Origin of the sequence: Serratia sp. NPDC087055 (assembly GCF_044900985.1) — a bacterium.
In the GTDB taxonomy this organism is placed as follows: Bacteria; Pseudomonadota; Gammaproteobacteria; order Enterobacterales; family Enterobacteriaceae; genus Serratia.
In genome coordinates, this window is the sequence record NZ_JBJDOG010000007.1 from 1 (window position 1) to 57671 (window position 57671).

Genomic DNA, 57671 nt, shown 5'->3' on the forward strand with positions numbered 1-57671 from the left:
ATATCGTCTTGTGGAGTGCCCACACAGATTGTCTGATAAATTGTTAAAGAGCAGTGAGTTAGCCGCCGTAGCTTGCTATCTCGAGGTGGCGTATAATACGCTTTCCTCTTTCAGAGTCAACCCCTAAATTTCAGGATTTTTTCTCTTCGAACCCCGGAGACTCTGTGAAGTTGTTCACATGTTCCGTGTCGATGGAGGCGCATTATAGGGAGCCGGCTCAGAATGACAAGGATTAATATTCACTTTTTATCTGACCGCTCACTATTCATGCATAACGTCTACTAAACCCGCTTTTTAATGGCTTCCGGCAGGTCTGCCAGGCTGTTTAACACCCAATCTGCCAGTTTCTCGCCTTCTTCAGTGACTGGCTTGCCGGTACGCACCAGTACTTTTGTGCCAACACCCGCCGCCATTGCCGCCTGCATATCTTCCAGTTTGTCGCCAACCATATAAGAAGCAGCCATATCAATGTTCAATTCCTGCTGCGCCTGCAACAACATGCCAGGTTGAGGCTTGCGGCAATCGCACACTTGGCGGAACTCTTCTATTACTGCTTCTGGATGATGTGGACAGAAATAGATGCCATCCAGATCAACATCACGATCGGCTAACGACCAGTCCATCCATTCAGTCAGGTACATAAACTGGTCTTCGCTGAACTTACCGCGTGCGATGCCAGACTGGTTAGTCACCAATACCAAAGCAAAGCCCATCTTTTTAAGTTCGCGACAGGCGTCAATCACGCCATCAATAAAGTGGAAATTATCGATTTCATGGACGTAGCCATGGTCGACATTAATCGTGCCATCACGATCGAGGAAAATTGCTGGAACGCTTTGTGTCACCGGTTTGCTCCTGAGGGCCTGAAAACGTGCACAGTATCGCATGTTTTACCCAATGCTGAGAACGGAAGAGAACAGCGTTGATCGTTGACTTAGACGTCTAGACGCCTTAACATCTGAGTCATACCTTGGTCCACGCCAAGGTTTACTTTTATCTAGCCACGGGCAACCACGCTAAAATAAGAAGAATATGATTAAACTTTCTAACATCACCAAAGTGTTCCAGCAGGGTTCGCGCACGATTAACGCGCTCTCTGACGTGACTCTTCACGTCCCTGCCGGGCAAATTTATGGCGTTATCGGTGCATCAGGCGCCGGTAAAAGTACCTTGATCCGCTGCGCCAATATGCTTGAGCGCCCAACCTCGGGCCAGGTGCTGGTCGACGGACAGGATCTGACGTCGCTGTCTGAAAGCGAACTGACGCGCGCACGCCGTCAGATTGGCATGATTTTCCAACACTTTAACCTGCTGTCTTCCCGTACCGTGTTCGGCAACGTTGCTTTGCCGCTCGAGCTGGATAACACCCCGCGCGCTGAAATCAAAAAACGCGTGACCGAACTGTTGGAACTGGTCGGTTTGTCAGATAAGCATGATGCCTATCCGGCTAACCTGTCAGGCGGCCAGAAGCAACGCGTGGCAATTGCCCGTGCATTGGCAAGCCAACCTAAAGTTCTGTTGTGTGATGAAGCCACCAGCGCCCTGGACCCGGCCACCACACGTTCAATTCTGGAACTGTTGAAAGACATTAACCGTCGTCTTGGTCTGACTATTTTGCTGATCACCCATGAAATGGACGTGGTAAAACGCATCTGTGATCAGGTTGCGGTTATCAGCCAGGGCCAACTCATTGAAAAAGACAGTGTCAGCGAAGTGTTCTCGCACCCGAAAACCCCGCTGGCCCAGCAGTTCATTCAATCCACGCTGCACCTGGATATCCCGGATGACTATGCCAAGCGCCTGGCGCCTGAACGCAGTGGTGGCCGTCAGCCACTATTACGTCTGGAATTCACCGGCCAGTCAGTTGATGCGCCGCTGCTGTCAGAAGCTGCCCGCCGTTTCAACGTGAATAACAACATCATCAGTGCGCAGATGGACTATGCCGGTGGCGTCAAATTTGGCGTGATGCTCGCTGAGCTCCACGGCAGTGATGAAGACGCATTGGCAACGATTAAGTTCCTGCAGGAAAATCAGGTAAAAGTAGAGGTTCTGGGTTATGTCTGAGGCAATGATGTGGTTAATGGCTCGTGGCGTGTGGGAAACCGTCATGATGACCTTTGTCTCCGGCTTTTTCGGTTTCGTACTCGGCCTGCCGGTTGGCGTGCTGCTGTATGTGACTCGTCCGGGGCAAATCGCCGCCAACAATACGCTATATAGAACACTGTCTGGGTTAGTGAACGTTTTCCGTTCCATCCCCTTCATTATTCTGTTGGTGTGGATGATTCCATTTACTCGTTTGATCGTCGGTACGTCGATTGGCCTGCAAGCGGCCATCGTGCCACTGACCGTAGGCGCTGCCCCCTTTATTGCCCGTATGGTAGAGAACGCGCTGTTGGAAATCCCCTCTGGCTTGGTGGAAGCGGCCCGTGCGATGGGCGCAACCCCGATGCAAATCATTAAAAAGGTGTTGTTGCCAGAAGCCCTGCCGGGTTTGGTTAACGCCGCCACCATTACCTTGATCACTCTGGTGGGTTATTCCGCCATGGGCGGCGCTGTTGGCGCAGGTGGGCTGGGGCAGATTGGTTATCAGTACGGTTATATCGGTTATAACGCCACAGTAATGAATACCGTATTAGTATTACTGGTGGTGCTGGTTTATCTGATTCAGTTCTTCGGTGACCGGATCGTCAAGGCCGTCACCCATAAGTAGTTTTTACAGCAACTGCGCTGATATCTACCCGATAGATTTCAGAACCTGGCCAGGCGGCAAGTAAGCGAGTCCCCATGAACAGTAATTGGGGTGAGCGTACACAGCCAACAACGCTGGGCTTTGAAAGATAAAGGGTAAAGCGTATTTCAAATGCGAGTCTAATGAGGAAGGGATATGTCGTTAAAATTTAAATCCATCGCAGCAATCGGCGCACTGATCGGTAGTCTGGCTCTGGTAGGCTGTGGTCAAGAAGAAAAAGATCCGAACCATATTAAAGTCGGCGTCATTGTCGGTGCTGAACAGCAGGTCGCCGAAATCGCGCAAAAAGTGGCGAAAGAGAAATACGGTCTGGACGTCGAGCTGGTAACGTTCAATGACTACGTGCTGCCAAACGAAGCGCTGAGCAAAGGTGACATCGATCTGAACGCCTTCCAGCACAAACCTTATCTGGACCAGCAAATCAAGGATCGCGGCTACAAACTGGTCGCAGTCGGCAATACCTTCGTTTATCCGATTGCCGGTTACTCCAAGAAAATCAAATCTCTGGACGAACTGAAAGACGGTTCTCAGGTTGCCTTGCCTAATGACCCAACGAACCTGGGCCGTTCCCTGCTGCTGCTGCAGAAGGTTAACCTGATCAAACTGAAAGACGGTGTTGGCCTGCTGCCGACCGTGCTGGACGTAACTGAGAACCCGAAAAACCTGAAGCTGGTCGAGCTGGAAGCACCACAGTTGCCACGTTCACTCGATGATCAGCAAATCGCACTGGCGGTAATCAATACCACTTACGCCAGCCAGATTGGCCTGACCCCAGCGAAAGACGGCCTGTTCGTTGAAGGCAAAGACTCGCCGTATGTGAACCTGCTGGTTGCCCGCGAAGATAACAAAGACGCGGAAAACGTGAAGAAATTCGTTCAGGCTTACCAATCTGACGAAGTGAACGAAGCGGCCAACAAGATCTTTAACGGTGGTGCAGTTAAAGGTTGGTAATTATTCATTACCGATTTTATTCCTATAATTGCAAGACGGGCTTCGGCCCGTCTGACACTGTTAATCAAATCCTTTGCGACTGATGCAGTCATTTAGTACTAATAAAAACAAAGGATTATATTTTCTACATTACCCCAAACATCCGAAAACCACGTTTTTCGGGTGTTTGTCAGAAATCTAGACGGGCTCCGGCCCGTCTTGTTATTTCCACGATAGATTGCTTCAATAGCGCCACTTCTATATTCCATCAAGGCAGAGGAATCTCAATGCGTGCTTTACCTCTCTGTTTGTTAGCGCTTGCGCTAGCAGGGTGTTCGTCGCAGCGTTTCGCGCCCCCCTCAACAAACAGCACCAGCAAACCGGTAGCAACAACGCCAACGAAAACGACCTCGGCGGCACGTCCCGCGCCGGTTAAACTGTATAAAAGTGCAGAAGAGTTAGTCGGTAAGCCATTCCGCGATCTGGGTGAAGTTTCCGGCGAGTCTTGCCAAACGACGGTGCAGGATTCTCCACCTAATCTGGCGACAGCCCGTAAACGCATGCAAATCCGCGCTTCTTATATGAAAGCAAATGCCGTGCTATTGCACGACTGCCAAATTGTCAGTGGCGTTGCCGGCTGTTACCAACAGGCCATTTGCCAAGGCTCAGCGCTTAACGTTTCGTCCAAATGACCGAGTTTGTTTTCAATCAGATCGGAACCATCCGTTCACCGTATAAAGAAAAATTCGCCGTACCCCGTCAGCCGGGGTTGGTGGAAGATGGTGGCGGTGAGTTAGTGCTGCTGCCGCCCTATAATCAGGCGGAAGCAGTACGCGGTCTCAGTGAGTTCAGCCATCTTTGGGTGATGTTTATTTTCCATCAAACCATGGAAGGCGGCTGGCGGCCAACCGTCCGCCCACCCCGCCTCGGCGGCAATGCCCGGATGGGAGTATTCGCGACCCGTTCGACTTTCCGTCCGAACCCGCTCGGTATGTCGCTGATTGAATTAAAAAATGTGCGCACTCAGGGCAGCGACGTCGTGCTTGAATTGGGCAGCCTCGATCTGGTTGATGGTACGCCAGTGGTGGATATCAAACCCTACCTGCCCTTTGCCGAAAGCCAGCCACAGGCGCGTGCCGGATTTGCTCAGTCAGCGCCAGCCGGTGATATGCCCGTGTTTTTTGCCCCTGAAGCGGAACAGCAGCTACAGCAACATCAAACACGCTACCCGCAGTTACGGCGCTTTATCACTCAGGTTCTGGCTCAAGATCCACGTCCAGCCTACCGTAAGGGGCAAGAAGTGGAACGGGATTACGCGGTCTGGTTACTGGATTTCAACGTACGCTGGCGGGTCGTGGATCAACAAACCGAGGTGCTGTCTCTCGACCTGCGTTAAAAATCCATCGTCTCTCTTTTGACAACCCGCTTGCACTGGTAAACTAAACCACTTTTGGCCGCCACTGTGGCTACCCAATGCAATTTGCAGTTCTAACGGAACCAAAACACCATGCGTACTAGCCAATATCTGCTCTCCACCCTGAAGGAGACACCTGCCGATGCCGAAGTGATCAGCCACCAGCTGATGCTGCGCGCCGGGATGATTCGCAAACTGGCCTCGGGTCTTTATACCTGGTTGCCAACCGGTCTGCGCGTTCTGAAAAAGGTTGAAAACATCGTTCGCGAAGAAATGAACAATGCTAACGCGATCGAAGTATGTATGCCGGTGGTACAGCCTGCCGACTTGTGGCAGGAAAGTGGCCGTTGGGAACAGTACGGTCCTGAACTGTTGCGTTTTGTCGATCGCGGCGAGCGCCCGTTCGTACTGGGTCCAACGCACGAAGAAGTGATCACCGACCTGATCCGTAACGAGATCAGCTCTTACAAACAGCTGCCGCTGAACTTCTTCCAGATTCAGACCAAGTTCCGTGATGAAGTGCGCCCACGTTTTGGTGTGATGCGCTCTCGCGAATTCCTGATGAAGGACGCGTATTCGTTCCACACCACGCAGGAATCGCTGCAAGCGACCTACGATGCGATGTACGAAGCCTACAGCAAAATCTTCAGCCGCATGGGCCTGGACTTCCGTCCGGTACATGCCGATACCGGTTCTATTGGCGGTAGCGCATCACACGAGTTCCAGGTGCTGGCTGACAGCGGTGAAGACGATATCGTGTTTTCCACCGGGTCCGACTTTGCCGCCAACATTGAACTGGCCGAAGCCGTTGCCCCTGCGGAGCCGCGTGCTGCTGCCAGTGAAGAACTGCGCATTGTGGATACGCCAAACGCCAAAACTATTGCCGAGCTGGTAGAGCAATTCAATTTGCCGGTTGAGAAAACCGTCAAAACGCTGCTGGTGCGTGCTAAAGAAGAAAGCGGCCACAAGTTGGTTGCCCTGCTGGTTCGCGGCGATCATGAACTGAACGAAATTAAAGCCGAAAAACTGCCGCAGGTTGCTGCTCCGTTGGTCTTCGCCACCGAAGAAGAAATCCGCGCCATCATCGGCGCTGGCCCTGGTTCTCTTGGCCCAGTTAATCTGCAGGTTCCTGTCGTGGCCGATCGCAGCGTAGCGGCAATGAGTGATTTTGGTGCCGGTGCCAACATCGACGGTAAGCACTACTTCGGTATCAACTGGGAGCGCGATCTGCCGCTGCCGCAGGTTGCCGATATCCGTAACGTTGTGGAAGGCGATGCCAGCCCGGACGGTAAAGGTACGCTGTTGATCAAACGCGGTATCGAAGTGGGCCATATCTTCCAGCTCGGTACCAAATACTCTGAAGCGATGAAAGCCACGGTTCAGGGTGAAGACGGTCGTAACCAAGTGCTGACCATGGGTTGTTACGGCATCGGGGTGACCCGTGTTGTGGCTGCGGCTATCGAGCAAAACCATGACGAACGCGGCATCATCTGGCCAGATGCTATCGCTCCATTCCAGGTGGCGATTCTGCCAATGAACATGCACAAATCTTTCCGCGTGCAAGCGCTGGCGGAAGATCTGTACAACACCCTGCGTTCACACGGCATCGACGTGATCCTTGATGACCGTAAAGAGCGTCCAGGCGTGATGTTTGCTGATATGGAACTGATTGGCGTACCGCACTCTATTGTTATCGGCGATCGTAACCTCGACACCGAAGAGATTGAGTACAAAAACCGCCGCGTCGGCGAGAAACGCATGATCAAAACCGGTGAAATCGTTGATTTCCTGTTAGGCCAGATCACGCGCTAATCCGCGACAGCTGAAAACAAAAAACCCGCCGAGGCGGGTTTTTTTATGACGCTTATTTACTGTCGCAATTTTTGCTGCGGTCGAAAGCAATTTTGCCGTCAGGCACCAGCGCTTTCTCCGTTAAGCCATCTTCCATTGAAGGCTGAACGCTGAAGTGACCATTCAGGGTCAGGAACACCGGCTCACCCGGGGTTTTATAGGCTTTGGCATAACCTTGCTCCAGGGCGATAGTATTATCAACCGGGAAAGTCTGGCCTGTGGCGCAGTCTTTAAATACTGCCGCATCTGCCATATAGGTGTAACTGCCTTTCAGCGACATCGGTGTCTTAGGCAGTGCCTTCTCTACGGGATCGAGACGGTAATTCAGCTGAGACTCAATCACAGCACCGGTTTGATCCAGCATTTCCAGGCTTTTACCAACCGGACGGAAATAGCGTTTATCACCACGGCTGTCAGTCAGCACCAACTTATCCGCTGTACGCGCCCACTTGCCGTAATCAGCAAAGGTTTGATCGCCATCTTTGGTACCGCGGTAAGTTTCCTGCAACACGAAAGTGCCATCTTTATCCAGGAACAACGAGGTATCCAGGCCACCACAATCAGCGCAAGGCAGAATGCCTTGGTAGCTTTGTTGCATCGCCTGAAGTGGTTGTTCTTTCGGCTGGTAGTGGTTATTACATCCCAGTAACGAAAGTGCCCCTGCCGCTAAAAACAAGGCCAGTGTTATTTTCTTCACAGTTATTCTCCTACTGTGTTTATATCCTTTATTCTTGCCGCTGCCTCTGAGTTGCCAGTGCTCCCTTATCCGAATCACTTACCACGCAAGCGCATTGGAATTCGTTCACTGGCCGACTCGGTGCAACGCCAATTATATTGGGTGTATGTATCCTTAAGTGCGGATCTTACCGCGCAGCGCTTTAGTTGCGCCTTTACGTACCTTGCCTTCCAGCCGGCGTAATTTTGATCCTTTCGTGGGCTTGGTCGCTTTGCGCGCCTTTTCCACCACCATCGCCTGCTGAATTAGCGCGACCAACCTGGCCAGCGCCGACTCGCGGTTTAATTCCTGGCTGCGATATTCCTGCGCTTTAATAATCACGACGCCATCAGCGGTAATTAAATGATTATTCAGGGCCAGCAATCTTTCCTTGTAATACTCTGGCAGGCTGGATGCCCGGATGTCAAAGCGCAAATGGATAGCCGTTGAGGTTTTGTTCACGTGCTGACCACCCGCACCCTGCGCACGGATCGCCGTTAATTCCAGCTCGTTATCCGGTATGGCTACGTTTCTTGACAGTTCTAACACCAATCACACCTGTGCCTGTTGCCACTCGGCAAACTGGATTTCCAGACTATTCTGAACGTCAGAAAGCCAGATAGTTCCCTCTTGCAGCGTAGCCTGTAGCGTCATATTTCGACTGGCCAGCGCGGCCAATTTGCCCAATTGTTCATCATCCAGAAAACGGATGCTTAGGTTTTTGTGGTTTGCCACCTTATTCTGAATCGACTGCCACCACACATGGCCGGCGCGTTCACCGTAAGCATACAACACGACCCGCGGTGACTGATTGCAGGCTTTCTTGATCCGCTTTTCATCAGGCAATCCCATTTCGATCCACATTTCCAGCCCGTTATGGTCGTTCCGCTGCCAGATTTCCGGCTCATCGTCAGCGCTCAGGCCTTTAGTAAATACCAAACGCTCATCCGCGTGGCAGATCCAAGCCAGCAAACGCAGCATCATGCGCTGTTCAGTTTCGGAAGGATGCTGGGCCAAGGTGAGCGTGGCGTCGTGGTAGAAGTGACGATCCATATCAGCGATATTGACCGTGGCTTTATAAATTGTAGCTTTCAGCGCCATGGGTGACCTCATAATTATAAGGCGACAGTGTACTAGATTTGGCCTAACCGCTGCCAGCGCGGCCGGGAAAAGCACGGCACGAAAGCCACGCGGAGGTGCTAATAACTCCACAATAGCTGTGCTATAGTCGTCTAGGATAGAGTCAAGCTCCGAGAGCCTGCGCCTCATCGCTGTAGGGCTTCGATGACGCAGAGGTTCTTAAGGGAGGAAACTGTGCAACAATACTGTGAGTTAGTACGCCGTTTTTACGCTGAGATCGGCAGTGGTGATCTCGGCTACGTGCCTGATGCGTTAGCATGTGTATTAAAGGCATTGGACGAAGTTGCTGCGAATAACGCGCTACCGTCCTCCGTTAGGGAACAGGCGGCCTTTGCCGCCGCTAACTTATTGGTGAGCGACTATGTTGATGAATGATGAGTACCAATCCATCAATTGCGATGACTATGAAAGCCTGGAACTCGCCTGTCAGCATAACTACATTCTGAAGCTGGAGTTACGCGACGGAGAAAAACTCGAAGGCAAGGCCACCGAGCTGAAGTTTACCAAGGGCGTTGAGTATCTGATTATCGATCAGGCCGGCAATGCTCTCAGCTTGCGTCTGGATCATATCCTCAGTTTCAGTCATCCGGAAATCGGTACCGTGGTCGTCAGCCTGTCTGACTGATTAAACGGTAACGCCATCCCAACAGGGCAGCCCAACGGCTGCCCTCGTCTTTTATGGCTTCTGCTAGGGTTTAAGACTGGCATAGTAGGCCGCCAGATCGGCAATATCATCATCAGACAGCGCTGAAACGTAGGCCTTCATCACTTCTGCCTGCCCGCCATTACGCTCGCCTTTTTTATACGCCTGCAATGCATGCTCCAGATACATGGCGTTTTGCCCGGCCAGGTTCGGGTACATGGGCACGGAGACCTTCCCTTCCGCACCGTGGCACGCCATACAACTGGCAGATTTATCCTTACCCGCCGCCGCATCGCCCGCAGCCATCGCTGGCAGGCTGCACAACCCCAACATCACCGCCACTGCGCTCACAAATTTCATCATTGCTCCTTCGCTATGCCCAAAACCATTGGCGTTGCATCGAGGTGGCAACCAAACGCCCCCTGGACGTACAAATCGTACGTGACTGGAGCAAATACAGGTCGCCAACAAAAAGACAACGTCAGGTAGGTTGGGTCTCTTATTATTTTTTATGCCAGTGCAACCGCAGGGGCTGTTGCCCTTCGGGTATTTGAGCGTCCTCGCAGACAAAAACCCCCAGCGCAGCGATAAGTTGATCATCATAATAGACCATCGGGATACGCTCACGCTGCCAGGGAGGAATCCCCAACTCTTGCCACAATTTTTTGATCGGCCGGGAATGCGTTCTACCAAGAATGCGGAGTTTACCTTGGGCGGCAAAACGTATGCTCACTTTTTGTTGTGGCTGTGGCGCCCGCAGGCAAATATCCCCCTCCCCACTGACCAACGTGCCTAATCCGTCCGGCAATGTGAGTGGCTCTGCCAATGACCAATTTAGGCTGAGATCCCGCAGATCGGCCATTAGCGGCAACAGGTATAAACGCCGGCGGAAACGGCGGATCTGATATTGTCGCAGTAGCAGTTGCGGTTCGGCATCGTCGCGGCTGAGTGCGACCTCTTCCCATAGCCGTTGCAGCTGTTCACGTGAGGGCATGGTAACGTCGAATGACGCAATCCAACGGCGTAACACAGCAAAACGCCGGGCTGCTGAACACGCCAGCAAACCCTCAATAGCCAGCGCATTGTCTTCATCCAGCAACGCGTGCAGTTGCTCTGCCAATAACTCGTCCAGCAACTGCTCTTGCTCGGCACACAAGCTGGCGCTACGCGCCGTTGCGGCTGCAAAATGCGGCCAGCGCTGATTCAGCAGCGGCAACACTTGAAGACGCAGGAAATTACGGTCAAAGCGCGGGTTCTGATTGCTGTCGTCGTCAACCCAGGTGAGTTTATGCTGCTGCGCGTAGGCTTCCAACTGTTCGCGTGAAATCCCCAACAACGGGCGCAGCAAACTATGATCCCCCCGCGTTGCCTCTGCAGCCATCGCCGACAGGCCCGCCGGGCCACTGCCACGTTTTAACGCCAGCAGGAAGGTTTCACATTGGTCATCAAGATGCTGTGCGGTAAGCAAGACCTCACCGGCCTCCAGCGTGCTGGCGAAGGCCGCATAGCGCGCGGCTCGGGCGGCGGCTTCAATGCCGCCTTGGCTGCCGTCAACCTGCACGTGCTGAACCACCAGCGGCAATCGCCAGGCAGCGCATAGCTGCTGGCAATGCGCTGCCCACCGATCGGCAAAAGTACTCAGGCCATGATGTACGTGCACCGCACGTAACTGCAATTCCGGCAATTGCTGCCGTAACATGGCCAGCAGGTGCAGCAGCACGGTGGAGTCCAACCCGCCGCTGAATGCCACCAGCAGATGCCGGTTTGCACCCAATTGGCGGGCAAGCTGTGCAGATAATTGATTACTCTTCATTGATTAGGCTTAATGACGTCCAGATAGCTGCACGTTAACCCCCGTCATACCATCAATCAAGCATTAACCGCTCGGATATGCCGCCCCGCCAATAACCACCACATGGCCAACACCGCAACCACTGCCGCAGTGCACCCCATCGCCCACCAGCCAATTTGAGCAAACAGGTGGACATAAGCTTGCTCTGTCGCGCCTGTTGCCGGGTCGTCCGCGGTCTGGCCGGCGATAATGCCCGCCAGGTAATTGGCTATCGAACCGGTGGTCAGCATATAGATGCCGGTCAGCACCCCGGTGGCGCCGGGAATATTCAGACGCGTAATTTGCGCCATCGCGACAGGGTCGATAAACAGTTCGGCGAGCCCCATAACCGAAAGCCCGGCGATCATTAACGCCATCGATCCTTGCCCGTAACGGGCGTTCAGTGCCATCAGGGTAAAACCCACGCCAATCAGCAACAAACCGAAGGCGAATTTTCCCCAGATACGCAGAGTTCGGCTCCCGCTGCCATTTCCTCTTGCCAGCCAGGCCAGCATCACACCGCCAAACATGACGGCAAAAGCATTCACCGACTGGAACAATGCGGTCGGTACTGACCAAGAGAACCATTGGCGATCGACATAGTGGTCGATAAATAAGCTAATGGAGCTGCCGCCTTGCTGGGCGAAAGCCCAGAATAAGGTCCCCAACAGCATCAACGTGACAATCTGCCACAACCCGCGCCGCTGTATCGCCGTGGCCCGGGCCATGATCCGCATCACCATCACGACGGCAGCAGCACACACCAGCATCAGTAATTGTCCGGCCAAATCGTAAATGAACAACGCGGTGAAAAACAACGGAGCCAACAGCAGCATGACGCTCAGCCATACCCAGTTTGGTACCCGAAACGTGGTGGCCGACATTTGAGCGGGATCCACGCCACGCGTATGGCGAAAGTGGCGGCTCCCGCACAGGAAAATCGTTAACCCTGCCAACATGCCGATACCCGCAAGCGCAAAGCCTACATGCCACCCGTAGCGTTCCGCCGCCAACCCACAGGCGATCGGTGCCAGAATCGAGCCGACATTACCGGCGGCATACAGCAGAGAGAAGCCCCCTTCACGGCGCGTATCCTGCGGCTGATACAGCTCACCCAGCAAGCAACTGATATTGGATTTAAACAGGCCATAGCCGCAGATGATGATCGCCAATGCCAGATAGAGTGAATGTGTTGAGACGGCGCTCAGCCCGAGTACGATATGGCCCAGGGTCATCAGCACCGCGCCGGCAATGACGGCGACACGGTTGCCAAGCAGGCGATCGGCAAGCAAGCCGCCAAGAATCGGCGTAACGTAAACCAGGGAAGCATAGGCGCTATAAAGGCTAATGGCGCGGCTGTCGGAATAACCAAGTTGGTGGGTCAGATAGAGAATAAGTAACGCACGCATGCCGTAAAAGCTGAAATATTCCCAAATTTGTATTGCTACGACATAGTAGATTGCGCGCGGCTGTGAGGGTGTTTTCATGGTTTTCTCCCATCAGTCGTTGAACGACAAAGGGGAAGCGCGAACGCCTCCCCTGTTATTACACTTATTTATCGTTTTTCAATACTTTAACGGTGTAACGTCCATCCGCCTGGCGGTACGCGCCGTGGATATCAGTTTCAAAGCCTGGGTAATGCGCGCCGATTTCGCACAGCATTTGCAGGAACTCCAGCACCGGACGGCTTTCCTCCGTCAGCATTTCACCCGGCATAACCAATGGAACACCCGGAGGATATGGCAGGATCATGTTGGCATTCACTTTGCCGACCATTTCCTCCAAATAGACCTCTTCTACTTCGCCGTGCAGTTCCTTCTGGAAGGCTTTGAACGGGTTCATCACCATGGTTGGCAACACTTCAAAGGCGCGGTACATCAGGTCCGGCAGGTTATGCTGTTTCACCAGGTTGTGGATATTCTGAGCCAGCTCCTGGATCCGCATGTTTTCATAGAACTCTGGGGCTTCTTTGTACAGCGAAGGCAGCATGTTTTTCACCCGCAGGTTCAGATCGAACGAGCGTTTGAAGTCAGTCAGACCGCGCAACAGACTCAGAGCTTTGGTTTTGTCGATACCGATGCTGAACAAGAACAACAGGTTATATGGACCGGTTTTCTCAACAATGATGCCGTGCTCATCAAGGTATTTCGCCACCAGGCTGGCAGGAATACCAAACGATTCCATTTGGCCATCTTTGCTCATCCCCGGTGTCAACATGGTGACCTTGATTGGGTCGAGGTACATATGTTCGTTATCAATGCCTTTGAAACCATGCCAGGCACTGTCGGAACGCAGTGGCCAGCATTCCGCTTCGTCGATGTGTTCTGGCTGCCAAACATCAAAGAACCAGCCTTCAGATTCTACATTCAGGCGTTTGATTTCTTTACGGAATTTGATAGCGCGCTCAATGGAGCCGTTGATCAGACGCTTACCGGCATTGCCCTTCATCATTGCCGCTGCGGTTTCGGTAGAGGCCACGATGCCGTAGTGCGGTGAAGTGGTGGTGTGCATCATGTAGGCTTCATTGAAGGTTTCTTCGTTAATGTCACCTTTCACATGGATCATTGAAGCCTGTGAGAACGCCGCCAGCAGTTTATGGGTAGATTGCGTTTCATAAATCACCTTCCCTTCCACACGACCACCGCTCATGCCGCATTTGCCTTTGTAAATCGGGTGGAAATTGGTGTAAGGCACCCAGGCAGAGTCAAAGTGGATAGATTTCACATCCAGCGTGTTCTTAATGAAGTCGGTGTTGTACAGCAAACCGTCGTAAGTCGAGTTCGTGATAACCGCATGTGCAGGCCAGGTGGCGTTTGGCGTTTCTTTTACCCGTTTGGCGATAGTGGCACGGGTAAACTCGCTCTGCGGAATACCGCCAAGGATGCCGTAGGCATTACGGGTTGGTCGGAAATAGATCGGCGTAATGTCGCTCATCATCATCAGATGGGTCAGCGATTTATGGCAGTTACGGTCTATCAGTACGGTGCTTCCAGCAGGTGCGGAGTACATACCAACAATTTTGTTGGCGGTAGACGTCCCGTTAGTCACCATGTAGCTGCGTTCAGCGTTGAATACGCGAGCAATATACTCTTCAGCTTCTTTATGCGGGCCGGAATGGTCCAGCAGCGATCCCAGTTCAGAGACTGAAATCGACACGTCGGATTTCATAGCGTTCGGGCCAAAGAAATCATAGAACAAACTCCCCACCGGGCTTTTCTGGAAAGCAGTCCCGCCCATATGGCCAGGCGTACAGAAGGTGTATTTGCCTTCACGCACGTACTTGAACAGCGCCTTGGTCAGCGGAGGCAAAATGGTATCGACGTACTCATCGGTGTTTTGTTTAATCTTGTCAGCAATGTCGTTAGCGGCACCCAAGGCATACTCGAAGAAACGCACCTGCATGCGTAAATCGTTCAGGCTGACATCCAGCGTTGAATAGCTATTGGCAAATGCATACAGCGGCATGTACTCATTCAGCTGGCTGATTTCTTCACATAACTCAAGGTTGTATTTATCCCAGTCGAAGATGACCCCACACAGCCGAGCATTGTTCTCGATCAGTTTGAGCAGGTCTTCGCGATCGTTCGGATAAACGATACGAAAATTCAGTTTTTCTAACGCGTTGTGCAGTTCGCGGATGGGCTCTTCTTTGAAGTAAACACCCATGTGGTTCATGATAGCAATAACGTTCATAATCATTTCTCCAGGTAATGCGAGCCCCTTGCCATCGCGGATGGCAATTGTTGCAAGGGGCTGAATTAGAGGTGGGTCAGTGCGTACTTAGTGCGCTTTAGCCGGTGTGTTGCTGTCGATAGCGACGGCTTTAGCCGTCTGGCGAGTATTCATTTTGCGGGCATAGAACATCAGAATGATCAGGCTGATGATGAAGGTACCGGACAGTTCGAACGAGTCAGCCCCCATCAGCGCGATGAAGCAGAAACCACAACCCAGAATCGATGCAATCAGGCTCAGCAGGTTACGTATATTGACGCCTTCAAAGCGGATCAGGTCTACGCAAGAGTAGAAGTACGGCAGCATGGTCAGCAGCACCGCAATACCGGTCAACATCCCGAACAGGTCGGAAGCTTTACCGCCACCGGAACTCATGGCAGTAATCAGCACCATCAGCGCGGTCATTTTGCAGCTTGCCAACAGCAGGCCTTTTTTAGGAATGCCGTTTTTATCCATTTCGCCATACACTTTCGGGAAGTTACCGTCGTTGGCAGCACGTACCCCAGCCTGGCCAACCAGCATCATCCACGACCCCAGAGATGTCAGGCAGGCAAAGGCGGTGAAGGCAGAAACCATTGGTGCGGCCCAACTGCCCATAATGGTAGAGGCGCTGATGGCGAACGGTGCGCCGGAAGCCGCCATCTCAGAAGCAGGGTACATACCGCTCATCACCTGAGTTGCAGCGACATAGATAATCCCAGCCAGTGCAGTACCCAGCATGGTTGCCAGTGGCACGGTACGTTTCGGGTTTTTTACCATGCCGGTGCTCACGGCGGCAGACTCTACGCCGATAAACGCCCACAGGCACAACAGGATACTTTTGACGACGGCATGCATGTCCGTTGTCCCGGAGGTGTTCCAGTTAGCGTGATAGGTGGCAGCATCAAACCAATGCCAACCCGCAGTAGCGGTAACAACCACCGGAATCAACACCAATACCAAACCCAGCGTCGTTAAACGACTGACCCAAGAACCGCCGAGAAGGTTAATAAAGGTAAACACCCACACGATAGCAATACAGGCAATACCTGCAGGTACCGGGTTATTCAATGCAGGGAAGAAGGTAGAGAGGTAAGAAACTGCGGTAATGCCGATAGCCAAATTACCGATCCAGTTAGCATGGTAATAAAGCACGCCGGTCTGGAAACCAAATGCCGGTGAAATTTCACCCGCGTAAGCAATAGGACCGCCCTGCTGAGGATTTTTAGTGGCCAGACGCGCATACACATAAGCCAGTGACATCGCGCCAATAATGGAAATTATCCACCCCCAGATAGCGATAGAACCGAGACTTGCCAGGTTCGCGGGCAATAAAGCAATACCGCTCCCCATCATATTACCGGCGACCACGCCGGTGCAGGCAATAAGCCCTATTTTCTTGGATGAAGCCATGGTCAGTTTCTCCTGATTTTGATTTCTTATAAGTCTTGGTCGTTATGCAATTTTGCTAATGACCCGACTTGATAATCAGGATGCTAATGACAGGCGGGAATAAAGTCCTAAAGATAAAGTGATATTACGCTCATGATCATACAAATGATAAATTGAGGTTTTCCATTAACACATCAAGAGATAAACACATGCTCAAGAAAAGATAAACTTTCAATTAAAACATGCAAGTAGCTTTGTTATCCGATAACAACAAACCGGGGTTTTATGGCGTAAATTTCCAACCAAGGTATTTATTTAATTTAACAAATGAAAAACAATAAATAACACCGCCCATCAGACAATGCGTTTGGGCGGTGTTAGTCAGCAGGCATTATTTATTGGGGTTGTAGTTTTCCAGGTAAGGAACCACGGTGTTCACTGAGGTATGGAAGACAGCATTACGGATCCAATGCAGCGTATTCTCTCCTGGGCGAAGATTAAATGCAGTGATATAGGAGTCTGCAGCCAAACGGTTATACCCCTGCATTTCGTAAACTTTGCCGAGCAACACATAATTCATCCATGACATCTGCAATTCAATGCCTTTATTTATCGCCTGATAAGCCTCATCCGTTTTTCCCTCTCCCAAAGCCCGTATCGTATGAATTTGCTGAATAATGGGGCTGTCTTTTAATGCAGGCAACGTGTCCAGGCGAGCAATCTCCGAGCTCAATTGTGCCAACTGCGCGCTGTCGAAGGGTTGATAAGAGTTGCGCAGTAAATCCGCCAGCGCTTTTTCCGCAGAAAGATAAATAAAATCTGGTGAGGCTTTTACCATCTCACCGAGCATGCTGCTGGCATGCGTCAGAGAGTCGATATCCCCCTGGATCAACAATTGATGTGCCTGATAATACTGCTGCAAAGCCGGCCCGGAGTTCGGTAAGAGCCGCATAAGACGCTGCTGCAACTGGGGTGGCCACGGCTGATTGAGTGCAACCGACAGGCTGCTAAGGAAGTCTTCCTGAATTTTTAGTTGGTTATCAGCAGTAACAAAGTAGCGTTTATCCAACATGATCGAGCTGTCCGCGTTGTCCACCAGCCGTACCGACAGGAAGCACTGTTGCGCGCGATAATGGCGTTGATTAACGAACTCAATGGTCAGCGATTTGCCCGAACTGCTTGGCCCGGTGTAGTTGTAGTTGGTCTGATCGTGCACCAGAAACGTGGAATAAGTATTCAGCGAATCTGTCACCACTTCGCTTAAGCCGACGACATAAGAAAGCTGCGGCGTCCAGTTGCTGCAACTGTTGCCACCCTGAATACGGATATCAATATCGCGCGGATTCATCAATACCGGCATGGTGGATTCCGGTATACGCTGCGACAAGGTGGCAATGGCGACAAACACCACGCAGGCACTCAACGCCGCCAAAAAAGCCAACCACACCCAGAACGGTGATTGACGGTAAAAAGGTATCTTCGATTTCGTCAGTGGCGTTTTTGTCACGGTGGGTTTTGGCGGTTCATAGTCTTCACCGTCATCTTCGCTGCCATCTTCCGGCTCGTGGGTAATTACCGCCACCCGCGGTAACGCTGCATCTTCCCCTTCACACCACATGACTGGCGCAGCCAATTTATAACCGCGCTTGGGCACGGTTATAATGTATTCCGGGCTGTTGCTGTCGCCGTCTTTGAGGTATTTACGCAGTTCGGAAATACTCTGCGTCACCACATGGTTGGTGACGATATTGCGCTTCCAAACGTTATCGATCAGCTCATCGCGGCTTAACACCACATCCGGGTGCCGGGCGAAATATTGCAGCATATCGATTAACCGCGGTTCTAACGCCAGTTGGCGTCCATCGCGGCTTATTTTATTGTCTGCGGGAGTAACCAACCACTCACCAACGCGAAAAACGGGTTCTTGCATAGTGAAAATAACTCAAAAGGGGCGTACGGCAAGCGCGGGATAATAACATATGAGGGCGCATCCTGCGTCGATACGCCCCGATTAAGCATTCATAGCTCATATAATTCTAGAGGCAGCCCATCAGGATCGCTGAAAAAAGTGAAACGTGACTGAGTATAGGGATCGACACGCACCGGTTCACAAACCACCCCGGCATTTTGCAAATGCCGGATCGCCTGTTCGATGTCATCGACGCTGAATGCAAGATGGCGCAGACCACAGGCCTCTGGGCGGCTGACCCGAGCCGGCGGTGACGGGAAGGAAAACAGTTCGATGCTGTATTGCCCATTAAGCGCCAAATTCGCTTTCCAGGAATCACGCTCCGCGCGGTAAAACTCGCCCAACAGGGTAAAACCAAGAATATCGCAGTAGAAATGTTTACTGGCCTCATAGTTTGATCCGATAACTGCGATGTGATGTACCTGACGTATCGCCAACATAGTGATGTCTCATTGTCTGTTTGATGAGGCACGGTATCTGGCACCGTTGGTGACGTCAACGGCAAAAAGCCCCGCAGCATAAGACGGGGCTGTCATTCATACATCAGCAACGCAATGTGTAGATCAGACTTTAAGATCTGCCAACGCAGCACCGTAGTTGATGTGCAACACCTGTCCATCCACCACCAGTGCAGGAACGCTCTGCACCCCTGCTTTTTCCGCTTCGGCGATGCGCGCTGGCTTTTCGCCCAGGTGCACCACATCCACCTGCACATTTGGGCTCAATAGACCCAATAACTGCTGCTCTGCACTGACGCAAACCGAACAACCGGCGTGATAAAAAACGGCTTTAGTCATGATAATTCTCCTTGGTTCTGACTGTTGTAGGTGAAATAGCGCCTCATTTAGTTTCGAATCGAAACCATATGCACGATAAAACCATTACCACCGCTTGTCAATATAGTTTTTAATCGATACTATTTTAGTCTGCTCACGAGGATCCTACATTGAGACTGTTTGATTTACTGGAAAGGCTAAATAGCCTGCAGCGCAGCTGGCTGCGCAACCACGAAGAACTGGAAAGCCTGCCGCCGGTACAGCTCAGTGCGTTGTACTACCTGGCACGCTGTAACCATTACTCCAACACGCCGATGGCGGTGGCGGAATATCTTGGCCTGACCAAGGGCACGGTATCGCAGTCGCTGAAAAAGCTGGAGAGTAACGGGATGATCGCCCGTACTGCCGACGAGAAAGACCGGCGGAGCGTCAGGCTTAAGCTGACAGACAAATCACACATGTTGATGGAGAGTTTGTTCCCACCCGCCTATTTGCAAAATGCACAGGATGCCATGCAACAGGAAGGTGGGCAGTTGCTGGAACTGCTCACGCAGTTGCTGCGTCAATTGCAGAAACAAGACGATAATGTGGCGCTCTTTGGCGAGTGCCACAGCTGCCGTTATCATCAACGGCATGACGGCCTGCCGTTTTGTGGTCTGACACAGGAACCGCTGCCGCAAAGCAGCGTGAACCTGATCTGTCGGGAGTTTGCTTAGACCAACGGCGTCTTCAGCACCTTCACCCAATAACGCCCGTCTTCAGCCAGTTTTGCACCGTGGATATCGGTTTCAAAACCCGGATAATGTTCACCGATTGAGCACAGCATCAGCAAGAAATCGAGCACTGCACGGCTCTCCTCGGTAATCATCTCTCCTGGCATCACCAGCGGCACCCCAGGCGGGTAAGGCAGAATCATATTGGCCGCCACTTTGCCGGCCAACTGATCCAGTTCGCAGGTTTCCACGTTGCCACGTACTTGCTGTTGGAACATCTGATGTGGCGTCAATTTCATTTCCGGCAAAACGTCGAACGCCCGCTGCATCAAACGTGGCAGATCGTGTTGGCAAATCAAGCGGTGGATCCCGGCGGCCAGATCCTGAATACGCATATTGCGGTAAAAATCCGGATCTTCCGCGAACAAGTCCGGCAGCATGTTCTTCACCCGCAGATTGAGATCATAAGCGCGCTTGAAGTCGGTCAGGCCGCGCAACAAGCTCATCGCCTTGGTTTTATCGATGCCGATGCTGAACAGGAACAGCAGGTTATAAGGCCCGGTTTTCTCCACTACGATACCGCGTTCATCCAGGTATTTTGCCACCAGAGCCGCCGGTATGCCGTCCTCCTCCAACTTGCCAAGCTCGTTCATGCCCGGCGTCAGAATCGTGACTTTGATCGGATCGAGATACATGTGATCGCTGTCGGTGTTGCCGAAACCGTGCCAGTTATCATCCGGATTGAGCGGCCAACACTGCGCCTCGTCGATCACTTCCGGTTGCCAGATATCAAAGAACCAGCTATCGCTTTCTTCCCGTAGCCGCTGCACTTCGCGGCGAAAATGCAGCGCTCTCTCCACCGAACGGTTAATCAAACGACGGCCTGGATTGCCTCTCAGCATCGCCGCAGCCGTTTCCATCGACGCTACAATGCCGTAATTCGGTGACGTGGTGGTATGCATCATATAGGCTTCGTTAAAGGTGCTTTCATCGTAGTCGCCCTTAATGTGGATCATCGAAGCCTGCGAAAACGCCGCCAACAGTTTGTGCGTAGATTGGGTTTCGTATATCACCTTACCGGGGGTACGTTCGCCACTCATGCCGCTTTTGCCGTCATAAATCGGATGGAAGTTGGTGTAAGGCACCCAGGCAGAGTCAAAGTGGATTGAGGGCACGTCCAGCGTCTGTTTGATGTAGTCGGTGTTGTACAACAACCCATCATAGGTAGAGTTGGTGATCACCGCATGCACTGGCCAACTCGCATTGGCTGTCGTCGCGACCCTATCGGCAATGCTCTCATGGGTGAATTCGTGGCGTGGGATGCCGCCAAGAATGCCATAGGCATTACGCAGTGGGCGCAGGTAAATCGGCACGATATCGCTCATCATCAACAGATGGCACAGCGATTTATGGCAATTCCGGTCGATCAAGACAGTGCTGCCACTTGGCGCAGAATACATCCCGACAATTTTATTGGCCGTGGAGGTGCCGTTGGTCACCAGATAGCTTTGTTCGGCATTAAAAGTACGTGCAATATACTCTTCAGCCTCTAGGTGCGGGCCCGTGTGATCCAGCAACGATCCCAGTTCAGTGACAGAAATCGATACGTCGGCTTTCAGGGTATTGGCACCGAAAAAGTCGTAAAATAGGCAACCCACCGGGCTTTTCTGGAAGGCCGTACCGGCCATATGGCCTGGCGTACAGAAGGTATATTTCCCCTCTCGCACATAATTGAACAGCGCTTTGGTCAAGGGCGGCGTAATGGTATCAATGTATTCGGCCGTATATTGCTGGATGCGTTGTGCAATATCATCCGCCGCATTCAGCCCATACTCAAAGAAATACAAGGCCATACGCATTTCGTGCAGGCTAACGTCGAAAGTGGAATGGGTATTGATAAAGGCATACAGCGGCAGATATTCGTTCAGCTCGTTGATGTCGCTGCACAACTCCAGGCTGTAGTCATCCCAGTCAAAGATCACCCCGCAGATACGCGCATTTGCCTCGACTAACTTCAACAGGTCACCGCTGTTTTTTGGATACACCAGTTGGAAATCCATTGCAGTCAGTGCGGTGTGGAGCTCGCGGATCGGCTCATCTTTATAATAAACGCCCGCTGGGCTCATGATCGCGATGATGTTCATCGGCTGCTCCTGTCAGTTAACCGCCAAACGCCTATAACAACATGAAAATCCAGCGGTGTGTAGCCAAAAAAAAACCGCCCGAAGGCGGTTTCTTGCAACGCATAACTGAACTCAGCAATAGCCGTAGTTCATCAGGCGCTGATAACGGCGATTGAGCAACTCTTCGTTGTTCAAACCATCGAGATCTTTCAGATCAGCCAGCAGCTGTGCTTTCAGCGTCGCAGCCATCGCAGGCACGTCGCGGTGGGCAGAACCCAACGGCTCCGGGATCACCGAATCAATCAGTTTCAGCTCTTTCAGGCGTGGTGCGGTAATGCCCATCGCTTCTGCAGCCAGAGGGGCTTTATCAGCGCTCTTCCACAGGATTGATGCACAGCCTTCCGGTGAGATCACCGAATAGGTGCTGTACTGCAGCATATTCACTTTGTCACCAACGCCGATAGCCAATGCGCCGCCAGAGCCGCCTTCGCCAATTACGGTGCAGATCACCGGAATGTTCAGGCGGGACATTTCACGCAGGTTATGGGCAATGGCTTCCGATTGGCCGCGTTCTTCCGCGCCCACGCCCGGGTATGCACCTGGGGTGTCGATGAAAGTGATCAACGGCAGCTTAAAGCGAGAGGCCATTTCCATCAGGCGTAATGCTTTGCGGTAACCTTCTGGTGCCGGCATACCGAAGTTACGACGGATTTTCTCTTTGGTTTCACGGCCTTTCTGGTGACCGATGATCATCACCGGGCGACCATCTAAGCGCGCAATACCACCTACAATCGCTTTATCATCGGCATAGGCACGATCGCCCGCCAACTCTTCGAAGTCGGTAAAGATGTGTTTGATATAATCCAGGGTATAAGGACGGCGCGGGTGGCGTGCCAATTGGGCAACTTGCCAAGCCCCAAGATCGGAAAAAATCTTGCGCGTCAGCTCAACGCTCTTTTCACGAAGGCGCTGAACCTCTTCGTCCAGATTAATATCTAATTTTTCGTCTTGACGGCTGACTGCAGTCAGCGAGTCAATTTTCGCTTCCAGCTCTGCAATCGGCTGTTCAAAATCAAGAAAATTCAGACTCATAGCATTCCTATTTTAGTCAAATTCCAGTTCCACCTGCTCATTACCTACCAAAGTCCGCAAATCAATCAATAAGCGGTCGGTTGGCGTCACGCGCCAGGTTGCGCCAAAACGCAGCTTGGCCCGCGCATCTTCCCGTTGATAGTAAAGATGCACTGGAATCGTCCCCGAGCGATGGGGTTCCAAAGACTGACGGAGACGGTTCAAAAGCTGGTCATCAATTTGCCTGTCCGTCAGCGAGATAGCAAGCCCGCGAGCGTATTTTTCACGGGCTTCACTGATGTCCATTAGCTCACGGGCGGTCATTTTAAGCCCACCGCTAAAGTCATCAAAGCTGACCTGTCCACTGGCGATCAGGATACGGTCTTTTTCCAATAAATGCTGGTATTTTTCTAACGCATCGGTGAATAACATGACTTCCAGACGGCCAGAACGGTCATCCAGGGTACAAATTCCGATGCGATTACCGCGCTTGGTGACCATAACCCGCGAGGCAATCACCAGCCCAACAGCGGTCGTCATTTTGCCCCGATCCGTCGGGTGCATATCTTTCAAACGCTGGCCACCGGCGTAGCGTTCGATTTCCTTCAGGTACTGGGTGATGGGGTGACCCGTGAGGTACAAACCCAACGTTTCCCGTTCACCGTCCAGCACCACCTGCTCCTGCCAGCGGGGCACGTTAGCGTAGGATTGCTCCACTTGCTCTGGCGCTTCCGCCAATACGCCAAACATGTCCACCTGACCGATAGCTTCGGCTTTGGCATGCTGATCGGCCGCTTTCAACGCATCGCCCAATGAATTCATCAGCGCGGCACGGTGCGGTCCAAGGCGGTCGAATGCCCCGGACATGATCAGCTTTTCAAGAATGCGACGGTTCAGTTTTTTGATGTCTGAGCGTGCACATAAATCGAAGAGGTCTTTAAAGTAGCCTTGTTCGCCGCTGTTACGTGCTTCAAGAATAGCTTCAATCGGCCCTTCACCCACACCTTTGATGGCGCCGATGCCGTAAACGATCTCACCCTCATCGTTTACGTGGAAATGGTACTGCCCGCTGTTGATATCCGGCGGCAGGATTTTCAGACCCATGCGCCAGCACTCATCCACCAATCCCACCACTTTATCGGTGTTGTCCATATCGGCAGTCATTACCGCCGCCATAAACTCAGCTGGGTAGTGCGCCTTCAGCCACAACGTTTGGTATGACACCAAAGCATAGGCGGCGGAGTGTGATTTGTTGAAACCGTAACCGGCAAATTTTTCCACCAGGTCAAAGATTTTTACCGACAGCTCACCGTCGATACCGCGCGATTTTGCTCCATCCTCGAAACCGCCGCGCTGCTTGGCCATTTCTACCGGGTTCTTTTTACCCATCGCACGGCGCAACATGTCCGCGCCGCCCAGCGAATAACCGGCCAGCACCTGGGCAATCTGCATAACCTGTTCTTGATACAGGATGATGCCGTACGTCGGCTCCAACACAGGCTTAAGCGACTCATGTTGCCACTGGATATCCGGGTAGGATATTTCTTCACGGCCGTGTTTACGGTCGATAAAGTTATCAACCATGCCTGATTGCAGCGGCCCTGGGCGGAACAGCGCCACCAGTGCGATCATATCTTCGAAGCAGTCGGGCTTCAGGCGTTTGATCAGATCTTTCATGCCGCGAGATTCAAGCTGGAAGACCGCGGTGGTCTCCGAACGCTGCAGCATGTCGAAGCTTTTCTTGTCCTCTAACGGAATGGCGGCGATATCGATCGGCTCCAACCCGGTTTTGGCTCGGCGAGCGTTGATCATCGCCAGCGCCCAGTCGATGATCGTCAGAGTACGCAAGCCGAGGAAGTCGAACTTCACCAGACCGGCGTATTCCACGTCGTTCTTGTCAAACTGGGTTACCGGGTGCTGACCTTCGGCATCGCAATACAGCGGGGCAAAGTCAGTGATTTTCGTCGGCGCGATGACCACCCCCCCGGCGTGTTTACCGGCGTTACGTGTCACCCCTTCCAACTTACGCGCCATATCGATCAGCGCTTTGACTTCTTCATCTGCCTCGTAGATTTCCGGCAACTGCGGCTCGGCAGCAAAGGCCTTTTCCAGCGTCATTCCCGGATCGGGTGGCACCAGCTTGGAGATGCGGTCGACGAAGCCATAAGGGTGGCCTAACACGCGTCCCACGTCGCGAATAACGGCTTTCGCCGCCATGGTACCGAAGGTAATGATCTGTGATACCGCTTCACGGCCGTACATTTCTGCCACGTGATCAATCACCAGATCGCGTTTTTCCATGCAAAAGTCGACGTCGAAGTCGGGCATCGAAACACGTTCCGGGTTAAGGAAACGTTCAAATAGCAGATCAAACTCTAACGGGTCGAGATCGGTGATTTTCAGCGCATAGGCCACTAACGAGCCGGCACCAGAGCCACGGCCCGGGCCAACCGGCACATTATTGTCTTTCGACCACTGAATGAACTCCATGACGATCAGGAAGTAACCTGGGAAGCCCATCTGGTTGATCACTTTCAGCTCAACATCCAGACGTTCGTCATATTCAGGGCGGCGTTGAGCACGCACTTCCGGATCGGGAAACAGGAACTCCAAACGGTCTTCCAAGCCTTCCTTCGACTTAAGGATCAGGAAATCTTCGGTGGTCATTTCACCAGTCGGGAACTGCGGCAGGAAGTATTCACCAAGACGAATGGTCACATTGCAGCGTTTGGCAATTTCGACGCTATTGAGCAACGCTTCCGGGATGTCGGCAAACAGCTCACACATCTCGTCTTCGCTCCGCATGTATTGCTGCGGCGTATAGTTACGTGGGCGTTTGGGATCGTCTAAAGTAAAGCCGTCATGGATGGCAACGCGGATTTCGTGGGCATCAAAGTCATCCGCAACCAGAAAACGCACGTCGTTAGTGGCCACCACCGGTAGCCCACGCTCGGTAGCCAGCGCCACCGCGGCATGCAAATAGTTTTCTTCGTCTGGCCGTCCGGTGCGGATCAACTCGAGATAATAGCTGTCAGGGAAGTACTGCTGGTAGAACTCCAGGCATTGCTCTACCTGCGGCTGGTTACCACGCAGTAAAAACTTACCGACGTCGCCCTGACGCGCGCCAGAGAGCAGAATAAGCCCTTCACGGTGCTCAATCAGCCAGTCACGATCAATAATCGGGCCAGCAGCACCGTAACCGCGCTGATAAGCACGGGAGATCAACAGCGTCAGGTTTTGGTAACCGTCATTATTGGCAGCCAGCACCGTGAGCTGCGCAAGTTCATCGCCCAGCACGTCGCTTTGCACGTGAAAATCTGCGCCGATGATCGGTTTGATCCCGGCACCGTGCGCACTGCCATAAAACTTCACCAGGCCACACAGGTTAGTAAAGTCAGTAATTGCCAAAGCAGGCATGGCTAACGCGGCGGCTCTTTTCACCAACGGCCCAATCTTGGCTAATCCATCAATCATGGAATAGTCACTATGAACGCGCAGGTGAATAAAACGAGGTTCGGCCATATCCAGATACCTGAATCTATGGGCTCAGTGAACTGATACCCGGGTTAACTCTATCGCGTGCCTGGCCCGAATTACCGAGCCTGCAGATTACAGCTCCAGCGCCCTTCTTACCGGGGCAAAGCTGCGGCGATGATGCTCGGTCGCACCCAGCGCGGCCAGCCGCTCCAGATGGAAGGCGGTCGGATAACCTTTATGCTGCGCAAAACCGTAGTCCGGGAATACCCGATCCAGTTCGGTCATTTCGTGGTCACGCGTTACTTTCGCCAGAATGGATGCCGCGCTGATTTCCGCGACACGGCTATCGCCCTTCACTACCGCCTGCGAACGCATCGGCAATGACGGACAACGGTTACCGTCAATCAATACCATGTCCGGCACGATATGCAATCCGGCAACAGCACGCTGCATCGCCAACATCGTGGCATGCAGAATGTTAAGTTCGTCAATCTCATCCGGCTCGGCGCGTCCCAGACTCCAGGACAGTGCCTTCTCAATAATCTCGTCATATAACGCCAATCGGCGCTTTTCACTGAGTTTTTTCGAGTCCGCCAAACCCAGGATCGGTCGGGTAGGATCGAGAATCACTGCGGCAGTTACAACCGCCCCGACCAAGGGGCCTCGGCCGACCTCATCCACACCGGCAATCAATGTCGCGGCAGGATAAATGAAAGGTTCAATCATGCTTTTGCCAGCTCCAACACAGCCTGAGCGGCCTGTTCGTCAGCACCGCAACGGATGCTGTGGTGCAAAGTAAGGAACGTCTGTTTCAGTTCATCGGTTTGCGGGCTGTCTTCCAACAGAGGCATCACCGCCGCTGCCAGTTTTTCCGGCACGCAATCATGCTGTAACAGTTCAGTGACGATCTCACGGCCCGCTAATAAATTAGGCAGTGAAACATAGGGGGTTTTCACCAACCGCTGCGCCAACCAGAAGGTAAATGGCTTCATACGGTAGCCCACTACCATCGGACATTTGGCCAACATGCATTCCAGCGCCGCAGTACCCGAGGCCAGTAATGCAGCATCGCTGGCGATCATCGCCTCACGACCCTGACCATTCAGCAGATGAACCCTCAGCTCTGGTGCCACTTCAGCCTTGATACGCTCGAACTGCTCACGCCGCTTGGCATTCACCAAGGGCACGACCAATTCCAGATCGGGATAACGCGTACGCAGTAACTGCGCCGTTTTGAGGAAATCGGCACTCAGCATCTCGACTTCTGCGCCGCGGCTCCCCGGAAGCAAAGCAAGGCAACGTGCATCAGGTGCGATACCCAAAGCTGCACGCGCAGTCAGTTTGTCCGGTTGAAGAGGCATGGCGTCGGCCATCGTGTGGCCAATAAAACGGCAAGGAACGTTAAAACGATCGTAAAACGCTTTTTCGAAAGGGAGAAACGCCAGCACCAGATCGGTGGCTTTGCCAATTTTGAAAACGCGCTTCTGACGCCAGGCCCAAACGGACGGGCTGACATAGTGAATGGTGCGGATGCCCCGCTGTTTCAGGCGGCCTTCCAACGTGATATTGAAGTCCGGCGCATCAATGCCGACAAACACGTCTGGCTTCAGGTCGCTGAACCGGCGGGTAAGATCCTTGCGGATCTTTAACAGGCGTGGCAAGCGCTCGAGCACTTCCACCACGCCCATTACCGCCAGCTCTTCCATTTCGTACCAGGTTTCGCAGCCTTCCGCCTGCATCAGCGGGCCCGCGACGCCAACAAAACGCGCGTCAGGAATCTGCGCCTTGAGCGCACGGATCAAACCGGCGCCAAGAATATCACCGGAAGTTTCTCCGGCGACCAATCCGATAGTCAATGGGCGATTTAGCATAGGTCAGCGAATGATACCGCGGGTTGAACGGGTAAAGAAATCGAGGTATTGCTGCACCACTGGCTGTTCTTTAGCCAGGGCTTCGATTTCTGTCTTCGCCTCATCCAGCGTTTTTTCACTGCGATAAAGGATCTTGTAGGCATTACGGATCGCCTGCATTTCATCCTTATCAAAACCACGACGCTTCAGGCCAACGGCGTTAACACCGAATGGTGTCGCGTGGTTACCTTGTGCGATGACGAAAGGAGGCACGTCCTGAGCAACCCCGGAGCAGCCGCCAACCATCACGTGTGCGCCAATAATGCAGAACTGATGAATCGCCGTCATGCCACCGATAATGGCATGGTCGTCAACTTCAACATGGCCCGCAAGCGTGGCGTTGTTGGCCAGCACGCAAGAATTGCCGACTACGCAGTCGTGCGCAACGTGCACGTTAACCATCAACAGGTTGTCGCTGCCCACTTTGGTCAGGCCTGAGCCCTGCGCAGTGCCGCGATGGATGGTGACGCTTTCGCGGATGCGATTACGGTCGCCAACTTCAACGCGTGTTGGTTCACCCGCATACTTCAGATCCTGATTCACTTCACCGATGGAGGCGAACTGATAGATCTGATTATCACGGCCAATCTTGGTAATGCCGTTCACCACAACGTGGGACTTCAGTACCGTGCCAGCGCCGATTTCCACCTGGGAGCCGACGTAGCAGAAGGGACCGATATGCGCGCCAGCGCCAATAATGGCGCCGTCTTCAACTATTGCGCTAGGGTGGATAAAGGCGGTTTCGTCAATCACGGATTATGCCTCCCGGCTGCGGGCACACATCATGGTTGCTTCGCAGACAATTTTGCCGTCTACCGTCGCCACGCCTTTGAAACGCGTCAAGCCACGGCGGGTTTTCTCAAAGGTGACTTCCATGATCATCTGATCGCCTGGCACTACCGGACGTTTGAAGCGGGCTTCGTCAATACCGGCAAAGTAATACAATTCGCCCGGTTCCAGTTTGCCGACGCTTTTAAACGCCAAGATACCGGTGGCTTGCGCCATGGCTTCCAGAATCAATACGCCTGGAAAAATCGGTTTACCAGGGAAGTGTCCCTGGAAAAACGGCTCATTTACAGATACGTTCTTCACCGCACGCAGGAATTTGTGCTCCTCAAACTCGAGGACGCGATCGACCAGCAAGAACGGGTAACGGTGAGGAAGCAGCTCTAAAATTTCTGCAATATCCAGAGTATGAGTGTCAGTAGTCAAAATACTCTTCCTGTCTCTAAAAACTGATGGCATCAACAACACGGCCTGCGCTGACCCCAAAAGGAGATCATCATGCAGGCCGCAAATTAACAACTCTTTGCGCTTTTGGTCTCATGACCAACGCGTTTCGTTTTGTACCCAGTGTGGCGGGCGGCAGTGATTATACCCTACATCGTGCAAACTGCATTTTGTTAGCTGCCTTCACTTACCCATTGGCTATGTGCCGGGGTTCGCTCAGTTGCCGCCGCAATGCAGCGTACAATTTATCGGGTATCGTCTTTTCCGACTTTTCGTTCGACAGCTTTTAAGCGCTTGCTAATCTCATCGATATTCATCACCAACGCAGCGGTTTTACGCCACACTTTGTTGGGTTGTAACGGAATGCCCGAAGAGTATACCCCAGGTTCGGTGATTGGTCGCATAACCATTCCCATTCCGGTGACAACAACTTTGTCGGCGATCTCCATGTGACCGTTGATCACGCTGGCTCCCCCGATCTGGCAATAGCGCCCGATTTTCAGGCTGCCTGCCATAATCACACCACCGGCGACGGCGGTATTCTCGCCAATCACAACGTTATGTGCAATCTGACATTGGTTGTCGATGATAACACCATTCCCAATCTGGGTGTTATCCAACGCGCCGCGGTCAATCGTGGTGCAAGCGCCAATTTCGACGCGATCGCCAATAATCACCGTGCCCAGTTGAGGGATCTTGATCCACTCGCCGCGTTCGTTGGCATAGCCAAAACCGTCAGCGCCAATCACAGTACCGGACTGGATCAAGCAGCGCTGGCCGATCTCGACCTCATGATAAATCGTAACGTTCGCCCACAGACGCGTACCCGCGCCAATGCGTGCACTTTTGCCGATAAAACAGCCAGGGCCGATAACCACGTTATCACCCAGTACTGCACCAGACTCGATCACCGCATTTGCCCCTATGGCAACATGCTGTCCCAGCGTGGCGTCAGGGGAGATAACCGCACTTGGCGCGATATCCTGAGCCGGGGATGGCGTCGTATCCATCAGCTGCGCCATACGCGCGTAAGTCAGATAAGGGTTTTTAACCACCAGCGCCGCAGAACGGCAGTGTGGTAAGTCCGCTTCGGTAAGCACTACTGCGCTTGCCTGGCAGGAAGACAGCTGCTCTTGATAGCGGCTGTTTGACAAAAACGTGATTTGGCCAGCCTGTGCCGAATGCATAGAAGCAATGCCGGTGATGACGAGATCGCCATCACCGTGCAATTGTGCATCCAACTGCTGCGCTAAATCAGCCAGTCGAATTGAAGGCATGTGTTATTTAACCTGTTTCAGCACGTCGGCAGTGATGTCTTTAGAAGAACCTGCGTAGGCAACAGCGTTAGCATCGATGACTACGTCGTAGCCTTCTTTGCTGGCAACAGATTTCACAGCGTCCTGAATACGGCTCAGGATTTTGTTACGCTCTTCCATCTGACGGCGACGGTTGTCCTGCTCAAAAGCCTGTGCTTTCTGAGAGAACTGCTCGCGCTGTGCCATCACGTCCTTTTCCATCTTGCTACGATCGCTGGCTTTCATGGTCGCGCCATCACGCTGCAAACGTTGCATTTTGGTCTGAAGGCTACGCTCCATGTTCTGAAGCTCACCCGCACGGCCTTTGAACTCGTTTTCCAGCTGTTTGGCAACGGCTTCACGAGCCGGCAACTGTTGGAAAATGCTGGAGACGTTAACTACAGCGATCTTATCTGCTGCCTGAACGCCAGCTGAAGCAGCCATTGCTAAACCGAGGCCTGCGGCACACAACCACTTTTTCACTATAAACTCCTTACCATCACCCATTTGTGTCATATGACACTGAAGTACACAATCTGCCAGACTTATCCCGCAAAACAATGAGAATCATCTCTCTGTGCTCTGACGGGCGCCTGGCATTTGCGATTCTTAATAACTGCTATGCCCAGAAGCGGGACCTGTTACCAGGTCTTGCCAATGTTAAATTGGAACTGTTCGGACTTGTCGCCTTCGTATTTCTTGAGCGGGTTGGCATAAGAGAACACCAACGGACCCAAAGGTGACATCCACTGCAAAGCGATACCGGCAGAAACGCGGATATTGCTCGCTTTACTGTAGTCCGGAATATCATACATGCTAGTTTGAGCCGTATTCTGCCAGTTGGTATCCCACACGGTGCCCGCATCCATAAACAGTGAAGTACGCACAGAGTTAGCATATTTCTCACTGATGAATGGCGTTGGCGTGATCAGCTCCATACTGGCGACCGCCATGGCGTTACCGCCCACTGCGTCGTCCGAGTTACAAATCGGGGTACCGTTACTGCAGCTATACGAGCTGGAGTTGTAGTATGCCGCTTTTGGACCAATGGTGTTGGAACCGAAACCACGCACGGTGCTTGAACCACCGGCGTAGAAGTTCTCGTAGAACGGCATTTCTTTGCTGCCAATACCGTCGGCATACCCCAGACGGCCACGACCCAACAGCACCCAGGTACGATCGTCATTGATCGGAACGTACTGCACGCTGTCTAACGTCAACTTGTAGTATTCGTTATCTGAGCCTGGAATGGTGACTTTACCATTCAGCGTCGTGCGGTTACCCGAGGTTGGGAAATAGCCACGGTCAAGGTTGTTGTAGGTCCAACCCAGGTTCAACGTGAAGTCGTCGGCAGAATAGCTGGCGCGGTCAGTGGTGTTAGGGTTCAGGCCCACTGAGTCCAGATAACGCCACATGGCAATCTGCGGCTGCATGTTCGACAGACCGTTATGCACATAACCCAAGCCGGTACGCAACGAGTTGTTTTCGTTGATCGGGAAGCCCAGGGTACCGTCTATACCGTAACTCTTGTTGGTATAGTCGGACAGGTCCGCATCATCCGCTTTAAAGTCGTTGTAGAAGATACGACCACCCAAACTCACACCGTCAACGGTGAAGTACGGGTTGGTGACCGACAGCTCTGTGTAGGTCTGGTAGTCGTTCTTGGTACCGCTGATACCGACGGAATAGCCCGTACCCAGCCAGTTGTCCTGCTGAACACCCGCCTGGAAGCTAACACCGCTCTCGGTGCCGTAACCGACGCCGAAGTTAAAGGTACCGGTGTTACGCTCTTTGACCTTGTAGGTGACGTCGACCTGGTCCGCAGTACCTGGAACGCGCTGGGTTTCGACATCGACCGTTTCAAAGTAACCCAAACGGTTCAGACGCTCTTTACCCTGTTCAACTTGAGCATTACCCAGCCATGCGCCTTCCATCTGGCGCATTTCACGGCGCAATACGGCGTCTTTACTGGTGTCGTTACCTTCGAACTTGATACGGCGTACGTAGAAGCGGTTGCCTGCATCAATATTCAGGTGCAGCTTCACGGTTTTATCCGCGTCGTTGATTTCAGGCTGAGTGGAAACACGCGGATAGGCATAACCATAACGGCCCAACATCGTTTTGACGTTGTCTTCCATTTTGGTCACTTTGCTGCCGTTGTACAGCTCGCCTGGCTCGATTTTGGTCAACTGGGCAACTTCTGCCGAGTGGCCAGCCAAGTTGCCATTCACTACCACACCGGTAAGCTTGTACTGCTCGCCTTCAGTGATATTGATGGTGATGTAAATGCCTTTTTTGTCCGGCGTCAGGCTGACCTGAGTCGAATCAATATTAAAGCGTGCGTAGCCGCGATCCAGATAGAAACTGCGCAGGGTTTCAAGGTCACCCGCCAGTTTTTGTTTCTGGTATTTACGATCGCCGACCACGTTCCACCAAGGTACCTCATCACGCAGTTGAAAGCGTGAAATCAGTTCGTCGTTGGTGAAGGCATGATTGCCGACAATGTTGATTTGTTGAATCTTGGCAGAAACCCCTTCCGTGAACACCAGTTTCAGGTCGACACGGTTACGCGGCAACGGCGTGACAACGGCTTTCACCGAGGCGCTGTATTTACCGACGCTGTAGTAGAAGTCTTCCAACCCTTTTTCAATGCTGGAAATCGTGGTGCGGTCAAGCGCTTCGCCAACCCGAACGCCAGAGGCCTCCAGGTTTTGCTTGAGCATGTCATCTTTCACCGACTTGTTGCCGGAGAAGGTGATGCTGGCAATGGTAGGACGTTCCTTAACCTGAACAATCAGCGTATTACCATCGCGCAGCACGCGAACGTCCTCGAAGTTGCCAGTGGCAAACAAGGCACGGATGGTATTACTGATATCATCGTCAGTGACGGTATCGCCTACGCGAACCGGCATGTTGAGTAACGCCGCACCGACGGCGACTCGCTGCAGGCCTTCGAAATGAATATCCTTCACTACGAACCCGTCTGCACCGTATACGGTGGCGCTGCCAAACAGCAGCGACGCTATGAGCAACTTTTTCATCGCCATCGTTGTTATGCGTTCTTCCTAACCTATCCTCGCCCCTAAAGACGAGAAAAATCATTGAAAAGTGCAAGACCCATTAAAAGCACCAACACGATCGAACCAATGCGGTAACTGTAGTCCTGTACTCGCTCGGAAACCGGCCCACCCTTCAGCTTTTCTATCGCCAGGAAAAGGAGATGCCCACCATCTAACACCGGTAATGGGAACAGGTTGATGATACCCAGGTTGACACTGATCAACGCCAGGAACATCAGATAATACACAAACCCGACCCCAGCTGACGCCCCTGCTCCCTGTGCAATCGAAATCGGGCCACTCAGGTTGTTCAGCTTTACATCACCGGTTATTAATTTGCCCAGCATTTTGACCGTAAGGCTCATTAGCTGCCAGGTCTTGTCCCCAGCCTGATACAGCGCTGGGAAAGGTCCATACTGGCGAATCGTTTTATACTCGTCTGGCAGCGGCAACACTTTCGGAATGATGCCTGCAAATCCCACGGTTTTGTCTTTTCCCACCGGCTTTGTATCCGGTATCAGCGTCAAAGACAAGGGGGCGCCGTTTCTTTCGATCTCTAAAGCCAGCGGTTGTCCTGGGCCGTTGTGGATCCGTTTAACCAACGTTTGCCAACGACCCAATAGCTGACCATCGACTTTAACGATCCTGTCCCCTGCTTGCAAACCCGCCTTTTGTGCAGCCGAATTCGGTTGCACTTCGGCAAGGACAGATTCTATCTGCGGGCCGCGTGGAATGATACCCAGAGCAACGACGGGATCCTGCTTGTCCGGCTCAAAGTTCCATTGACGCAAATCGAGGGTTTTAGTGACTACCCGCGAAGAACCAAATGGCGCGATGCCAACTTCCGTTTGCGCATCGCCAATCTTTGTCACCAGCGCCAAACGAACTGATTCCCAATCAGGCGTTTCGATGCCATCTACAGACTTAAGTTCCATCCCAGGCGAAATTTCAGCGTTAGCGGCGATCGATTGTGGTGAGATTTCACCGATCACAGGGCGGAAGCTGGGGACGCCGATAATGAATACCAGCCAGTAAGCAAGGATAGCGAACAGGAAATTGGCGATAGGGCCGGCGCTGACGATGGCGGCACGTTGCCAAACGGTTTTGTTGTTAAATGCCTGATGGCGAAGTTCCGGTGCAACCGAGTCAACGCGCTCATCAAGCATCTTCACATAACCGCCCAGCGGGATCAGGGCAATCACATACTCCGTGCCCTGGCGATCGGTACGACGCCACAAAGCACGGCCAAAACCAATGGAGAAGCGTTCTACTCGGACGCCGCAACGGCGAGCAACCCAAAAATGCCCGAACTCGTGCACGGTGATTAACACACCGAGCGCAACCAGAAATGCGACCAAGTTCCAGAGCACGCTAACCATAATCCCTTCACTCCCCGTCATTGACGGATTAAAACACTAACAGCATCAGGCAGGCAAATACAGGCACTGCTGCGGTCAGGCTATCGATACGATCCAGTATACCGCCATGACCCGGTATCAAATGACCACTGTCTTTGATACCCGCTTCGCGTTTGAACATGCTCTCGGTAAGGTCACCCAGCACAGAAGCCAGCGCAGCCACTATCGAACAAATCAGTAAGGTCGCCGGCACCACGTTCAGCGGGGCATAACGGCCAAACAACCAGGATATCAGGGCTGAGGTGATCAGGCCACCAATGAGCCCCTCCCAAGTTTTCCCCGGGGAAACTTTCGGTGCCAGTTTATGCTTGCCAAACAACTTGCCGAACATATAGGCACCGGAATCCGCGCCCCACACCAACAGCATCACATACAGCAGCCACCAGGCACCGGTGAAGTGGTTTTGTTCATAGCCGAACTGACGCAACGACAGCATGCCCCAGAAGAACGGCACGATGGTCAGCAGACCGAAAACCAGACGTATCGGGCGTGAGTTACGCCACAGTGCTGCTGAACCGGGATAAAACAGAACCAGTAACAGCGCTGCCAGCCACCAAACCAGTGACAGCCATAACGGCCCACCGACCTGAGGCAAATGGACCGACTGGTGATAAGCCGGAATGCTGAGCATCATTAATGCCAGCAGGAAGCCGCACAATATCGCCAACCAGATGCGCTGCGAGCGGGAAGTAAAACCGGCCAATTGGCCCCACTCCCAGGCAGCTAACATGCACACAACGAGCGTTACCAGGGCAAAGCCCACCGGCGGCAGCAAAAACAGCGCTGCGATAACAATCGGAATTAAAATCAGAGCAGTTATGAGGCGATACTTCAGCAAAAGTTCCCCCTAGGACGCATTGGCGCCGATAGGTGTTGTTCCCCCGAAGCGACGCTCGCGTTGTGCAAATGCATTCAGCGCACCTTCAAAGACAAGTTCATCAAAATCAGGCCAGAGTACATCAGTAAAGTAAAGTTCAGCATAAGCAATTTGCCACAGCAAAAAGTTACTGATGCGATGTTCACCACCAGTGCGGATCACCAGATCCACCGGTGACAGGTCATTCATGCAGACCCGCTCACCCAGTAACTCTTCGCTAATTTGATCGGGATGCAGTACACCATCCTTCACCTGCTCAGCCAGTTCCCTTACTCCCTGAATAATATCCCAACGACCGCCATAGTTGGCAGCAATGTTGAGCGTCAGGCCATCGTTATTTTCTGTCAGTTGCTCAGAGCGATGGATCCGCTCTTGCAAACGCGTACTGAAACGGCTGATGTCGCCGATCACCCGCAATCTGACGTTATGTTTATGCAGGCTTTTCACTTCGCTATCCAGGGCACGGACAAAAAGCTCCATTAGGGCGGAGACTTCCTGCACCGGACGGTTCCAGTTCTCGCTGCTGAAGGCATAAAGCGTGAGCGCATCTAAATGGTTATTGGCGGCAAAGCTGACAGCACGCCGAACCGATTTCACCCCTGCTTTATGACCGAAGACACGTAACTTACCCTGACGTTTAGCCCAGCGTCCGTTGCCGTCCATAATAATGGCGACATGTCGTGGCCCCAGAGTGGACGGATTAGCCTCTTGTTGATTTGCGGACGACATAACTCGTACTTATTTCCTCAATAGAAATACAACTGCCCTTCCGGAACATCAGACCCTTACGCGCAAAAAAAGCCGTGTGCCCGACACGGCTTTTCAGTCTGCCCAGCAACAGCAGGGAATATCTGCTGCGCCATCGGCATTCGAGATGTCAATCAGGCCATAATTCAACGGTATAACCGCTGACAGGTGGCGCAGACTATACCACCTCAACCGGGCCTGAACAAACGGCCCCACTGCGGCACGCGTAATTTGCGAACAAAATAGGATAATTGCCGGTATCAGTTCCGCAGTGATTTAACGTATCCAACGGCAACCTCACGTGCCTGACGATCTATTTCTAAGACCGCATCAATGCACGTCGGTTCCTGCACGGATAGCCGCTCGACCACTTTTTGGTTCACTGCCGCAATATCGGTAAAGCGAATCTGCTCCTGCAGGAAAGCCGCCACAGCCACTTCGTTAGCTGCATTCAGCGCTGTTGTTGCTGCCTGACCCGCATCAAAAGCGTCAATAGCCAGATACAGGCAGGGGTAGCGCTCTCGCTCAGGTTCAGCAAAGGTCAGTGAGCCAATACGACAGAAATCCAGGGCTTCTACGCCTGAACTGATACGCTGCGGATATGCCATCGCATGGGCGATAGGAGTACGCATATCTGGCGTACCCAACTGAGCCAGCACGCTGCCATCAGCGTAACGCACCATTGAGTGGATCACCGACTGCGGATGCAGAATCACTTCCATTTGTTCGGCCGAGGCATTAAACAGCCAACGAGCCTCAATATATTCCAGTCCTTTATTCATCATGGTGGCGGAATCTACCGAAATCTTGCGCCCCATCGACCAATTAGGGTGAGCGCAGGCTTGATCCGGCGTCATCGTGGCGAACTGTTCCATTGGCGTAGTACGGAATGGGCCACCTGAACCGGTAAGCACGATGCGCGAAACACCATGACTGTCTAATGAAGAGTATCCCAACTGACGCTGAATGCTCTCAGGCAAACTCTGAAAAATCGCGTTATGCTCGCTATCCAACGGCAACAACTGCGTCTGGCTCTTTTGAACCGCATCCATGAACAGGCGTCCGCAGGTCACCAGCGACTCTTTATTCGCCAACAGTACCTGTTTGCCAGCACGAATGGCCGCCAACGTCGGCAGCAGCCCGGCAGCGCCAACAATGGCCGCCGTCACCTGATCGACATCGTCCAGCGCCGCCAATTCACAGGCAGCCTGTTCACCTGACATCACCTCGGTGGCAATGCCGTTCTCCGCCAGCAGGATGCGCAGCTCACGTGCAGCGCCTTCATCCGCCATCGCTGCATAGGCTGGACGAAATTCCATGCACTGTTGCGCCATGACCGCCACATTGCGGCCGGCAACCAGCGCTTTAATCGCGAAACGGTCGGGATTTTCCCTAACCACGGCCAGGGTACTTGTCCCCACTGAGCCGGTAGAGCCAAGAATAGTCAGTTGCTTCATGAGCTCACTCTGAATAACTGTCTGATGAGATCGGAGGTGCTCCAGTGTGTAACCTTGGCCACCACTTGTCCATGATCAATCAGTACGATGAAACGGGATCTGCGCCACAAAAAACAAAGCGCCGCCCAGGCGACGCTTTTTTTCTGCGCGATGCTGATTAGAATTCCATCAGCTCTTTTTCTTTATCCGCCAGCGCGGCATCCAGAAGTTTGATGTACGCATCGGTCAGTTTCTGAACATCGTCCTGTGAGCGACGATCTTCGTCTTCGCTGATTTCTTTGTCTTTCAGCAGCGCTTTAACTTTATCGTTGGCGTCACGGCGAACGTTACGTACAGCCACACGGCCCTGCTCTGCTTCATTGCGTACGATTTTGATCAGGTCTTTACGACGCTCTTCGGTCAAAGGAGGCAATGGAACGCGGATCACGCTACCCGCTGAGCTTGGGTTCAGACCCAGGTCAGAAGACATGATGGCTTTTTCTACCGCAGAACCCAAAGAGCGATCAAACAGGTTGATTGCCAGGGTGCGGGAGTCTTCAACGGTCACGTTAGCCAACTGACGCAGTGGCGTAGCGGAACCATAGTATTCCACCATGATGCCGTCCAGGATGCTTGGAGAAGCACGACCGGTACGGATTTTATTGATTTGGTTTTTGAATGCTTCTACGCTTTTTTCCATGCGTGAATCAGCATCTTTTCTGATTTCATTAATCACGTTGCGAACCCTTGGAAGCTGGATACTTGGCAGGCTATACCACAGTATAGCCCGTGAATTTTACTCAAGGAGAGCGCACAACGCATAGCGTTACCCGCTCCCACTAAATTTGGCAGAACAGCCTTATTTGCTGATCAGCGTACCTTCGTTCTCACCCATCACCACCCGGCGCAGCGCACCCGGTTTGTTCATGTTAAATACGCGGATTGGCAAACCGTGATCGCGAGCCAGCGTAAATGCCGCCAGATCCATCACTTTCAGCTCACGCTCCAACACGTCTTGATAGGTAATATGCTCATACAGTGTTGCATCCGGGTTTTTAACCGGGTCAGCGGAGTATACACCATCCACTTTGGTCGCTTTCAATACCACATCCGCTTCGATCTCGATCCCGCGTAGACACGCAGCTGAATCGGTGGTGAAGAACGGGTTGCCGGTACCGGCGGAGAAGATCACCACGCGGTTATTACGCAGCAGGCTGATTGCTTCTGCCCAACTGTAGTTATCGCACACGCCGTTCAACGGAATTGCCGACATCAGGCGGGCGTTCACATAGGCACGGTGCAGTGCATCACGCATAGCCAGGCCGTTCATCACGGTAGCCAGCATTCCCATGTGGTCGCCCACTACGCGGTTCATGCCAGCTTGCGCCAGGCCCGCGCCGCGGAACAGGTTACCGCCGCCAATAACTACACCGACCTGAATTCCCAGTTCGACCAGCTCTTTAACTTCCTGAGCCATGCGATCCAAAACGCTAGCGTCGATACCAAAACCTTCTGCGCCTTGCAGGGCTTCGCCACTCAGTTTAAGCAGAATACGCTGATATACGGGTTTTGCATTGGTTGCCATGGAGTTCTGTCCTAAGAAGCAGTATTAGTATTGGGGATTTCAGCCGATGAAACGCGCCTGTGTTGAGTATAATGCCACAGGGCTTGCCACCGGTGTAATTCTGGCTGGATAGAATGGAACCGCCTGACGGCGGCTCCATTATACCCTTCATCTTTCACGTTGCCGCTGCGTTGGCTGCCGTCACTTACCCCAGTCACCTGGTAAACCAGGCTTCTGGGAGTTCGCTCAGTTGCCGCCTTGCCGCACCGCGAAATCTATCGGGTATACAGTCATTAAGACTGTTTGCTCATTGCTGCAACTTCAGCAGCAAAGTCATTTGCCGCTTTTTCGATGCCTTCGCCCACTTCGAAGCGGATGAAGTTAACAACGTCAGCGTTGTGCTCTTTCAGCACCTGGCCAACGGTTTTGCTTGGTTCGATAACGAAAGGCTGACCGGTCAGAGAAACTTCGCCGGTGAATTTCTTCATGCGGCCTTCAACCATTTTCTCAGCGATTTCTTTCGGCTTGCCAGACTGCATGGCGATGTCCAACTGAACCTGGTACTCTTTTTCTACTACTTCAGCAGACACATCTTCAGGCTTAACGAATTCTGGCTTGCTTGCCGCAACGTGCATAGCGATTTGCTTAACCAGCTCTTCATCAGCGCCTTTAGCCGCGATCAGAACGCCGATACGCGCGCCGTGCAGGTAGCTGCCCAGCACGTCGCCTTCCAGGGAAGCCACGCGACGGATGTTGATGTTTTCACCGATTTTGGCAACCAGCGCTACACGTTCTTCTTCGAACTGTGCTTTCAACACTTCAACATCAGTGATTTTGCCTGCAACAGCAGCGTCCAGCACTTTGTCAGCGAATGCCTGGAAACCGGCATCTTTAGCAACGAAGTCAGTCTGGCAGTTAACTTCCAGGATCACGCCGTAGTTGCCTTCGATCTTGGTTTTGATCACGCCGTCAGCAGCTACGTTGCCTGCTTTTTTCGCCGCTTTGATCGCACCAGATTTGCGCATGTTTTCGATTGCCAGCTCGATGTCGCCGTTGGACTCAACCAGCGCTTTCTTACAATCCATCATGCCAGCGCCAGTACGTTCGCGCAGTTCTTTTACCAGAGCAGCGGTAATATCAGCCATTTCTTTTTCCTCGGTTATCTCGCGTAGAGACAGTTCTCATTCAGATAAGCAAAGGGGGCCTATAAAGGCCCCCCTAACCAACATATTCAATACCTGGTTAATAAGGGCTCAGTGACGAGCTTGCCTTATTATTCAGCTTCTACGAAGCTTTCTTCCGCTTGAACGGCCAGATCTTGAGAACGACCTTCACGGACGGCGGCAGCAACGGCAGTCAGGTACAATTTGATTGCACGGATTGCATCGTCGTTACCAGGGATGATGAAGTCAACGCCGTCTGGATCGGAGTTGGTATCAACGATAGAGAATACCGGGATACCCAGGTTGTTGGCTTCTTTGATCGCGATGTGTTCGTGATCAGCATCGATTACGAACAGAGCGTCAGGCAGACCACCCATGTCCTTGATACCACCCAGGGAGTTTTCCAGCTTAGCCAGTTCGCGAGTACGCATCAGCGCCTCTTTCTTGGTCAGCTTGTCAAAGGTGCCATCTTGAGACTGGATTTCCAGATCTTTCAAACGCTTGATTGACTGACGAACGGTTTTCCAGTTAGTCAGCATGCCGCCCAACCAGCGATGGTTCACGAAGAACTGATCGCAGTTGTTAGCATATTCTTTTACCGCTTCGCTTGCTGCGCGCTTAGTACCAACGAACAGGATCTTACCTTTACGGGAAGAGATCTTGGTCAGTTCAGCCAGTGCTGCGTTGGCCATTGGTACAGTTTTTTCCAGGTTGATGATGTGAACCTTGTTACGTGCGCCGAAGATGAAAGGCTTCATTTTCGGGTTCCAGTAACGGGTCTGGTGACCAAAGTGTACACCGGCCTGGAGCATGTCGCGCATGGAAACAGTTGCCATGATTAAACCTCTATAGAGTTAGTTGGGGTTATGCCTCCACGTATCCCATAACGCCGACCCTGGCGGTGATAAATCACCTCAGGGCACCCCGGCGGATGTGCCGATACGTGTGTGTTATTTACACAAAGTGAGTGCAGTTAAAGTATTTTCGGCCTTTTCCGTCATTATCACAAGGACGAAGAGCGGATCTGCCGGCGCGCTTTATACCATAAACCCGCCCCCGACACCAACTTTTGTTACCGGCCAGAGGCTGCCAAAGAAATCAAATTTGGCAGCCTCTGGCCGGGCTGGTACCATAAGAGACTGCTTCTTATTTCTTTCTGTTGTCGTCGAGCACGACACCTGCGGACGAATTTCATGGCAATCTCAATTAAAACACCTGATGACATCCAAAAAATGCGCGTGGCTGGCCGATTGGCCGCCGAAGTGCTGGAAATCATCGAGCCGCACGTCAAACCTGGCGTGACCACCGGCGAACTGGATCGTATCTGTCACGATCACATCACCAACCAACAGCAGGCCATTTCTGCTTGTCTTGGCTACCACGGTTTTCCGAAGTCCGTCTGTATTTCGGTCAACGAAGTGGTCTGCCACGGTATCCCGAGCGATGACAAAGTCTTGAAAGATGGCGACATTGTGAATATCGACGTCACCGTGATCAAAGACGGTTTCCATGGCGATACCTCCAAGATGTTCATTGTTGGCAAGCCGACCATTCTGGGTGAGCGCCTGTGCCGCATCACGCAAGAAAGCCTGTATTTGTCACTGAAAATGGTGAAGCCGGGCATCCGCCTGCGCACGCTGGGCAAAGAGATCCAGAAGTTCGTCGAAGCCGAAAACTTTTCCGTGGTACGTGAGTACTGCGGCCACGGTATTGGCGAGGTCTTCCATGAAGAACCGCAGGTACTGCACTATGACGCCGATGACGGCGGCGTGGTGTTGCAGGCCGGTATGGCCTTCACGATCGAACCTATGGTTAACGCCGGTGATTACCGCATTCGTACCATGAAAGACGGTTGGACGGTAAAAACTAAAGATCGCAGCTTGTCGGCACAGTATGAGCATACTATTGTGGTCACAGATAACGGCTGCGAGATAATGACGTTGCGCAAGGATGACACCATCCCCAACATCATTACGCACGAAATGTAAGAGCTGCAACTGCGTCACTGCAGCTCGTTATATAGATAGGCTGGTATTAACCCGATGGATTTCCAGTTGCGGCAAGGTAGCAACGGGAAAGATGAAGGGGATTACCGGCCTTTTTTATGGGCTGCGTACTATGTCTGAAAACTTCCGCCAGCAAGACACCTCGGTCATTCCACAACAGGCCATGCCAGAGCAGCCTGAATATCCCAACGCCTACGGCGATGAAGAGATTAACTGCATCGCGCTGAAACAGCGCCTTGAGCAGTTCCAACTCTGGCTCGCCGCGGCATTTAATGCCGGCTCCAGCGCGGAAAGCCTGGTCGCCGCCCGTAGCGACTTTATCGACCGTCTGCTACGCCGCCTGTGGGCCTTCTACGGCTTTAAAGATATCCCTGAAACCGCACTGGTGGCGGTTGGTGGTTATGGTCGTGGCGAATTGCACCCGCTTTCGGACATTGACGTGCTGGTGCTGAGTCAGAGCCGCCTGAATGAGCAGCAATCACAGCGTGTAGGGGAATTTATCACTCTGCTATGGGACCTGAAGCTCGAAGTGGGCCACAGCGTGCGAACGCTGGAGGAGTGCCTGTTGGAAGGGCTGGCAGACCTGACCGTTGCCACCAACCTGATTGAATCGCGAATGATCTGCGGTGATGTCGCCCTATTCCTGCAAATGCAGAAGCACATCTTCAGCGATGGCTTCTGGCCATCCCCCAAATTTTTCCACGCGAAATTGGTTGAGCAACAGGAACGCCATCAGCGTTATCACGGCACCAGTTACAACCTTGAGCCAGACATCAAAAGCAGTCCCGGCGGGTTGCGCGATATTCACACGCTATTGTGGGTCGCTCGCCGTCACTTCGGGGCTACCTCACTGGATGAGATGGTCGGTTTCGGTTTCCTCACGCAGGCCGAGCGCAACGAACTCAACGAGTGCCAAAGCTTCCTGTGGCGCATCCGCTTTGCCCTGCATCTGGTGCTGCCGCGCTATGACAACCGGCTGCTGTTCGATCGCCAACTCAGTGTAGCGCAGCTGTTGCGCTACGAGGGGGAAGGCAACGAGCCCGTTGAACGCATGATGAAAGACTTTTATCGCATGACGCGCCGCGTGGGCGAATTGAATCACATGCTGCTGCAACTGTTCGACGAAGCCATCCTCGCACTGGACGCGACAGAAAAGCCGCGCCCGCTGAATGATGATTTTCAACTGCGCGGCGATCTTATCGACCTGCGTGACGAAACATTGTTTATCCGCCAACCTGAATCCATCATGCGGATGTTCTACCTGATGGTACGCAACCGCGATATCAAAGGCATTTACTCCACCACGGTGCGTCAACTCCGCCACGCGCGTCGGCACCTAAAGCAGCCACTGTGCAACATTCCAGAGGCTCGCGAACTGTTTATGGCCATTTTGCGCCACCCAGGCGCGGTATCACGGGCGCTGGTGCCGATGCATCGCCACAGCGTGCTGTGGGCCTATATGCCGCAGTGGGGCAAAATTGTCGGGCAAATGCAGTTCGATCTGTTTCATGCCTATACCGTTGATGAGCACACCATTCGCGTCCTGCAAAAGTTGGAAAGCTTTGCCGATGCGGAAACCCGGCCACGCCACCCGCTGTGTGTGGAGCTGTATCCGCGTCTGCCAAACCCAGAGTTGTTGTTGTTGGCCGCCTTGTTCCACGATATCGCTAAAGGACGTGGCGGCGACCACTCTATCCTGGGTGCACAAGACGTGTTGGAGTTCGCTGAATTGCACGGTTTGAACTCCAGAGAGACCCAATTGGTTGTCTGGCTGGTGCGTTGCCACCTGTTGATGTCGGTAACCGCACAACGCCGTGATATTCAGGATCCGACGGTTATTCAGCAGTTTAGCGCAGAAGTACAGAGCGAAACCCGTCTGCGTTACCTGGTTTGTCTGACCGTAGCGGACATCTGTGCCACCAACGAAACCCTGTGGAACAGCTGGAAACAGAGCCTGTTGCGTGAACTGTACTTTGCCACCGAGAAACAGCTGCGCCGTGGCATGCAAAACAGCCCGGATCTGCGTGAGCGCGTGCGCCATCACCGCCTGCAGGCATTGGCCCTGTTACGTATGGATAATATCGATGAAGAAGCGCTGCACCGTATCTGGAGCCGCTGCCGTGCCGATTACTTCCTGCGCCACTCGCCTAATCAGTTGGCCTGGCACGCACGCCACTTGTTGGCCCATGACTCCACCAAACCGCTGGTATTGGTCAGCAGACAAGCGACGCGTGGGGGCACTGAAATTTTCATTTGGAGCCCTGACCGTCCGTATCTGTTTGCCGCCGTAGCCGGCGAAATGGATCGGCGTAACCTCAGTGTTCATGACGCACAAATCTTCACGAACCGCGACGGCATGGCAATGGATACCTTTATTGTGCTGGAACCCGATGGCAGTCCACTCGCCCAGGACCGTCACGCGGCGATCCGACACGCACTGGTACAGGCCATTACTCAACGAGAGTATCAACCGCCGCGCGTGCGCAGGCCGTCCTCCAAGCTGCGTCATTTCAGCGTGCCGACCGAGGTCAGTTTCTTGCCAACCCATACTGACCGCCGGAGCTATCTGGAACTGACCGCACTGGATCAACCCGGCCTGCTGGCCCGGGTAGGCGAAGTATTTGCCGATCTCGGTCTGTCTCTGCACGGCGCACGCATCTCCACCATTGGGGAGCGGGTGGAAGATTTATTTATTCTTGCCGACAGCGATCGACGCGCCCTTAACCCGGAAACACGCAGAAAGTTGGAACAACGGTTGACAGAGGCCCTCAATCCAAACGATAAATTGTGATACAAGTAACTTTTTCGTAGACAACATCAGGACAGAGAACAGCATGCAGCAATTACAAAACGTTATTGAAAGCGCCTTCGAACGCCGTGCAGAAATCACTCCGGCGAACGCAGACACCGTAACGCGCGAAGCGGTAAACCAGGTGATCGGCCTGCTGGACAGCGGCGCCCTGCGCGTTGCCGAGAAGATTGACGGTCAGTGGGTAACGCATCAGTGGCTAAAAAAGGCCGTGCTGCTTTCTTTCCGCATTAATGACAACAAAGTGATGGACGGTGCAGAAACCCGTTATTACGACAAGGTGCCAATGAAGTTCGCTGATTACGATGAAGCGCGCTTCCAGAAAGAAGGCTTCCGCGTCGTACCACCAGCCACGGTTCGCCAAGGTGCATTTATTGCACGCAACACGGTTCTGATGCCTTCCTACGTGAATATCGGTGCTTACGTTGACGAAGGCAGCATGGTGGATACCTGGGCCACCGTCGGTTCTTGCGCGCAGATCGGTAAAAACGTACACCTGTCAGGCGGCGTGGGCATCGGTGGCGTTCTGGAGCCCCTGCAAGCTAACCCAACCATCATCGAAGACAACTGTTTCATCGGCGCACGCTCAGAAGTGGTTGAGGGCGTGATCGTGGAAGAGGGCTCGGTGATCTCCATGGGCGTATATCTGGGCCAAAGCACCCGCATTTACGACCGTGAAACCGGTGAGGTGCATTACGGTCGTGTCCCAGCAGGTTCCGTGGTGGTTTCCGGCAACCTGCCATCCAAAGATGGCTCTTACAGCCTGTATTGCGCGGTCATCGTCAAGAAAGTCGATGCCAAAACGCGCGGTAAAGTCGGTATTAATGAGCTATTGCGTACCATCGACTAAAATAGATATGGCGGGTGATTAACCCGCCATTTTTTTGTCTTCATTACGTGAGCTGTCACAGTCTCTGGCGTGGTTATTCGCCATAATCCCAGACCGTGGAATAAAGTCTATTTATAAGGTGGCGCTATTATGTATGACAACCTGAAAAGCTTAGGAATCAATCAACCGGAAGATGTCGATCGCTATAGCCTGCGTCAGGAGGCCAATAACGACATTCTTAAGATTTATTTCCGCAAGGACAAAGGCGAGTTCTTTGCCAAGAGCGTGAAATTCAAATATCCGCGCCAACGTAAAACTGTGGTAGCAGACAACGCCGGTCAGGGTTACAAAGAAATCCATGAAATAAACCCGAACCTGCGCTACGTCATTGATGAGCTGGATCAGCTATGCCAACGCGATCAGGTGGAAGTGGATCTGAAACGCAAAATTCTTGATGACCTGCGTCATCTGGAAGGTGTGGTCTCACACAAAATTGCCGAGATCGAATCCGATCTGGAAAAACTGACCCGCGGTAAATAAGCTGTAACTGTAGGGGCGCAGCATGCTGCGCCCGCATCAATCGGTGCGAATGTATTCGCACCCTACAGGCGACGGGTAATGCTATTTCAGCAATGTGCCCCACTGCTCGACCCACGGGCAAGAAACCACTTCCGGCTCAGGCTGTTCCATCGCATCAATTTCCAGCACTTCACCTACACGGGTTGCCCCCTGTTCCTGAAGCAGTGCATCAAATGCCCGTCCAGCGCCGCAGAAATTGTCATAGCTGCTGTCACCCAGCGCGATCAGCCCATAACGCAGTTCCGGTTGGTAACCGACCTGGTCACGGATCGCATGGAACAAGGGTGCAATACTGTCCGGCAAATCGCCTTGACCCGTCGTGGAGGTAATCACCAATGCGTAGTGTTGACGGTAAAACTGCCAAGCCTCAAGCGTGCCCTCTTCAAACAGTTTGACCTCATGGCCCTGTTCGCTGAGGATATTTTCCGCTTCTTCTGCCACTAACAGCGAATTACCGTAGACCGTTCCCACGAAGATTCCAACCTGAGCCATTGCCCCTACTCCCTTACATACCTTTGAAAATGATCAACTATCCTGACCGCTCGTCAGGGGAAACTCAACCCTGGCAAGCTCAGGGATACTCTCTGCCCAGCCAAATTGTGACATGACACCCTGCCAAGGCTCATCCCAACGCGCAGAAAGAAGCAACGGCTCACCGGTCACCGGATGATTCAGTTGTAAATGGCTGGCGTGGAGCATCAGGCGTGAACAGCCGAAATGCTGAGCCATACCCCGGTTCTGACGCAGGTCGCCGTGTTTACTGTCACCGATGATCGGATGACGGATATGCACCATATGGCGGCGCAGCTGGTGCTTGCGGCCATTTTCCGGCTTCAGTTCGACCAGGCTATAGCGCGCACTGTCGTAACGCCCAATGGCCACCGGCATCTCTACCTGCGCCAGTGATCGATAATGCGTCACTGCTGGTTGTGGCCCTTTGTCCTTCGAGGCAAATTTGTCCGCAATTTTATCCAGCTCTTCCGTCAGCGGATAATCGATAGTATCGCCTTCTGGCACAAAACCACGCACTACCGCGTGGTAGGTTTTTTGCATCTGATGTTGTTCAAACTGCTGCGATAGCAGCCGCGCGACGTCGCTGGAGAGTGCCATCAGCAGCACACCGGAGGTAGGGCGATCGAGCCGATGTACGGTAAACACATGCTGGCCGATCTGATCGCGCACGGTCTGCATGACAAATTGGGTTTCATGGCGATCCAACCAACTGCGGTGCACCAACCACCCGGAGGGCTTGTTCACCGCCACCAAGTACTCATCCTGATAAAGGATCTCAAGCATTATTGAGGCTCTTTATTCAGCATGAGATCCAGACGCTGCAACTGTACCAGCAGCGGCATGCAGTTAGGTTCGCTATCTTTCAGCGCCTCTTCAAAGTAAGGCGCAATAGCGAAACGCGTCGGGAGCGGCGAGCCGGCGTCCAACAACGCGTACATACGTGGTAGAAAGACCCATTGCAACCACGCTTCCGCCGACATGCTGCCTATGCAAAACGGCTCGGGGCTGGCGAAGGCTTCAGGCTCTGGCGGCGTGGCCTGCCACAGCGCCAACTCTCGCATTGACTGTTCAATCGCCTGCAAACTAAGGCGAACCTGATTTTGTATACTCATCTGCATTATCGATCCGTTTAAACCATGATATTCAGCGGCGCGGCTGAAAGGCGGCAAAGCATAGCATTTTACTTTTTATAGCCCAAATCCAGCTGAGTGGATAACCTTCGAGCATTTGAACTGGTGGCCTACAGAACCGCACGGCACAATATACTCACCAAATAAACCACGCAGATTAGACAGATGCCCGCAACTACACCGATAAAAAATCACGCCACACCCGGCAAAGCCATGCTTGCCTCAGTCACCGGCTACGCGATGGACGGCTTCGACTTGCTGATCCTCGGCTTTATGCTGCCCGCTATCAGTATCGAAATGGGGCTGAGTTCTTCCGCCGCCGGTTCACTGGTCACCTGGACGCTGATCGGCGCCGTACTGGGAGGCGTGATTTTCGGCCACCTCAGCGATCGCTTTGGACGCATTCGGGTATTGACCCTCACTATCCTGATGTTTTCGTTATTTACGGGTCTGTGCGCCCTGGCGCAGGGATACTGGGATTTACTCGCCTACCGCACACTGGCGGGGATCGGACTAGGCGGTGAGTTTGGTATCGGCATGGCGCTGATCGCCGAAGCCTGGCCAGCGGAAAAACGTAATCGCGCCTCCGCTTATGTGGGCATGGGATGGCAACTTGGGGTGCTGGCAGCCGCGTTTCTCACGCCGTTACTGCTGACCCATATTGGCTGGCGCGGTATGTTCCTGGTTGGGTTGCTCCCGGCGTTGGTTTCATTCCTGATCCGCCGCACCTTGGGTGAGCCGGAGGAATTCGTCCACCAGCAACGTACCGGTGAGACATTGTCCTTCACTCAACGTATTAGGCTGCTGTTCAAGGACCGAGCCACCAGCAAAGCCAGCATCGGTATTTTTATTCTGTGCTCGGTGCAGAATTTCGGTTATTACGGACTGATGATTTGGATGCCAACATATCTGGCAAAAAACTTCGGTTTTTCGCTGACCAAGTCTGGTTTGTGGACCGCGGTCACGGTGATTGGCATGACATTCGGCATTTGGCTATTTGGCGTCTTGGCCGATCGCTTCACCCGCTGGAAGATTTTCGTCAGCTATCAGATTGGTGCCGTAGTGATGGTGATTGTCTACGCGCAGCTTAGCGACCCAACGCTAATGTTGTTTGCCGGGGCGCTGATGGGATTGTTCGTTAATGGCATGATTGGTGGCTACGGCGCGTTGATCTCGGATACCTACCCCGTTCAAGCGCGCGCTACCGCGCAGAACATCCTGTTTAATCTGGGGCGCGGCATTGGCGGTTTAGGGCCATTGGTCATCGGCGCCTTGGTGACCCAGGTATCCTTCACTGCGGCAATCAGCCTGCTGGCAGCGATTTACCTGCTGGATATTTACGCCACATTATTCCTGCTACCGAAAAAACAGGGTCATGGCGATACGCTGGGGGCAATTGGTTAACAGCTGAGATGAATGTGAACAGGGACAAGCATCTTTGATGCTTAAAGCATAACCAATATAAAAGTTGAGGGCACTGCGCTAACAGTGCCCTCGGTTCGTTTTATAGCAGTCCTGCTACACAGTGTGCTCCCTGCTCAATCCTTGAAAACTTTTCCTGCGGCCATCCTGACCAAACCGTCCTGGCGCTATCCTCTAACATCGTCCTGATGCGGTTCCTCAGCCTTCATGGCCCGCCAACCATCCTGTGCCGGCTCTCAATCTCCGTCCTGGAGGTGTCCCTGGTTTCAATCCTGAAACATCCTGGGCATCTCCTGACGCCATCCTTCGCTCTTCACTGAGCGCATCCCTTTCTTCGTCCTGAAGCTGCATCATCCTGATGCTTTCCAGCTCCACAGCGTCCCTTCCGGTAAACATAAGATCGCTTAATTATCTCTGGTTCACAAGGGCTTACTGGTTGGTTGACAGGAAATTAATACTAAGAGTTATCCTAAAGAAATTCTAACCAATTGATCTGGATAACAATAAAATCTGTCTAAGCCAGTGGCAGAGAAAAATTAAAAGCGATCTCTCACAGCCCGTGTGAGAGATCTCTCACACGGATTACGGTGAAATTAGCGTCAAACGCCCAGTCGAGGGCGCAATGCGTCGAGGAAATTCCCCAACGAAGCCGCCAACAACGTACGTTTATCACTCCCAAACTGTTCCAGCACCACGTTACCACTCACGTTGCACAACGAGACCATGGTCATTTCTGATTCTGTGGTGGCCAGGAATAACGTTGGCGACAGTTTTAGGCGTTTTTGCGTCACCAGATGGCCGATCAGGTTTTCTTGCAGGCGAATAAAGTCATCCTCGCTCCACACCTGCAGCAGTGTCACATCATGCTCACCGAACTGCGCGGTCATATCCCCCGCATACTGTTGAGTATAAAACAGGTTGATGTCGGGTTGCAGACGCAGATCAAGCGCAGTCGCTACCTTTTCCAGCGTCGCTGCTGGGGTAAACGGCTGCGGCAACCATAGCGCCTCGTTATCCCGATTTTCTACGAGGCAAGGCGACGGCACGCCGTATAGATCTTGACTTGCTGGCGCATGACCGCGTTCTTGCTGCCAAAGATCAACATAGCGCTGGGTGAATTCACGCAGGGCGTGCGGTACATCATGGTCCATATTTTTTCTCGCATACGGTAAACTGGCATCCATTGTACCTATCTATGACCAAGGTGACAGCAGATGTCCTCATATCAAGACCATCATGCCCTTTCGGCATTGACGCTAGGCAAAGCTACCGCGTATTGCGATCGCTATGACGCCACGCTGCTGCAGGCGGTGCCACGCAGCATGAACCGCGAGCCACTGGGTTTGTATCCCGACAACCTGCCGTTTCACGGTGCCGATATTTGGACGCTGTACGAACTCTCTTGGCTGAACGACAACGGCCTGCCGCAGGTCGCAGTCGGTGAGATTAGCCTCAACGCCGACAGTACCAACCTGATTGAATCCAAAAGCTTCAAACTGTATCTCAACAGTTTTAACCAGACGCCATTTAGCGACTGGGAGACCGTACGCACTACCTTACAACGCGATCTTTCTCTTTGCGCGCAAGGTGAAGTCAGCGTCTCATTGTTCCGCGTCGATCAATTGGAAGGGAGCCAGATCGCCCGGTTAGACGGCGAATGTATCGATCACCAGGACATTCGCATCGATGATTACGCGTTCAACGCGGATTACCTGAAAAATGCCGCCGGCACGCAACAGGTCGAAGAGCAACTTGTCAGCCACCTGCTGAAATCCAATTGCCTGATCACCAACCAACCCGATTGGGGTTCAGTACAAATTCATTATCGAGGGGCACAAATCGACCGTGAGGCGCTACTACGTTATCTGGTGTCTTTCCGTCACCACAATGAATTCCACGAACAGTGTGTAGAGCGTATTTTTAACGATTTGATGCGCTACTGCCAGCCGCAGAGCCTGACCGTTTACGCACGCTATACCCGTCGTGGCGGGTTGGACATCAATCCATGGCGCAGTAACACTGACTTTGTCCCTTCACATGGCCGCCTGGCACGCCAATAGTGCGGAACAGTGCGGAACATTGCTCAACAACTGAGCTAACGAGCGGTTTGTATTGGTAAAAAATAAGGGACGGCGGTAAGGTTAAATCAGGAGCACCGGGCATTCCGGTCGGGTCTTGCCGCAGTGCGCTAACAATAACGAAATGCTGTTCTGCTGCGTATGGATTACTACTGCCCCATTCCGGGAGCAAAGGAGTTACCTTGATTACACACATCAGCCCACTTGGCTCTATGGATTTGCTGTCGCAGCTGGAAGTGGACATGCTAAAGCGCACCGCCAGCAGCGATCTTTACCGCCTATTCCGCAACTGTTCGCTGGCCGTCTTGAATTCCGGCAGCCAGACCGACAACAGCAAACAGCTGCTGTCGCGTTACGAAAGCTTTGATATTAACGTGCTGCGCCGTGAGCGCGGCGTCAAACTTGAGCTGGTGAATCCACCGGAAGAAGCCTTTGTTGATGGCAGAATTATCCGGTCACTGCAAGCCAACCTGTTTGCGGTACTGCGTGACATCTTGTTCGTTCACGGACAAATAGATAGCGCTGGCCGTTTCCAGCATCTGAACCTGGAAAATTCGGCCCATATTACCAACCTGGTGTTCTCTATCTTGCGCAACGCCCGTGCGCTGCATCTCGATGAAGATCCTAATATGGTGGTGTGCTGGGGTGGCCATTCGATCAACGAAAACGAATACCTGTACGCACGTAAAGTGGGTAGCCAACTCGGCCTTCGCGAGCTGAACATCTGCACGGGTTGCGGACCGGGCGCCATGGAAGCACCGATGAAAGGCGCCGCGGTAGGCCATGCACAACAACGCTACTATAACAGCCGCTTTATCGGCATGACCGAACCCTCAATCATCGCCGCCGAACCGCCTAATCCGCTGGTTAATGAACTGGTGATCATGCCAGACATTGAAAAACGTCTGGAAGCCTTTGTGCGTATCGCTCACGGTATTATCATCTTCCCGGGCGGCGTCGGCACGGCGGAAGAACTGCTGTATCTTCTGGGGATCTTGATGAACCCGGAGAACAGCGAGCAGGTATTGCCACTGATCCTCACCGGGCCGAAAGAAAGCGCCGACTATTTCCGTGTGCTGGACGAGTTCATCAAGAACACCTTAGGCGAAGAAGCTCGCCGCCATTACACCATCATCATCGACGATCCGGCCGAGGTCGCACGTCAGATGAAGAAAGCCATGCCATTGGTGAAAGAGAACCGCCGTAATACCGGCGATGCCTACAGCTTTAACTGGTCAATCCGTATCGCACCCGATCTGCAATTGCCGTTTGAGCCGAGCCACGAAAATATGGCCAATCTCAACCTGTACCCGGATCAGCCTGCCGAACAATTGGCAGCTGCGCTACGTCGCGCATTTTCCGGTATTGTAGCCGGTAACGTGAAGGAAAATGGCATTCATGCTATTGAGCAGTTTGGCCCATACAAGCTACACGGCGAACCGCAGATGATGAAGCAAATGGACAGCCTGCTGCAGGGCTTTGTCGCCCAGCATCGCATGAAGCTTCCCGGCACCGCTTATGTTCCCTGCTACGAAATCGTCGCCTAGTTCAACCAGGCCTCATTTTTAATCGCAAACACTGCCGATACACGAAATCATTTAAGCTGCGTCGAGGCGGCAACAGAGTGAATCCCCGGGAGCATAGATAACTGTGTGACCGGGGTGAGTGAAGGCAGCCAACAAAGAACCAGCGTGAAGGATAACGTGTATATACACCTACTGATTGTCGACGCCCTAAACCTCATCCGCCGCATTCACGCCGTGCAGGGTTCCCCCTGCGTGACTGCCTGCCAACATGCGTTGCAACAGTTGATCCAGCACAGCCGCCCAACCCACGCGGTCGCGGTGTTCGACGAAGACGATCGTAGCGAAAGCTGGCGTCACCAAATCCTGCCCGACTATAAGGCAGGCCGTTCGCCGATGCCGGCGGATTTACAGCAGGAAATGCCGCAGCTTCGTCAGGCGTTCGCCGCCCTTGGCGTCGCCTGTTGGCACTCGCCCGGCAATGAAGCCGACGACCTGGCAGCAACGCTGACGGCCAAGATCGCTGGCGGCGGTCATCAGGTAACTATTGTGTCCACCGACAAAGGTTATTGCCAACTGTTGGCACCAAGTGTGCAAATCCGTGACTACTTCCAAAAACGCTGGTTGGATATGCCATTTGTGCAACAGGAGTTTGGGGTATCGCCACAGCAGCTGTCAGATTACTGGGGATTGGCGGGGATCAGCAGCAGCAAGATCCCTGGCGTAGCCGGCATCGGACCGAAAACGGCGGTATTGCTGTTACAGCAGGCAGGTTCGCTTGATGGGTTATATCAGAGTCTGGAACAGGTGCCGGAGAAATGGCGCGGTAAACTGCAGCAGCACCGCGAAATGGCTTATATCAGTAAAAAGGTGGCGACGCTACGAACCGATCTGGTGTTAACCGGCAACCTGCAGCAACTGCGGTTACCGGTTTAACGATACCCGTCATACTTCAAGCTGCAGGGGTATTAGCTCCTGCAACTCGAATGATTTAGGGTATAAGATTAGTGCCGGCAGCGTTCTTATTCACGCTCGTCGCGACGGCCAGCCACGGCTGACCACATGCGGCGAACGTGCACCGTAACCTCTTCACGATCGTGGTACAGCTGCTTGGCATGGATTTCTGAGCTGATACCCGCCGAGTCCAAGGCTTCTTTGATGGACAACAGGTTTTGCGACACCTCTTCGTAGCGTTTTTTCATCGGCAGTTTAAGGTTGAAGATTGCCTCACGGCACCACCCTTTCACCAGCCACTGAATCATCAAGCTCGTCACCTTCGCCGGCTTCTCCACCATGTCGCACACCAGCCAGTAAATCTTGCTGCTGGAAGGCTCATACCGGAAGCCATCGGCGCGGTGGTGCGTTACCTGACCGGTATCCATCAGGCTCGGCGCCATTGGGCCATTATCTACCGCATGTACCATCATGCTACGCTGCACCAATTGATAGGTCCAACCGCCCGGACAGGCGCCCAGATCGACCGCATGCATGCCGCTGGCCAAACGTTCATCCCACTCATCGGCAGGGATAAATACGTGGAATGCCTCTTCCAGCTTCAGCGTAGAACGGCTTGGCGCATCGGATGGGAACTTAAGACGTGGGATCCCCATGTAGAACGGTGAATTATTATTGCTGAAGGAATAGCCGACATAGCAGCAACCCGGCGCAATAAAGAACACGTGGACCACGGGGCGGGTTGCGTTTTCACGCGCCATCAACACCTTCTGTTCACGCATTGCAGAACGCAACGGTACCGTCAACTTGCGGCAAAACTTCAACAGTTCTTTGCTTTCGTTGGTGTCAGGGACTTCAACACGTAGCTCACCACCACGGTCAACCACACCGATCAGCATGCCAACAATCGGTGATACGCGATCTTCCGGCGGTAAATCACGCAGCAACTCGCCAACCACCAGCATCTGGCGGGCAAAGATCAGTTCGCGGAACGGAATTTCCCGTGCCAGGCGATCGGCGTCATCCGGTTGATAACATTCAAACAGCACGTAGCCGCTATTATCTTTTACTCTGGCAAAGCCAAACACTTCCAGTTCAGCTGCCTTGGCGGTAATTTCCGCCGCGCACTCTTTTTCAAAGCCTTGACGGCAATACAACGCAAGTCTATTCATGGCGCTCGGCCTTTTTCCTCAGACGCAAAGCGCCAATCAACATCAATGCCCAGCCGATCAGGAAACACATGCCGCCAACCGGCGTGATATAAACCCAGACCTTCAGGTGTGACAGCGCCAGACAGTACAGGCTGCCGCTGAACAGTACAGTGCCGAGCGCCAAGAGCGCCCCGCTCCAATAAAACCACAGGCTAACGCGGCGTTGCATCGCCACGGCCAACGCCAGGATCGCCAGAGTGTGGAACCCTTGGTAGTCCAGACCGGTACGGATCCAAACCATCTCGTTAGCGCCTAACGTGCCACTTAATACGTGTGCGCCAAACGCGCCCAGAGCAACAAATACAAAGCCACTGATAGCGGCAAAAATCAGCATTGAACGACTGCTCATCGTTATTTACCTTTATTTAAAGAAAGCGGGCAGCAATAAAATGGCGGCCTGCCTTATTGTTCGTAGCGAAAGCGGAACTTTTCTTGTTCGCTGGCTGCGCGTGCCAGGATCCACTGACGAAAGGCGGCTATTTTACCCAGTTCTGCCTGGCTGTCATGACATACCAGATAAAAAGCATTTTTACTGACTAAAACATCGTTAAACGGGCAAACCAACCTTCCGGCTTCAATCTCGGTCTGCGCCATCACGTTATTTACCAGCGCAATCCCCTGCCCATGTACTGCCGCCTGAACCACCATGGCGCTGTGGCTGAAAATCGGGCCTTGTTGCACATTAATGTGTTGTAACCCCAGTTGGCGCGTATATGCCAACCAATCGCGGCGGGAAGTATCATGCAGTAGCGTGTGATAAGCCAGATCGCTCGTCACTTTTAATGCATGTTCCCCAGTCAGTAAGCTCGGTGAACATACCGGCAGCAGGTATTCCGCGTATAAACGTTCGGCACGTAACCCCGTCCAGTTACCACGACCATAGAAAATCGCTACGTCGACATCATCCGCCAACTTGTCTTCTTCGCGGTCCACCGCCTGGATTCGCACATCGATTCCCGGATAAGCTGAGTTAAAGCCAGACAGTCGTGGCACCAACCACTGAATAGCAAAACTCGGGGGCAAACTGACGGTTAATGCGCCCTTGGCGCTACGCGCCTGCAACTTACGCGTCGCCTCATTGATTGAGGAGAAGATTTCCTTGATATCCAGGTAATAACTTTGCCCTTCTTCCGTCAGCAATAGAGAGCGATTACGACGCCGAAACAGCTTCAGGCCAAGGAAGTCCTCCAGCGACTTGATCTGGTGGCTCACCGCAGCCTGGGTGACAAACAACTCTTCAGCCGCTTTGGTAAAACTCAGGTGACGGGCAGCCGCGTCAAAGACCCGCAGCGCATTAAGAGGTGGTAAGCGTTTAGACATTTATTAGCTACTTTTGTGTAACAATATTCCGAATGATTCGGCATAAAAAATCAAGCGGCGTTGTCTGCCGTGCAATAGGCACAGGACAGCAAA

The 57671-nt window shown here is 52.9% G+C and carries 54 protein-coding genes; 17 read left to right on the forward strand and 37 right to left on the reverse strand.

Features of this window, described 5'->3' with window-relative positions; translation table 11 throughout:
* Nucleotides 1-281: 281 nt before the first annotated feature.
* The gene (gmhB, locus tag ACI2J2_RS21960; RefSeq protein ID WP_209639939.1) at nucleotides 282-845 is read right to left on the reverse strand and encodes a D-glycero-beta-D-manno-heptose 1,7-bisphosphate 7-phosphatase; all 564 of its coding nucleotides are present in this window, start codon (nucleotides 843-845) and stop codon (nucleotides 282-284) included.
* Nucleotides 846-1032: 187 nt separating this feature from the next.
* On the opposite strand from gmhB, the gene metN reads away from it, so the two are divergent.
* The 6 genes from metN (at nucleotide 1033) to proS (ending at nucleotide 6905) form a co-directional block, all read left to right on the forward strand.
* Nucleotides 1033-2064 carry a methionine ABC transporter ATP-binding protein MetN gene (gene metN, locus ACI2J2_RS21965; RefSeq protein WP_209639936.1) on the forward strand — a complete coding sequence of 344 codons (1032 nt, stop codon included), beginning with the start codon at nucleotides 1033-1035 and terminating at the stop codon, nucleotides 2062-2064.
* Nucleotides 2057-2710, forward strand: coding sequence for a methionine ABC transporter permease MetI (locus ACI2J2_RS21970; protein WP_012146460.1), 654 nt, complete (start codon nucleotides 2057-2059; stop codon nucleotides 2708-2710). The genes metN and ACI2J2_RS21970 overlap by 8 nt, the downstream gene beginning before the upstream one ends.
* Before the next feature lie 174 nt (nucleotides 2711-2884).
* Nucleotides 2885-3700 carry a MetQ/NlpA family lipoprotein gene (locus tag ACI2J2_RS21975; RefSeq protein ID WP_402322252.1) on the forward strand — a complete coding sequence of 272 codons (816 nt, stop codon included), beginning with the start codon at nucleotides 2885-2887 and terminating at the stop codon, nucleotides 3698-3700.
* 266 nt (nucleotides 3701-3966) lie between these two features.
* Entirely contained in the window at nucleotides 3967-4371 is a 405-nt protein-coding gene (gene rcsF / locus ACI2J2_RS21980) for an Rcs stress response system protein RcsF (protein WP_209639933.1), read from the forward strand.
* Complete coding sequence (gene tsaA, locus ACI2J2_RS21985; RefSeq protein WP_209639930.1) at nucleotides 4368-5075, forward strand: tRNA (N6-threonylcarbamoyladenosine(37)-N6)-methyltransferase TrmO; 708 nt, start codon at nucleotides 4368-4370, stop codon at nucleotides 5073-5075. The genes rcsF and tsaA overlap by 4 nt, the downstream gene beginning before the upstream one ends.
* A gap of 111 nt (nucleotides 5076-5186) precedes the next feature.
* Nucleotides 5187-6905, forward strand: a complete 1719-nt coding sequence (proS, locus tag ACI2J2_RS21990) for a proline--tRNA ligase (RefSeq protein WP_265556454.1) — start codon at nucleotides 5187-5189, stop codon at nucleotides 6903-6905.
* Between the two features lie 52 nt (nucleotides 6906-6957).
* Here the strand turns inward: proS and nlpE are convergent, their stop codons facing one another.
* From nlpE to ACI2J2_RS22005, 3 genes are all read right to left on the reverse strand, one after another.
* Nucleotides 6958-7641 (reverse strand): envelope stress response activation lipoprotein NlpE, encoded by a 684-nt coding sequence (gene nlpE, locus ACI2J2_RS21995; protein WP_037426436.1) that lies wholly within the window; start codon nucleotides 7639-7641, stop codon nucleotides 6958-6960.
* 153 nt (nucleotides 7642-7794) lie between these two features.
* The gene (gene arfB, locus ACI2J2_RS22000; RefSeq protein WP_037426459.1) at nucleotides 7795-8208 is read right to left on the reverse strand and encodes an alternative ribosome rescue aminoacyl-tRNA hydrolase ArfB; all 414 of its coding nucleotides are present in this window, start codon (nucleotides 8206-8208) and stop codon (nucleotides 7795-7797) included.
* Nucleotides 8209-8211: 3 nt separating this feature from the next.
* The gene (locus ACI2J2_RS22005; RefSeq protein WP_402322258.1) at nucleotides 8212-8760 is read right to left on the reverse strand and encodes a YaeQ family protein; all 549 of its coding nucleotides are present in this window, start codon (nucleotides 8758-8760) and stop codon (nucleotides 8212-8214) included.
* A 213-nt stretch (nucleotides 8761-8973) separates the two neighbouring features.
* Between ACI2J2_RS22005 and ACI2J2_RS22010 the strand changes: the two genes are divergently transcribed.
* Together ACI2J2_RS22010 and rof are read left to right on the forward strand one after the other, a co-directional pair.
* On the forward strand, nucleotides 8974-9174 hold the full coding sequence (locus tag ACI2J2_RS22010) for a YaeP family protein (RefSeq protein WP_037426441.1): 201 nt from the start codon (nucleotides 8974-8976) through the stop codon (nucleotides 9172-9174).
* A complete protein-coding gene (gene rof, locus ACI2J2_RS22015; RefSeq protein WP_004952197.1) occupies nucleotides 9167-9424 on the forward strand; it encodes a Rho-binding antiterminator in 258 nt (85 codons plus the stop codon). Before ACI2J2_RS22010 ends, rof begins: the two co-directional genes overlap by 8 nt.
* Before the next feature lie 63 nt (nucleotides 9425-9487).
* Here the strand turns inward: rof and ACI2J2_RS22020 are convergent, their stop codons facing one another.
* From ACI2J2_RS22020 to ACI2J2_RS22055, 8 genes are all read right to left on the reverse strand, one after another.
* Complete coding sequence (locus tag ACI2J2_RS22020; RefSeq protein ID WP_209639922.1) at nucleotides 9488-9805, reverse strand: cytochrome c; 318 nt, start codon at nucleotides 9803-9805, stop codon at nucleotides 9488-9490.
* A gap of 139 nt (nucleotides 9806-9944) precedes the next feature.
* Nucleotides 9945-11255, reverse strand: coding sequence for a tRNA lysidine(34) synthetase TilS (gene tilS / locus ACI2J2_RS22025; RefSeq protein ID WP_404760855.1), 1311 nt, complete (start codon nucleotides 11253-11255; stop codon nucleotides 9945-9947).
* A 56-nt stretch (nucleotides 11256-11311) separates the two neighbouring features.
* A complete protein-coding gene (gene dtpD / locus ACI2J2_RS22030) occupies nucleotides 11312-12760 on the reverse strand; it encodes a dipeptide permease DtpD (protein ID WP_404760856.1) in 1449 nt (482 codons plus the stop codon).
* Nucleotides 12761-12824: 64 nt separating this feature from the next.
* The gene (gene cadA / locus ACI2J2_RS22035) at nucleotides 12825-14966 is read right to left on the reverse strand and encodes a lysine decarboxylase CadA (RefSeq protein ID WP_209639912.1); all 2142 of its coding nucleotides are present in this window, start codon (nucleotides 14964-14966) and stop codon (nucleotides 12825-12827) included.
* Between the two features lie 87 nt (nucleotides 14967-15053).
* Nucleotides 15054-16397, reverse strand: a complete 1344-nt coding sequence (gene cadB, locus ACI2J2_RS22040) for a cadaverine/lysine antiporter (RefSeq protein ID WP_209639909.1) — start codon at nucleotides 16395-16397, stop codon at nucleotides 15054-15056.
* A 370-nt stretch (nucleotides 16398-16767) separates the two neighbouring features.
* Nucleotides 16768-18306, reverse strand: a complete 1539-nt coding sequence (gene cadC, locus ACI2J2_RS22045) for a lysine decarboxylation/transport transcriptional activator CadC (protein ID WP_265556458.1) — start codon at nucleotides 18304-18306, stop codon at nucleotides 16768-16770.
* Between the two features lie 89 nt (nucleotides 18307-18395).
* Entirely contained in the window at nucleotides 18396-18785 is a 390-nt protein-coding gene (locus ACI2J2_RS22050) for a VOC family protein (protein ID WP_404760857.1), read from the reverse strand.
* A gap of 123 nt (nucleotides 18786-18908) precedes the next feature.
* On the reverse strand, nucleotides 18909-19142 hold the full coding sequence (locus tag ACI2J2_RS22055; RefSeq protein ID WP_404760858.1) for a glutaredoxin family protein: 234 nt from the start codon (nucleotides 19140-19142) through the stop codon (nucleotides 18909-18911).
* Nucleotides 19143-19291: 149 nt separating this feature from the next.
* Between ACI2J2_RS22055 and ACI2J2_RS22060 the strand changes: the two genes are divergently transcribed.
* Nucleotides 19292-19837, forward strand: a complete 546-nt coding sequence (locus ACI2J2_RS22060) for a MarR family winged helix-turn-helix transcriptional regulator (RefSeq protein WP_404760859.1) — start codon at nucleotides 19292-19294, stop codon at nucleotides 19835-19837.
* On the opposite strand, the gene ACI2J2_RS22065 is transcribed toward ACI2J2_RS22060, so the two are convergent.
* The 18 genes from ACI2J2_RS22065 to rpsB all read right to left on the reverse strand — a co-directional run bounded on the left by ACI2J2_RS22065 (nucleotide 19834) and on the right by rpsB (nucleotide 42040).
* The gene (locus ACI2J2_RS22065) at nucleotides 19834-21978 is read right to left on the reverse strand and encodes a lysine decarboxylase LdcC (RefSeq protein WP_404760860.1); all 2145 of its coding nucleotides are present in this window, start codon (nucleotides 21976-21978) and stop codon (nucleotides 19834-19836) included. The genes ACI2J2_RS22060 and ACI2J2_RS22065 overlap by 4 nt on opposite strands.
* 111 nt (nucleotides 21979-22089) lie before the next feature.
* Complete coding sequence (gene accA, locus ACI2J2_RS22070) at nucleotides 22090-23049, reverse strand: acetyl-CoA carboxylase carboxyl transferase subunit alpha (RefSeq protein ID WP_037418817.1); 960 nt, start codon at nucleotides 23047-23049, stop codon at nucleotides 22090-22092.
* A gap of 12 nt (nucleotides 23050-23061) precedes the next feature.
* The gene (dnaE, locus tag ACI2J2_RS22075; RefSeq protein ID WP_209639891.1) at nucleotides 23062-26550 is read right to left on the reverse strand and encodes a DNA polymerase III subunit alpha; all 3489 of its coding nucleotides are present in this window, start codon (nucleotides 26548-26550) and stop codon (nucleotides 23062-23064) included.
* 87 nt (nucleotides 26551-26637) lie between these two features.
* The gene (gene rnhB / locus ACI2J2_RS22080) at nucleotides 26638-27231 is read right to left on the reverse strand and encodes a ribonuclease HII (protein WP_209639888.1); all 594 of its coding nucleotides are present in this window, start codon (nucleotides 27229-27231) and stop codon (nucleotides 26638-26640) included.
* Nucleotides 27228-28376 (reverse strand): lipid-A-disaccharide synthase, encoded by a 1149-nt coding sequence (lpxB, locus tag ACI2J2_RS22085; protein WP_209639886.1) that lies wholly within the window; start codon nucleotides 28374-28376, stop codon nucleotides 27228-27230. The genes rnhB and lpxB overlap by 4 nt, the downstream gene beginning before the upstream one ends.
* A 3-nt stretch (nucleotides 28377-28379) precedes the next feature.
* Nucleotides 28380-29168 carry an acyl-ACP--UDP-N-acetylglucosamine O-acyltransferase gene (gene lpxA / locus ACI2J2_RS22090; RefSeq protein WP_209639883.1) on the reverse strand — a complete coding sequence of 263 codons (789 nt, stop codon included), beginning with the start codon at nucleotides 29166-29168 and terminating at the stop codon, nucleotides 28380-28382.
* A gap of 3 nt (nucleotides 29169-29171) precedes the next feature.
* On the reverse strand, nucleotides 29172-29627 hold the full coding sequence (fabZ, locus tag ACI2J2_RS22095; RefSeq protein WP_017893789.1) for a 3-hydroxyacyl-ACP dehydratase FabZ: 456 nt from the start codon (nucleotides 29625-29627) through the stop codon (nucleotides 29172-29174).
* Nucleotides 29628-29890: 263 nt separating this feature from the next.
* Nucleotides 29891-30922, reverse strand: a complete 1032-nt coding sequence (gene lpxD, locus ACI2J2_RS22100) for a UDP-3-O-(3-hydroxymyristoyl)glucosamine N-acyltransferase (RefSeq protein WP_404760861.1) — start codon at nucleotides 30920-30922, stop codon at nucleotides 29891-29893.
* 3 nt (nucleotides 30923-30925) lie between these two features.
* A complete protein-coding gene (skp, locus tag ACI2J2_RS22105) occupies nucleotides 30926-31423 on the reverse strand; it encodes a molecular chaperone Skp (RefSeq protein ID WP_037418831.1) in 498 nt (165 codons plus the stop codon).
* 158 nt (nucleotides 31424-31581) lie between these two features.
* Nucleotides 31582-33987, reverse strand: a complete 2406-nt coding sequence (bamA, locus tag ACI2J2_RS22110; RefSeq protein ID WP_404760862.1) for an outer membrane protein assembly factor BamA — start codon at nucleotides 33985-33987, stop codon at nucleotides 31582-31584.
* Nucleotides 33988-34022: 35 nt separating this feature from the next.
* Nucleotides 34023-35378, reverse strand: a complete 1356-nt coding sequence (gene rseP / locus ACI2J2_RS22115) for a sigma E protease regulator RseP (protein WP_261442402.1) — start codon at nucleotides 35376-35378, stop codon at nucleotides 34023-34025.
* A gap of 28 nt (nucleotides 35379-35406) precedes the next feature.
* Nucleotides 35407-36255: a phosphatidate cytidylyltransferase gene (gene cdsA / locus ACI2J2_RS22120; RefSeq protein WP_037418841.1), complete on the reverse strand. Its 849-nt coding sequence runs from the start codon at nucleotides 36253-36255 to the stop codon at nucleotides 35407-35409.
* 9 nt (nucleotides 36256-36264) lie between these two features.
* Nucleotides 36265-37023 (reverse strand): (2E,6E)-farnesyl-diphosphate-specific ditrans,polycis-undecaprenyl-diphosphate synthase, encoded by a 759-nt coding sequence (ispU, locus tag ACI2J2_RS22125; RefSeq protein WP_209639871.1) that lies wholly within the window; start codon nucleotides 37021-37023, stop codon nucleotides 36265-36267.
* Nucleotides 37024-37301: 278 nt separating this feature from the next.
* Complete coding sequence (ispC, locus tag ACI2J2_RS22130) at nucleotides 37302-38498, reverse strand: 1-deoxy-D-xylulose-5-phosphate reductoisomerase (RefSeq protein WP_265556466.1); 1197 nt, start codon at nucleotides 38496-38498, stop codon at nucleotides 37302-37304.
* A gap of 157 nt (nucleotides 38499-38655) precedes the next feature.
* On the reverse strand, nucleotides 38656-39213 hold the full coding sequence (frr, locus tag ACI2J2_RS22135; protein WP_209639865.1) for a ribosome recycling factor: 558 nt from the start codon (nucleotides 39211-39213) through the stop codon (nucleotides 38656-38658).
* 123 nt (nucleotides 39214-39336) lie between these two features.
* Nucleotides 39337-40062, reverse strand: coding sequence for a UMP kinase (pyrH, locus tag ACI2J2_RS22140; protein ID WP_004952223.1), 726 nt, complete (start codon nucleotides 40060-40062; stop codon nucleotides 39337-39339).
* Nucleotides 40063-40334: 272 nt separating this feature from the next.
* Nucleotides 40335-41186, reverse strand: coding sequence for a translation elongation factor Ts (gene tsf / locus ACI2J2_RS22145; protein ID WP_209639862.1), 852 nt, complete (start codon nucleotides 41184-41186; stop codon nucleotides 40335-40337).
* A 128-nt stretch (nucleotides 41187-41314) separates the two neighbouring features.
* Nucleotides 41315-42040, reverse strand: a complete 726-nt coding sequence (rpsB, locus tag ACI2J2_RS22150; protein WP_004952226.1) for a 30S ribosomal protein S2 — start codon at nucleotides 42038-42040, stop codon at nucleotides 41315-41317.
* Nucleotides 42041-42397: 357 nt separating this feature from the next.
* On the opposite strand from rpsB, the gene map reads away from it, so the two are divergent.
* The 4 genes from map (at nucleotide 42398) to ACI2J2_RS22170 (ending at nucleotide 47388) form a co-directional block, all read left to right on the forward strand.
* Nucleotides 42398-43192, forward strand: coding sequence for a type I methionyl aminopeptidase (map, locus tag ACI2J2_RS22155; protein WP_209639859.1), 795 nt, complete (start codon nucleotides 42398-42400; stop codon nucleotides 43190-43192).
* Nucleotides 43193-43322: 130 nt separating this feature from the next.
* On the forward strand, nucleotides 43323-46001 hold the full coding sequence (gene glnD, locus ACI2J2_RS22160) for a bifunctional uridylyltransferase/uridylyl-removing protein GlnD (protein WP_404760863.1): 2679 nt from the start codon (nucleotides 43323-43325) through the stop codon (nucleotides 45999-46001).
* A 43-nt stretch (nucleotides 46002-46044) separates the two neighbouring features.
* Nucleotides 46045-46869, forward strand: a complete 825-nt coding sequence (dapD, locus tag ACI2J2_RS22165; protein WP_037418465.1) for a 2,3,4,5-tetrahydropyridine-2,6-dicarboxylate N-succinyltransferase — start codon at nucleotides 46045-46047, stop codon at nucleotides 46867-46869.
* 129 nt (nucleotides 46870-46998) lie between these two features.
* On the forward strand, nucleotides 46999-47388 hold the full coding sequence (locus tag ACI2J2_RS22170) for a DUF3461 family protein (protein ID WP_006318690.1): 390 nt from the start codon (nucleotides 46999-47001) through the stop codon (nucleotides 47386-47388).
* A gap of 81 nt (nucleotides 47389-47469) precedes the next feature.
* On the opposite strand, the gene ACI2J2_RS22175 is transcribed toward ACI2J2_RS22170, so the two are convergent.
* The 3 genes from ACI2J2_RS22175 to ACI2J2_RS22185 are packed head-to-tail and all read right to left on the reverse strand — an operon-like array spanning nucleotide 47470 to nucleotide 49052.
* Nucleotides 47470-47919, reverse strand: coding sequence for a flavodoxin (locus ACI2J2_RS22175; protein ID WP_209639853.1), 450 nt, complete (start codon nucleotides 47917-47919; stop codon nucleotides 47470-47472).
* Between the two features lie 33 nt (nucleotides 47920-47952).
* Nucleotides 47953-48723 (reverse strand): tRNA pseudouridine(65) synthase TruC, encoded by a 771-nt coding sequence (gene truC, locus ACI2J2_RS22180; protein WP_209639851.1) that lies wholly within the window; start codon nucleotides 48721-48723, stop codon nucleotides 47953-47955.
* Nucleotides 48723-49052, reverse strand: coding sequence for a YqcC family protein (locus ACI2J2_RS22185; RefSeq protein ID WP_209639848.1), 330 nt, complete (start codon nucleotides 49050-49052; stop codon nucleotides 48723-48725). The genes truC and ACI2J2_RS22185 overlap by 1 nt, the downstream gene beginning before the upstream one ends.
* A gap of 183 nt (nucleotides 49053-49235) precedes the next feature.
* On the opposite strand from ACI2J2_RS22185, the gene ACI2J2_RS22190 reads away from it, so the two are divergent.
* Entirely contained in the window at nucleotides 49236-50474 is a 1239-nt protein-coding gene (locus tag ACI2J2_RS22190) for an MFS transporter (protein ID WP_404760864.1), read from the forward strand.
* 617 nt (nucleotides 50475-51091) lie between these two features.
* Here ACI2J2_RS22190 and syd read toward each other — a convergent pair.
* Nucleotides 51092-51643 carry a SecY-interacting protein gene (gene syd / locus ACI2J2_RS22195; RefSeq protein WP_404760865.1) on the reverse strand — a complete coding sequence of 184 codons (552 nt, stop codon included), beginning with the start codon at nucleotides 51641-51643 and terminating at the stop codon, nucleotides 51092-51094.
* 63 nt (nucleotides 51644-51706) lie between these two features.
* Between syd and queF the strand changes: the two genes are divergently transcribed.
* The 3 genes from queF (at nucleotide 51707) to xni (ending at nucleotide 55029) form a co-directional block, all read left to right on the forward strand.
* On the forward strand, nucleotides 51707-52552 hold the full coding sequence (gene queF, locus ACI2J2_RS22200) for an NADPH-dependent 7-cyano-7-deazaguanine reductase QueF (RefSeq protein ID WP_209639840.1): 846 nt from the start codon (nucleotides 51707-51709) through the stop codon (nucleotides 52550-52552).
* Nucleotides 52553-52752: 200 nt separating this feature from the next.
* Entirely contained in the window at nucleotides 52753-54117 is a 1365-nt protein-coding gene (ppnN, locus tag ACI2J2_RS22205) for a nucleotide 5'-monophosphate nucleosidase PpnN (protein WP_209639837.1), read from the forward strand.
* 156 nt (nucleotides 54118-54273) lie between these two features.
* Nucleotides 54274-55029 (forward strand): flap endonuclease Xni, encoded by a 756-nt coding sequence (gene xni, locus ACI2J2_RS22210; protein WP_209639956.1) that lies wholly within the window; start codon nucleotides 54274-54276, stop codon nucleotides 55027-55029.
* A gap of 86 nt (nucleotides 55030-55115) precedes the next feature.
* Here the strand turns inward: xni and rlmM are convergent, their stop codons facing one another.
* From rlmM to ACI2J2_RS22225, 3 genes are read right to left on the reverse strand one after another with little or no spacing between them, the layout of a single operon-like run.
* Nucleotides 55116-56219, reverse strand: coding sequence for a 23S rRNA (cytidine(2498)-2'-O)-methyltransferase RlmM (rlmM, locus tag ACI2J2_RS22215; RefSeq protein WP_037418444.1), 1104 nt, complete (start codon nucleotides 56217-56219; stop codon nucleotides 55116-55118).
* Nucleotides 56212-56607 carry a DUF423 domain-containing protein gene (locus ACI2J2_RS22220; RefSeq protein ID WP_209639834.1) on the reverse strand — a complete coding sequence of 132 codons (396 nt, stop codon included), beginning with the start codon at nucleotides 56605-56607 and terminating at the stop codon, nucleotides 56212-56214. Before ACI2J2_RS22220 ends, rlmM begins: the two co-directional genes overlap by 8 nt.
* A 53-nt stretch (nucleotides 56608-56660) precedes the next feature.
* Nucleotides 56661-57578: a transcriptional regulator GcvA gene (locus ACI2J2_RS22225; RefSeq protein ID WP_020828381.1), complete on the reverse strand. Its 918-nt coding sequence runs from the start codon at nucleotides 57576-57578 to the stop codon at nucleotides 56661-56663.
* Nucleotides 57579-57671 lie beyond the last annotated feature (93 nt).

Excerpts from the sequence above, each read along its gene's own strand:
- ACI2J2_RS22055 (WP_404760858.1), bottom strand. The coding sequence starts at position 19,142 with ATGACTAAAGCCGTTTTTTATCACGCCGGTTGTTCGGTTTGCGTCAGT.
- dtpD (WP_404760856.1), bottom strand. The coding sequence starts at position 12,760 with ATGAAAACACCCTCACAGCCGCGCGCAATCTACTATGTCGTAGCAATA.
- ACI2J2_RS21975 (WP_402322252.1), top strand. The coding sequence starts at position 2,885 with ATGTCGTTAAAATTTAAATCCATCGCAGCAATCGGCGCACTGATCGGT.
- rlmM (WP_037418444.1), bottom strand. The coding sequence starts at position 56,219 with ATGAATAGACTTGCGTTGTATTGCCGTCAAGGCTTTGAAAAAGAGTGC.
- queF (WP_209639840.1), top strand. The coding sequence starts at position 51,707 with ATGTCCTCATATCAAGACCATCATGCCCTTTCGGCATTGACGCTAGGC.
- tsf (WP_209639862.1), bottom strand. The coding sequence starts at position 41,186 with ATGGCTGATATTACCGCTGCTCTGGTAAAAGAACTGCGCGAACGTACT.
- lpxB (WP_209639886.1), bottom strand. The coding sequence starts at position 28,376 with ATGCTAAATCGCCCATTGACTATCGGATTGGTCGCCGGAGAAACTTCC.
- ACI2J2_RS21970 (WP_012146460.1), top strand. The coding sequence starts at position 2,057 with ATGTCTGAGGCAATGATGTGGTTAATGGCTCGTGGCGTGTGGGAAACC.
- rpsB (WP_004952226.1), bottom strand. The coding sequence starts at position 42,040 with ATGGCAACTGTTTCCATGCGCGACATGCTCCAGGCCGGTGTACACTTT.
- tsaA (WP_209639930.1), top strand. The coding sequence starts at position 4,368 with ATGACCGAGTTTGTTTTCAATCAGATCGGAACCATCCGTTCACCGTAT.
- dapD (WP_037418465.1), top strand. The coding sequence starts at position 46,045 with ATGCAGCAATTACAAAACGTTATTGAAAGCGCCTTCGAACGCCGTGCA.
- rseP (WP_261442402.1), bottom strand. The coding sequence starts at position 35,378 with ATGGTTAGCGTGCTCTGGAACTTGGTCGCATTTCTGGTTGCGCTCGGT.
- ACI2J2_RS22220 (WP_209639834.1), bottom strand. The coding sequence starts at position 56,607 with ATGAGCAGTCGTTCAATGCTGATTTTTGCCGCTATCAGTGGCTTTGTA.
- pyrH (WP_004952223.1), bottom strand. The coding sequence starts at position 40,062 with ATGGCAACCAATGCAAAACCCGTATATCAGCGTATTCTGCTTAAACTG.
- rnhB (WP_209639888.1), bottom strand. The coding sequence starts at position 27,231 with ATGATTGAACCTTTCATTTATCCTGCCGCGACATTGATTGCCGGTGTG.
- tilS (WP_404760855.1), bottom strand. The coding sequence starts at position 11,255 with ATGAAGAGTAATCAATTATCTGCACAGCTTGCCCGCCAATTGGGTGCA.
- proS (WP_265556454.1), top strand. The coding sequence starts at position 5,187 with ATGCGTACTAGCCAATATCTGCTCTCCACCCTGAAGGAGACACCTGCC.
- rcsF (WP_209639933.1), top strand. The coding sequence starts at position 3,967 with ATGCGTGCTTTACCTCTCTGTTTGTTAGCGCTTGCGCTAGCAGGGTGT.
- cadA (WP_209639912.1), bottom strand. The coding sequence starts at position 14,966 with ATGAACGTTATTGCTATCATGAACCACATGGGTGTTTACTTCAAAGAA.
- cadC (WP_265556458.1), bottom strand. The coding sequence starts at position 18,306 with ATGCAAGAACCCGTTTTTCGCGTTGGTGAGTGGTTGGTTACTCCCGCA.
- ACI2J2_RS22005 (WP_402322258.1), bottom strand. The coding sequence starts at position 8,760 with ATGGCGCTGAAAGCTACAATTTATAAAGCCACGGTCAATATCGCTGAT.
- syd (WP_404760865.1), bottom strand. The coding sequence starts at position 51,643 with ATGGACCATGATGTACCGCACGCCCTGCGTGAATTCACCCAGCGCTAT.
- ispC (WP_265556466.1), bottom strand. The coding sequence starts at position 38,498 with ATGAAGCAACTGACTATTCTTGGCTCTACCGGCTCAGTGGGGACAAGT.
- bamA (WP_404760862.1), bottom strand. The coding sequence starts at position 33,987 with ATGGCGATGAAAAAGTTGCTCATAGCGTCGCTGCTGTTTGGCAGCGCC.
- glnD (WP_404760863.1), top strand. The coding sequence starts at position 43,323 with ATGTCTGAAAACTTCCGCCAGCAAGACACCTCGGTCATTCCACAACAG.
- ACI2J2_RS22175 (WP_209639853.1), bottom strand. The coding sequence starts at position 47,919 with ATGGCTCAGGTTGGAATCTTCGTGGGAACGGTCTACGGTAATTCGCTG.
- truC (WP_209639851.1), bottom strand. The coding sequence starts at position 48,723 with ATGCTTGAGATCCTTTATCAGGATGAGTACTTGGTGGCGGTGAACAAG.
- rof (WP_004952197.1), top strand. The coding sequence starts at position 9,167 with ATGAATGATGAGTACCAATCCATCAATTGCGATGACTATGAAAGCCTG.
- ACI2J2_RS22185 (WP_209639848.1), bottom strand. The coding sequence starts at position 49,052 with ATGAGTATACAAAATCAGGTTCGCCTTAGTTTGCAGGCGATTGAACAG.
- ACI2J2_RS22190 (WP_404760864.1), top strand. The coding sequence starts at position 49,236 with ATGCCCGCAACTACACCGATAAAAAATCACGCCACACCCGGCAAAGCC.
- lpxD (WP_404760861.1), bottom strand. The coding sequence starts at position 30,922 with ATGCCTTCAATTCGACTGGCTGATTTAGCGCAGCAGTTGGATGCACAA.
- ACI2J2_RS22020 (WP_209639922.1), bottom strand. The coding sequence starts at position 9,805 with ATGATGAAATTTGTGAGCGCAGTGGCGGTGATGTTGGGGTTGTGCAGC.
- metN (WP_209639936.1), top strand. The coding sequence starts at position 1,033 with ATGATTAAACTTTCTAACATCACCAAAGTGTTCCAGCAGGGTTCGCGC.
- dnaE (WP_209639891.1), bottom strand. The coding sequence starts at position 26,550 with ATGGCCGAACCTCGTTTTATTCACCTGCGCGTTCATAGTGACTATTCC.
- ACI2J2_RS22225 (WP_020828381.1), bottom strand. The coding sequence starts at position 57,578 with ATGTCTAAACGCTTACCACCTCTTAATGCGCTGCGGGTCTTTGACGCG.
- ispU (WP_209639871.1), bottom strand. The coding sequence starts at position 37,023 with ATGTCGTCCGCAAATCAACAAGAGGCTAATCCGTCCACTCTGGGGCCA.
- ACI2J2_RS22050 (WP_404760857.1), bottom strand. The coding sequence starts at position 18,785 with ATGTTGGCGATACGTCAGGTACATCACATCGCAGTTATCGGATCAAAC.
- map (WP_209639859.1), top strand. The coding sequence starts at position 42,398 with ATGGCAATCTCAATTAAAACACCTGATGACATCCAAAAAATGCGCGTG.
- cadB (WP_209639909.1), bottom strand. The coding sequence starts at position 16,397 with ATGGCTTCATCCAAGAAAATAGGGCTTATTGCCTGCACCGGCGTGGTC.
- ACI2J2_RS22170 (WP_006318690.1), top strand. The coding sequence starts at position 46,999 with ATGTATGACAACCTGAAAAGCTTAGGAATCAATCAACCGGAAGATGTC.
- ACI2J2_RS22065 (WP_404760860.1), bottom strand. The coding sequence starts at position 21,978 with ATGAACATCATCGCGATCATGAGCCCAGCGGGCGTTTATTATAAAGAT.
- accA (WP_037418817.1), bottom strand. The coding sequence starts at position 23,049 with ATGAGTCTGAATTTTCTTGATTTTGAACAGCCGATTGCAGAGCTGGAA.